This is a genomic window from Saliterribacillus persicus (genome assembly GCF_003337485.1).
In the GTDB taxonomy this organism is placed as follows: domain Bacteria; phylum Bacillota; class Bacilli; order Bacillales; family Amphibacillaceae; genus Saliterribacillus; species Saliterribacillus persicus.
Genome location: NZ_QPJJ01000008.1, coordinates 1 through 57,671 on the forward strand (window position 1 = coordinate 1; position 57,671 = coordinate 57,671).

The 57,671-nt window shown below is 34.9% G+C and carries 62 protein-coding genes, 1 riboswitch and 1 other annotated feature (1 of these 64 running past the window's edge); of the genes, 15 read left to right on the plus strand and 47 right to left on the minus strand.

Going from position 1 to position 57,671, the window contains the following annotated elements:
* Window positions 1-283: 283 nt before the first annotated feature.
* On the minus strand, window positions 284-2,701 hold the full coding sequence (leuS, locus tag DFR57_RS10215; RefSeq protein WP_114353061.1) for a leucine--tRNA ligase: 2,418 nt from the start codon (window positions 2,699-2,701) through the stop codon (window positions 284-286).
* An 89-nt stretch (window positions 2,702-2,790) separates the two neighbouring features.
* Window positions 2,791-3,000, minus strand: a binding site (T-box leader).
* Between the two features lie 152 nt (window positions 3,001-3,152).
* Window positions 3,153-4,211 carry a tetraprenyl-beta-curcumene synthase family protein gene (locus tag DFR57_RS10220; protein ID WP_114353062.1) on the minus strand — a complete coding sequence of 353 codons (1,059 nt, stop codon included), beginning with the start codon at window positions 4,209-4,211 and terminating at the stop codon, window positions 3,153-3,155.
* A gap of 122 nt (window positions 4,212-4,333) precedes the next feature.
* Here DFR57_RS10220 and DFR57_RS10225 point away from each other — a divergent pair, with 122 nt between their 5' ends.
* The gene (locus DFR57_RS10225) at window positions 4,334-4,846 is read left to right on the plus strand and encodes a gamma carbonic anhydrase (RefSeq protein WP_114353063.1); all 513 of its coding nucleotides are present in this window, start codon (window positions 4,334-4,336) and stop codon (window positions 4,844-4,846) included.
* Between the two features lie 190 nt (window positions 4,847-5,036).
* Here the strand turns inward: DFR57_RS10225 and asnB are convergent, their stop codons facing one another.
* The 7 genes from asnB to DFR57_RS18265 all read right to left on the minus strand — a co-directional run bounded on the left by asnB (window position 5,037) and on the right by DFR57_RS18265 (window position 11,631).
* Window positions 5,037-6,941, minus strand: coding sequence for an asparagine synthase (glutamine-hydrolyzing) (gene asnB, locus DFR57_RS10230; RefSeq protein WP_114353064.1), 1,905 nt, complete (start codon window positions 6,939-6,941; stop codon window positions 5,037-5,039).
* A 266-nt stretch (window positions 6,942-7,207) separates the two neighbouring features.
* On the minus strand, window positions 7,208-8,407 hold the full coding sequence (gene metK, locus DFR57_RS10235) for a methionine adenosyltransferase (RefSeq protein WP_114353065.1): 1,200 nt from the start codon (window positions 8,405-8,407) through the stop codon (window positions 7,208-7,210).
* A 329-nt stretch (window positions 8,408-8,736) separates the two neighbouring features.
* A complete protein-coding gene (gene ytkD, locus DFR57_RS10240) occupies window positions 8,737-9,207 on the minus strand; it encodes an RNA deprotection pyrophosphohydrolase (RefSeq protein WP_114353066.1) in 471 nt (156 codons plus the stop codon).
* A gap of 20 nt (window positions 9,208-9,227) precedes the next feature.
* Entirely contained in the window at window positions 9,228-9,794 is a 567-nt protein-coding gene (locus tag DFR57_RS10245; protein ID WP_114353067.1) for a hypothetical protein, read from the minus strand.
* 152 nt (window positions 9,795-9,946) lie between these two features.
* Window positions 9,947-10,273, minus strand: coding sequence for a hydrolase (locus DFR57_RS10250; protein WP_114353068.1), 327 nt, complete (start codon window positions 10,271-10,273; stop codon window positions 9,947-9,949).
* A gap of 109 nt (window positions 10,274-10,382) precedes the next feature.
* Complete coding sequence (locus DFR57_RS10255; protein WP_114353069.1) at window positions 10,383-11,222, minus strand: ABC transporter ATP-binding protein; 840 nt, start codon at window positions 11,220-11,222, stop codon at window positions 10,383-10,385.
* Between the two features lie 253 nt (window positions 11,223-11,475).
* Entirely contained in the window at window positions 11,476-11,631 is a 156-nt protein-coding gene (locus DFR57_RS18265) for a hypothetical protein (RefSeq protein WP_170132964.1), read from the minus strand.
* 279 nt (window positions 11,632-11,910) lie between these two features.
* On the opposite strand from DFR57_RS18265, the gene DFR57_RS10260 reads away from it, so the two are divergent.
* A complete protein-coding gene (locus DFR57_RS10260; RefSeq protein WP_114353070.1) occupies window positions 11,911-13,161 on the plus strand; it encodes a DNA polymerase IV in 1,251 nt (416 codons plus the stop codon).
* A 146-nt stretch (window positions 13,162-13,307) separates the two neighbouring features.
* Here DFR57_RS10260 and DFR57_RS10265 read toward each other — a convergent pair whose 3' ends face one another.
* From DFR57_RS10265 to DFR57_RS10285, 5 genes are all read right to left on the minus strand, one after another.
* Window positions 13,308-14,780, minus strand: a complete 1,473-nt coding sequence (locus DFR57_RS10265) for an o-succinylbenzoate--CoA ligase (protein ID WP_114353071.1) — start codon at window positions 14,778-14,780, stop codon at window positions 13,308-13,310.
* Window positions 14,781-14,851: 71 nt separating this feature from the next.
* Window positions 14,852-15,664 carry a 1,4-dihydroxy-2-naphthoyl-CoA synthase gene (menB, locus tag DFR57_RS10270; RefSeq protein ID WP_114353072.1) on the minus strand — a complete coding sequence of 271 codons (813 nt, stop codon included), beginning with the start codon at window positions 15,662-15,664 and terminating at the stop codon, window positions 14,852-14,854.
* A gap of 14 nt (window positions 15,665-15,678) precedes the next feature.
* On the minus strand, window positions 15,679-16,485 hold the full coding sequence (menH, locus tag DFR57_RS10275; RefSeq protein ID WP_245937441.1) for a 2-succinyl-6-hydroxy-2,4-cyclohexadiene-1-carboxylate synthase: 807 nt from the start codon (window positions 16,483-16,485) through the stop codon (window positions 15,679-15,681).
* A 13-nt stretch (window positions 16,486-16,498) separates the two neighbouring features.
* Window positions 16,499-18,232, minus strand: coding sequence for a 2-succinyl-5-enolpyruvyl-6-hydroxy-3-cyclohexene-1-carboxylic-acid synthase (gene menD, locus DFR57_RS10280; RefSeq protein ID WP_114353073.1), 1,734 nt, complete (start codon window positions 18,230-18,232; stop codon window positions 16,499-16,501).
* Window positions 18,233-18,234: 2 nt separating this feature from the next.
* Window positions 18,235-19,617: an isochorismate synthase gene (locus tag DFR57_RS10285; protein WP_114353074.1), complete on the minus strand. Its 1,383-nt coding sequence runs from the start codon at window positions 19,615-19,617 to the stop codon at window positions 18,235-18,237.
* A 276-nt stretch (window positions 19,618-19,893) separates the two neighbouring features.
* On the opposite strand from DFR57_RS10285, the gene DFR57_RS10290 reads away from it, so the two are divergent.
* Both DFR57_RS10290 and DFR57_RS10295 read left to right on the plus strand, forming a co-directional pair.
* The gene (locus DFR57_RS10290; protein WP_114353075.1) at window positions 19,894-20,841 is read left to right on the plus strand and encodes a 1,4-dihydroxy-2-naphthoate polyprenyltransferase; all 948 of its coding nucleotides are present in this window, start codon (window positions 19,894-19,896) and stop codon (window positions 20,839-20,841) included.
* A gap of 16 nt (window positions 20,842-20,857) precedes the next feature.
* A complete protein-coding gene (locus DFR57_RS10295; RefSeq protein ID WP_114353076.1) occupies window positions 20,858-21,247 on the plus strand; it encodes a hotdog fold thioesterase in 390 nt (129 codons plus the stop codon).
* Window positions 21,248-21,318: 71 nt separating this feature from the next.
* On the opposite strand, the gene DFR57_RS10300 is transcribed toward DFR57_RS10295, so the two are convergent.
* Together DFR57_RS10300 and DFR57_RS10305 are read right to left on the minus strand one after the other, a co-directional pair.
* On the minus strand, window positions 21,319-21,909 hold the full coding sequence (locus DFR57_RS10300) for an ECF transporter S component (RefSeq protein WP_114353077.1): 591 nt from the start codon (window positions 21,907-21,909) through the stop codon (window positions 21,319-21,321).
* A 153-nt stretch (window positions 21,910-22,062) separates the two neighbouring features.
* A riboswitch (FMN riboswitch) is annotated at window positions 22,063-22,205 on the minus strand.
* A 70-nt stretch (window positions 22,206-22,275) separates the two neighbouring features.
* On the minus strand, window positions 22,276-23,331 hold the full coding sequence (locus DFR57_RS10305) for a M20/M25/M40 family metallo-hydrolase (protein ID WP_114353078.1): 1,056 nt from the start codon (window positions 23,329-23,331) through the stop codon (window positions 22,276-22,278).
* 69 nt (window positions 23,332-23,400) lie between these two features.
* Between DFR57_RS10305 and DFR57_RS10310 the strand changes: the two genes are divergently transcribed.
* Window positions 23,401-24,411 (plus strand): potassium channel family protein, encoded by a 1,011-nt coding sequence (locus tag DFR57_RS10310; protein WP_114353079.1) that lies wholly within the window; start codon window positions 23,401-23,403, stop codon window positions 24,409-24,411.
* Between the two features lie 27 nt (window positions 24,412-24,438).
* Here DFR57_RS10310 and DFR57_RS10315 read toward each other — a convergent pair whose 3' ends face one another.
* Window positions 24,439-25,785 carry a glucose-6-phosphate isomerase gene (locus DFR57_RS10315; protein ID WP_114353080.1) on the minus strand — a complete coding sequence of 449 codons (1,347 nt, stop codon included), beginning with the start codon at window positions 25,783-25,785 and terminating at the stop codon, window positions 24,439-24,441.
* 271 nt (window positions 25,786-26,056) lie between these two features.
* Window positions 26,057-26,428 carry a S1 domain-containing post-transcriptional regulator GSP13 gene (gene yugI / locus DFR57_RS10320; RefSeq protein ID WP_114353081.1) on the minus strand — a complete coding sequence of 124 codons (372 nt, stop codon included), beginning with the start codon at window positions 26,426-26,428 and terminating at the stop codon, window positions 26,057-26,059.
* A gap of 366 nt (window positions 26,429-26,794) precedes the next feature.
* On the opposite strand from yugI, the gene DFR57_RS10325 reads away from it, so the two are divergent.
* Window positions 26,795-27,613: an alpha/beta fold hydrolase gene (locus DFR57_RS10325; RefSeq protein WP_114353082.1), complete on the plus strand. Its 819-nt coding sequence runs from the start codon at window positions 26,795-26,797 to the stop codon at window positions 27,611-27,613.
* A 99-nt stretch (window positions 27,614-27,712) separates the two neighbouring features.
* On the plus strand, window positions 27,713-28,894 hold the full coding sequence (locus DFR57_RS10330; RefSeq protein WP_245937442.1) for a MalY/PatB family protein: 1,182 nt from the start codon (window positions 27,713-27,715) through the stop codon (window positions 28,892-28,894).
* A gap of 103 nt (window positions 28,895-28,997) precedes the next feature.
* On the opposite strand, the gene DFR57_RS10335 is transcribed toward DFR57_RS10330, so the two are convergent.
* The 3 genes from DFR57_RS10335 to DFR57_RS10345 all read right to left on the minus strand — a co-directional run bounded on the left by DFR57_RS10335 (window position 28,998) and on the right by DFR57_RS10345 (window position 30,211).
* Entirely contained in the window at window positions 28,998-29,573 is a 576-nt protein-coding gene (locus DFR57_RS10335) for a superoxide dismutase family protein (protein WP_114353084.1), read from the minus strand.
* Window positions 29,574-29,649: 76 nt separating this feature from the next.
* Complete coding sequence (locus DFR57_RS10340; RefSeq protein ID WP_114353085.1) at window positions 29,650-29,829, minus strand: hypothetical protein; 180 nt, start codon at window positions 29,827-29,829, stop codon at window positions 29,650-29,652.
* A 118-nt stretch (window positions 29,830-29,947) separates the two neighbouring features.
* Window positions 29,948-30,211: a phosphocarrier protein HPr gene (locus DFR57_RS10345; protein ID WP_114353086.1), complete on the minus strand. Its 264-nt coding sequence runs from the start codon at window positions 30,209-30,211 to the stop codon at window positions 29,948-29,950.
* Between the two features lie 241 nt (window positions 30,212-30,452).
* On the opposite strand from DFR57_RS10345, the gene deoD reads away from it, so the two are divergent.
* The gene (deoD, locus tag DFR57_RS10350) at window positions 30,453-31,166 is read left to right on the plus strand and encodes a purine-nucleoside phosphorylase (protein WP_114353087.1); all 714 of its coding nucleotides are present in this window, start codon (window positions 30,453-30,455) and stop codon (window positions 31,164-31,166) included.
* Between the two features lie 342 nt (window positions 31,167-31,508).
* Complete coding sequence (locus tag DFR57_RS10355; RefSeq protein WP_114353088.1) at window positions 31,509-31,982, plus strand: divergent PAP2 family protein; 474 nt, start codon at window positions 31,509-31,511, stop codon at window positions 31,980-31,982.
* A 139-nt stretch (window positions 31,983-32,121) separates the two neighbouring features.
* Here the strand turns inward: DFR57_RS10355 and DFR57_RS10360 are convergent, their stop codons facing one another.
* From DFR57_RS10360 to DFR57_RS10370, 3 genes are all read right to left on the minus strand, one after another.
* On the minus strand, window positions 32,122-32,793 hold the full coding sequence (locus tag DFR57_RS10360; RefSeq protein WP_114353089.1) for a 3D domain-containing protein: 672 nt from the start codon (window positions 32,791-32,793) through the stop codon (window positions 32,122-32,124).
* A gap of 69 nt (window positions 32,794-32,862) precedes the next feature.
* Entirely contained in the window at window positions 32,863-33,174 is a 312-nt protein-coding gene (locus tag DFR57_RS10365; RefSeq protein ID WP_114353090.1) for a YuiB family protein, read from the minus strand.
* Between the two features lie 200 nt (window positions 33,175-33,374).
* The gene (locus DFR57_RS10370) at window positions 33,375-34,592 is read right to left on the minus strand and encodes an NAD(P)/FAD-dependent oxidoreductase (protein WP_114353091.1); all 1,218 of its coding nucleotides are present in this window, start codon (window positions 34,590-34,592) and stop codon (window positions 33,375-33,377) included.
* A 295-nt stretch (window positions 34,593-34,887) separates the two neighbouring features.
* Between DFR57_RS10370 and DFR57_RS10375 the strand changes: the two genes are divergently transcribed.
* Window positions 34,888-35,871, plus strand: coding sequence for an NAD(P)/FAD-dependent oxidoreductase (locus tag DFR57_RS10375; protein WP_114353092.1), 984 nt, complete (start codon window positions 34,888-34,890; stop codon window positions 35,869-35,871).
* 156 nt (window positions 35,872-36,027) lie between these two features.
* Here the strand turns inward: DFR57_RS10375 and DFR57_RS10380 are convergent, their stop codons facing one another.
* From DFR57_RS10380 to DFR57_RS10390, 3 genes are all read right to left on the minus strand, one after another.
* Entirely contained in the window at window positions 36,028-36,387 is a 360-nt protein-coding gene (locus DFR57_RS10380) for a HesB/IscA family protein (RefSeq protein WP_114353093.1), read from the minus strand.
* A gap of 95 nt (window positions 36,388-36,482) precedes the next feature.
* Window positions 36,483-37,334 carry a diaminopimelate epimerase gene (gene dapF, locus DFR57_RS10385; protein WP_114353094.1) on the minus strand — a complete coding sequence of 284 codons (852 nt, stop codon included), beginning with the start codon at window positions 37,332-37,334 and terminating at the stop codon, window positions 36,483-36,485.
* 27 nt (window positions 37,335-37,361) lie between these two features.
* Entirely contained in the window at window positions 37,362-37,601 is a 240-nt protein-coding gene (locus DFR57_RS10390) for a YuzB family protein (protein ID WP_114353095.1), read from the minus strand.
* A gap of 167 nt (window positions 37,602-37,768) precedes the next feature.
* Here DFR57_RS10390 and DFR57_RS10395 point away from each other — a divergent pair, with 167 nt between their 5' ends.
* Complete coding sequence (locus DFR57_RS10395; protein WP_245937443.1) at window positions 37,769-38,002, plus strand: NifU family protein; 234 nt, start codon at window positions 37,769-37,771, stop codon at window positions 38,000-38,002.
* A gap of 278 nt (window positions 38,003-38,280) precedes the next feature.
* Here the strand turns inward: DFR57_RS10395 and DFR57_RS10400 are convergent, their stop codons facing one another.
* From DFR57_RS10400 to DFR57_RS10415, 4 genes are all read right to left on the minus strand, one after another.
* Window positions 38,281-38,811: a YcxB family protein gene (locus tag DFR57_RS10400; protein WP_114353096.1), complete on the minus strand. Its 531-nt coding sequence runs from the start codon at window positions 38,809-38,811 to the stop codon at window positions 38,281-38,283.
* Between the two features lie 409 nt (window positions 38,812-39,220).
* Entirely contained in the window at window positions 39,221-40,129 is a 909-nt protein-coding gene (gene thrB, locus DFR57_RS10405) for a homoserine kinase (protein WP_114353097.1), read from the minus strand.
* A complete protein-coding gene (gene thrC, locus DFR57_RS10410) occupies window positions 40,126-41,187 on the minus strand; it encodes a threonine synthase (RefSeq protein WP_114353098.1) in 1,062 nt (353 codons plus the stop codon). Before thrC ends, thrB begins: the two co-directional genes overlap by 4 nt.
* A 4-nt stretch (window positions 41,188-41,191) precedes the next feature.
* Window positions 41,192-42,484 carry a homoserine dehydrogenase gene (locus DFR57_RS10415; protein ID WP_114353099.1) on the minus strand — a complete coding sequence of 431 codons (1,293 nt, stop codon included), beginning with the start codon at window positions 42,482-42,484 and terminating at the stop codon, window positions 41,192-41,194.
* Between the two features lie 376 nt (window positions 42,485-42,860).
* On the opposite strand from DFR57_RS10415, the gene DFR57_RS10420 reads away from it, so the two are divergent.
* Window positions 42,861-43,376: a phosphatidylglycerophosphatase A family protein gene (locus tag DFR57_RS10420; protein WP_114353100.1), complete on the plus strand. Its 516-nt coding sequence runs from the start codon at window positions 42,861-42,863 to the stop codon at window positions 43,374-43,376.
* 33 nt (window positions 43,377-43,409) lie between these two features.
* Here the strand turns inward: DFR57_RS10420 and DFR57_RS10425 are convergent, their stop codons facing one another.
* Both DFR57_RS10425 and DFR57_RS10430 read right to left on the minus strand, forming a co-directional pair.
* Window positions 43,410-43,808: a YbaN family protein gene (locus tag DFR57_RS10425; RefSeq protein ID WP_114353101.1), complete on the minus strand. Its 399-nt coding sequence runs from the start codon at window positions 43,806-43,808 to the stop codon at window positions 43,410-43,412.
* 10 nt (window positions 43,809-43,818) lie between these two features.
* Entirely contained in the window at window positions 43,819-44,394 is a 576-nt protein-coding gene (locus tag DFR57_RS10430; RefSeq protein WP_114353102.1) for a molybdenum cofactor guanylyltransferase, read from the minus strand.
* Between the two features lie 122 nt (window positions 44,395-44,516).
* Here DFR57_RS10430 and DFR57_RS10435 point away from each other — a divergent pair, with 122 nt between their 5' ends.
* Window positions 44,517-45,245, plus strand: a complete 729-nt coding sequence (locus DFR57_RS10435; protein WP_425450966.1) for a Crp/Fnr family transcriptional regulator — start codon at window positions 44,517-44,519, stop codon at window positions 45,243-45,245.
* On the opposite strand, the gene mobB is transcribed toward DFR57_RS10435, so the two are convergent.
* The 9 genes from mobB to DFR57_RS10480 form a co-directional block, all read right to left on the minus strand.
* Entirely contained in the window at window positions 45,242-45,745 is a 504-nt protein-coding gene (gene mobB, locus DFR57_RS10440; RefSeq protein WP_170132965.1) for a molybdopterin-guanine dinucleotide biosynthesis protein B, read from the minus strand. The genes DFR57_RS10435 and mobB overlap by 4 nt on opposite strands.
* Before the next feature lie 29 nt (window positions 45,746-45,774).
* Window positions 45,775-46,008, minus strand: a complete 234-nt coding sequence (locus tag DFR57_RS10445) for a MoaD/ThiS family protein (protein ID WP_114353104.1) — start codon at window positions 46,006-46,008, stop codon at window positions 45,775-45,777.
* The gene (locus DFR57_RS10450) at window positions 46,005-46,457 is read right to left on the minus strand and encodes a molybdenum cofactor biosynthesis protein MoaE (RefSeq protein ID WP_425450967.1); all 453 of its coding nucleotides are present in this window, start codon (window positions 46,455-46,457) and stop codon (window positions 46,005-46,007) included. The genes DFR57_RS10445 and DFR57_RS10450 overlap by 4 nt, the downstream gene beginning before the upstream one ends.
* Window positions 46,458-46,526: 69 nt before the next feature.
* Complete coding sequence (locus DFR57_RS10455; protein WP_114353106.1) at window positions 46,527-47,771, minus strand: molybdopterin molybdotransferase MoeA; 1,245 nt, start codon at window positions 47,769-47,771, stop codon at window positions 46,527-46,529.
* 18 nt (window positions 47,772-47,789) lie between these two features.
* A complete protein-coding gene (locus DFR57_RS10460; protein ID WP_114353107.1) occupies window positions 47,790-48,803 on the minus strand; it encodes a MoeB/ThiF family adenylyltransferase in 1,014 nt (337 codons plus the stop codon).
* Window positions 48,804-48,826: 23 nt separating this feature from the next.
* Window positions 48,827-49,843 carry a GTP 3',8-cyclase MoaA gene (moaA, locus tag DFR57_RS10465; protein WP_114353108.1) on the minus strand — a complete coding sequence of 339 codons (1,017 nt, stop codon included), beginning with the start codon at window positions 49,841-49,843 and terminating at the stop codon, window positions 48,827-48,829.
* Window positions 49,844-49,896: 53 nt separating this feature from the next.
* Window positions 49,897-51,396, minus strand: coding sequence for a nitrate/nitrite transporter (locus DFR57_RS10470; RefSeq protein WP_114353109.1), 1,500 nt, complete (start codon window positions 51,394-51,396; stop codon window positions 49,897-49,899).
* 115 nt (window positions 51,397-51,511) lie between these two features.
* Window positions 51,512-52,138, minus strand: a complete 627-nt coding sequence (locus tag DFR57_RS10475; protein WP_114353110.1) for a helix-turn-helix transcriptional regulator — start codon at window positions 52,136-52,138, stop codon at window positions 51,512-51,514.
* Between the two features lie 18 nt (window positions 52,139-52,156).
* Window positions 52,157-52,603 (minus strand): DUF86 domain-containing protein, encoded by a 447-nt coding sequence (locus DFR57_RS10480; protein WP_114353111.1) that lies wholly within the window; start codon window positions 52,601-52,603, stop codon window positions 52,157-52,159.
* Between the two features lie 169 nt (window positions 52,604-52,772).
* On the opposite strand from DFR57_RS10480, the gene DFR57_RS10485 reads away from it, so the two are divergent.
* Window positions 52,773-53,051 carry an SAV0927 family protein gene (locus DFR57_RS10485; protein WP_114353112.1) on the plus strand — a complete coding sequence of 93 codons (279 nt, stop codon included), beginning with the start codon at window positions 52,773-52,775 and terminating at the stop codon, window positions 53,049-53,051.
* 70 nt (window positions 53,052-53,121) lie between these two features.
* On the opposite strand, the gene DFR57_RS10490 is transcribed toward DFR57_RS10485, so the two are convergent.
* Window positions 53,122-53,397: a YutD family protein gene (locus tag DFR57_RS10490; protein WP_114353113.1), complete on the minus strand. Its 276-nt coding sequence runs from the start codon at window positions 53,395-53,397 to the stop codon at window positions 53,122-53,124.
* Between the two features lie 192 nt (window positions 53,398-53,589).
* Here DFR57_RS10490 and DFR57_RS10495 point away from each other — a divergent pair, with 192 nt between their 5' ends.
* Window positions 53,590-54,534: a M23 family metallopeptidase gene (locus DFR57_RS10495; protein WP_245937444.1), complete on the plus strand. Its 945-nt coding sequence runs from the start codon at window positions 53,590-53,592 to the stop codon at window positions 54,532-54,534.
* An 88-nt stretch (window positions 54,535-54,622) separates the two neighbouring features.
* Here the strand turns inward: DFR57_RS10495 and DFR57_RS10500 are convergent, their stop codons facing one another.
* The 4 genes from DFR57_RS10500 to DFR57_RS10515 all read right to left on the minus strand — a co-directional run.
* Window positions 54,623-54,721: a methionine/alanine import family NSS transporter small subunit gene (locus DFR57_RS10500; RefSeq protein WP_114353114.1), complete on the minus strand. Its 99-nt coding sequence runs from the start codon at window positions 54,719-54,721 to the stop codon at window positions 54,623-54,625.
* Between the two features lie 27 nt (window positions 54,722-54,748).
* Window positions 54,749-56,230, minus strand: coding sequence for a sodium-dependent transporter (locus DFR57_RS10505; protein ID WP_114353115.1), 1,482 nt, complete (start codon window positions 56,228-56,230; stop codon window positions 54,749-54,751).
* A gap of 172 nt (window positions 56,231-56,402) precedes the next feature.
* Window positions 56,403-57,194 carry a sporulation protein YunB gene (gene yunB, locus DFR57_RS10510; protein WP_114353116.1) on the minus strand — a complete coding sequence of 264 codons (792 nt, stop codon included), beginning with the start codon at window positions 57,192-57,194 and terminating at the stop codon, window positions 56,403-56,405.
* Window positions 57,195-57,267: 73 nt separating this feature from the next.
* Window positions 57,268-57,671, minus strand: partial view of an HD-GYP domain-containing protein gene (locus tag DFR57_RS10515; protein WP_114353117.1) — the end only. Its footprint extends 694 nt past the window's final position; 404 of the gene's 1,098 nt are visible here — the last part of the coding sequence; the start codon falls outside the window, past its right edge; the stop codon is at window positions 57,268-57,270.

Below are 57,671 nucleotides of genomic sequence, written 5' to 3' on the forward strand. Positions count from 1 at the left end.
CTCTCCATAATATGTGAGCTCGATTGCTCTAAACTTAACTAGCTTAATTTCTTACTTGACATACTGGTTGTTCTGTTCAGTTTTCAAAGATCAATAGTGCTGTCTCGCGACGTAAAAATTATAACACAATTTAAACGACTACGTCAATAAATTAAAATTACTTTTTGTAAATGAAATTGTTAAGAGACAGTAAAGATTACTATACATGTATTTTTACAAAAAGTCAACATTTTTATACAAAAAAAGAAGTAGATTAAAATACATCTACTTCTATCTTTATAGGCTAATTCGCAACAATATTTACTAACTTACCTGGAACAACAATAACTTTGCGGACTGTCTTGCCTTCTAATCTCTCTTTTATCGCGTCAACATTTAATGCTTTTTCTTCTATTTCTTCTTTAGTAGCTTCTTTATCTACCATCATTTTAGCACGAACCTTGCCTAAGATTTGAATGACCACTTCCACTTCATTCACTTCTAATTTCTTCTCATCAAAGGCTGGCCATGGTTGATATGAAATTGTCTCGTCATGTCCTAATATACTCCATAGCTCTTCAGCTAAATGCGGAGCTATTGGTGCTAATACCTTCACAAATCCCTCTGCATAACTTTTTGGTACATAGTCTGTTTTATATGCTTCATTAATAAATACCATCATCTGAGAAATTCCCGTGTTAAATCTTAGATCTTCAAAGTTCTGTGTGACTTTTTTGATTGTCTCATGATAAATTCTAACAAGGTCATCATTATCATTACCTTCTTGGATTTTTTCACTAAGCATATTTTCATCAGTCACAAATAATCTCCAGATGCGATCTAAGAAACGACGAGCACCGTCTAACCCATTTGTAGACCAAGCTACCGAGGCATCTAATGGTCCCATAAACATTTCATATAAACGTAAAGTGTCTGCTCCATGACTTTCCACAATTTCATCCGGGTTCACAACGTTTCCTTTTGATTTACTCATCTTCTCATTATTTTCACCAAGGATCATTCCTTGATTAAATAGTTTTTGGAATGGCTCTTTGGTAGGTACTACTCCAATGTCATACAAAAACTTATGCCAAAAACGAGCATAAAGTAAATGTAGTACAGCATGTTCTGCCCCACCGATATAAACATCCACTGGTAGCCATTTGTTTAATGCTTCTTTTGATGCAAGCTCATTTGTATTGTTAGGATCAATATAACGCAAGAAATACCAGCAGCTACCAGCCCATTGTGGCATAGTATTTGTTTCGCGTTTTCCTTTCAGACCAGTTGTTGGATCAGTAACATTCACCCAATCATGAATATTAGCAAGTGGTGATTCACCAGTTCCTGATGGTTTTATTTCTGTTGTTTTTGGTAATACAATTGGCAATTCTTCTTCCTTAACTGTTGTCTGTGTTCCATCTTCCCAGTGAATAACAGGAATTGGCTCACCCCAGTATCGTTGACGACTAAATAACCAATCTCTTAAACGGTACGTTGTTTTTCTTGTACCTTTATTGTTTTCCTCTAACCACTCAAGCGCTTTTTCAATTCCATCTTCTTTGTTTAGTCCGTTAAGGAATCCAGAATTAATATGTTTTCCATCACCTGTAAAAGCTTCATTTTCAATATCTCCGCCCTCTAATACAGGAAGGATCTCTAAATTGAATTGCTTGGCAAATTCATAATCTCGCTCATCGTGTGCTGGAACAGCCATAATCGCACCTGAACCATAGGTCATTAATACGTAATCTGCAATCCAGATTGGTAGTTTTTCACCATTAATTGGATTAACAGCATAAGCACCTGTAAACACGCCCGTTTTTTCTTTAGCTAGATCAGTTCTTTCTAAATCACTTTTTGATTGCACTTTATCAAGATAAGCTTGAACAGAATCCTTTTGTTCATCCTTAGTTATTTTTTCTACTAATGGGTGCTCTGGGGCTAAAACGGCATATGTTGCACCAAATAAAGTATCTGGCCTCGTTGTAAAAACTTTAAAATTATCCTCATGACCATCAATAGTAAATTCTACTTCTGCACCTTCAGAGCGACCGATCCAGTTTCGCTGCATATCTTTTATACTCTCAGGCCAATCTAAATCTTCAAGATCATCTAATAACCGATCGGCATAAGCTGTTATTTTTAGCATCCATTGTTTCATTGGTTTTCTAACAACAGGATGTCCGCCTCTTTCACTTTTCCCATCAATAACTTCTTCATTTGCTAAAACTGTTCCTAACTCCGGACACCAATTAACAGGAACTTCATCTACATAGGCTAATCCTTTTTCATACAATTTGATAAAGATCCACTGTGTCCATTTATAATAACCTGGATCTGTCGTATTTACTTCTCTGTCCCAATCATAAGAAAAACCAAGTGATTGAATTTGGCGCCTGAACGTATTTATATTTTGCTCCGTAAATACTGCCGGGTCATTTCCTGTATCTAACGCATACTGTTCAGCAGGTAAACCAAACGCATCCCATCCAATCGGATGTAACACTTCATATCCTTGCATTCTCTTCATTCTTGAAAGAATATCGGTAGCCGTATAACCTTCAGGGTGTCCGACATGAAGACCGGATCCTGATGGATAAGGAAACATATCTAATGCATAAAATTTTTGTTTTTCAGAATCAATTTTAGTAGCAAAAGTTTTTTCATCAATCCAATAATTCCGCCACTTTTCTTCTATTTTTCGATGATTAAACGACATCTAAATTTCCTCCTCTAGAAACTATGTAACCATTATCTAAATCAATACAAACATTTGTTCTATCACATAAAAAAAACTCCCCTATCCCCTAAAGGGACGAGAGAGATTCCCGCGGTACCACCCAATCTTAGTGTTTGCACACTCACTTTCCTATCCTTAACGCGGATAACGACAAAAGCTACTATTTTTTCACTTTTGCAACATCAAAGGCGAGTTCATAAACTACAGGAGTGACTCTCACCAACCGTCACCTCTCTAAACCTGCAAGCTTTACTACTTTTCCTTGTCATCGTCGTTCCATTATTGTAACCGTATTTTAAATAAACAACATGCATTTGTCAAGGTTTGTCATCTGATAATGACGAAACATTCTGATTACTTTATATTGAATAATTTAATAAAGATTCAGTAATTTTGAGTTCAATTACACACGCTATTTTAAAAAAACAGCCTATCTCCCTGCTAAACGATTATAAACTAAAACATTTAAATGAAAAAACTTCGACTTTCTTCCACTTGCTTTTATAAGTCGCTTGGCCATCATTTTTCCGTTCTTCAATTTACTAACCTTAGGATCAGCTAAGTATAAACCTACTAGTCCGTGATGTATCATTTCATGAAAAATCTTATTAGGGAGTTTTTGCACATTGTGATTTGTTTGTTTAATAAAATATAATAATCGTTCCTGTAATTCCGTTTCATCTTTATAATAACTGCAAAAATTCAAATCTCCTTCTAGTAAATCTTCTTGCTGATCAATGTAGTAATCTAATAATATGTGTAGTCCTTGCATGTAGGGAAAATAACTTTTAAAAATATTGCCTGCTAATTCTTCCGTCATCTTACCTCCAAGTGCATAGGAAACCATACAAAAGACTCCTAAAGTTGATCCGCTAGAAGCAGAAAATTCCTGCCAATTTAATTCGGGAAAGCTTTCCTTGTGGTTCTTAAACCAGTTTTCTAAACGATCAATACGTTCTTCATGAGCAACATGCTTATGAACCTGTAAGTCACTATATAAATTTTCCAGTTGAAGAAGGTGAGGCTTAATCAACTCAACCTGTTCTATATTTCTAAGAACTTCTTGGCATGTTTTTACCAATTTATGCAGATACCCTCCATCATTTTGGTCTTCTCTAAGCGCATAATAATCTTTTAATGGGGCATCCTCATTTAAAGCATCTGCCATTGATTGATGTAATAACCTAAAATCGGCCGGATCTAAAGAAGTGCTTCTATCACAGAGATTATCTAAATAATCACTAATGGTTTGGTAAGCCACAATAAAACGAACCGCTTCTTTCCATTTTTTTCGTGATAAAATTGCATAAACACTACCTCCTTGGCAGTGGAATTTTTTATCATCCATACTAGCTATCGCTTGCGTGCGTAATTCTTTATTTGGTATGTCATTTGCTTTTTGTCTCCAATATGCTAATTCCTTGTTCACTTCAGGGAATGCTTTTCGATAAACAAAGTTCATTAATACTGGTGCTGTAGTAGGTATCATAAAGTGAGGGGCTCCTCCTTCGGTATATAAATAACTAATATGTAAACAAGCCTTTTTTAATTCTACCATTATCCTTACTTATGATATCATAATAAATAATTCAGTACAGGAGGTAGATGTAAATGTTTTATGAATATCTTGGTAAAACACCACAGGTAGATACCACAGCCTTCATCGCAGACGATGTAGTTTTGACAGGTGATGTTAAGGTTGGGAGTTACGCGAGTATATGGTTTAAAACTGTGATTCGTGGAGATGTTTCTCCAGTCATTATAGGAAATAATGCAAACATCCAAGATTTATGTCTCATTCATCAAAGCCCCGATTTACCAGTAATTGTAGAAGATAATGTTACGGTTGGGCATCAAGTTACTTTGCACTCTTCTATCATTAGAAAAAATGCTTTAATTGGAATGGGTTCGATTATATTAGATGGTGCTGAAATTGGTGAAGGTGCTTTTGTTGGGGCTGGAAGTCTTGTACCACCCGGAAAAAAGATTCCACCAAACACACTCGCTTTTGGGAGTCCTGCGAAAGTCATCCGTGAATTAACTGAAAAAGATATCGAAGAAATGAAACGTATTAATGAGTCCTACGTCGAAAAAGGACAATATTATAAAAAGGCAGCAAAATAGTTTTTCTATTATTCTTTCCTTAGCCCTCAAAATTATACGCTAGAATAACGCTTTTTACGAAGAACATTCAGTTCTCAGTTAACTATGGTGGCTTGTCCCATCGAATTATTTCTAAGCGAAATTTTATAAATTTATTTTAGAAAAAGAAGGCTTTATCTTTAAGCGGATAAAGCCTTCTTTTTGCTATATTTTATGAAATTTCAGGAATAACATTCAATTCTGATTTAGTAACTTTATTGAAATTCGTATGATCGTATTTATGCTCTATAAAAATTTGGTGCCATAACATAAACATTAATACCGTCCATATCTTTCTACTGTAATCATTTTTGCCAATTCTATGTTCTTCTAAAAGCTTTAAAATAAACGTTTTGTTAAGTATATCGCTCGTATCACTCTCATGAATTAAATTTACCGCCCAAGAATAAAGTTCATTTTTTAGCCAGAGTCTGATTGGAACTGGAAAACCAAGTTTTTTTCGATTTAAAACGGCTTCTGGTACAATTCCCTTTGCTGCACTTCTTAATAGATATTTGGTTGTTCCGTTTGCTATTTTTAAATCAACTGGAATACGGTTAGCTACATTAAAAACATCTACATCTAAAAACGGAACACGCAATTCCAACGAATGTGCCATGGTCATTTTATCTGCTTTCAATAAAATATCACCTCGCAACCATGTTTGAAGATCAATATATTGCATTTGATTTACCGGATGTTGCGCTTTTGCTTGTTCATAAAAAGGATCCGTAATATCTTGATATTTTGTGCCGGAACTATATCTAGAAAAGAAGCTTTCTTTTTCTTTCTCTGCAAACATTTTTGCATTTCCGATATAACGATTAGAAAGTGGGGTTGTACCTCTTTCTAGAAAACTTTTCCCCTTTACTCCTTCTGGCAAAATTTTTGCAAGTTGACCTATTAATCCATTCAGTTTTTCTGGAAGATAGTTGAACATTTTTAAAGATTCAGGTTCACGATAAATATTATAGCCTCCAAATAATTCATCCGCTCCCTCACCTGATAAAACTACCTTCACTTGTTTTTTTGCTTCCTTAGCCACAAAATATAACGGGATGCACGCAGGATCTGCTAGAGGATCATCCATATGCCACATCACTTCTGGTAACGCTTCTACAAACTGTTCGGCTGAAATAATGGTAGAATAGTTTTCCACCCCTAGTTTATCAGCTGTCTCTTTTGCCAAATCAACTTCTGAATATCCTTCATGGGAAAAGCCGACAGAAAATGTTTTTATATTCGGATTATATCTTTTGGCTAAGGCAACAATAAAAGAGGAATCAATGCCTCCTGATAAAAATGAACCAACTGGTACATCACTTCGCATATGTTTTTGCACGGACGCATCTAATGTATCTCTTATTTCTTTTGTTAAGGAAAGAGAGTCGCTATTACCTGGTTGAAAAGAGGCTTTCCAGTATGTTGATATTTGGATTTTTTCCCCGACTTTTTTTTGAAAAAAAGTGCCAGGTTCTAATCTAAAAATATCCTCCGACATTGTGTAGGGTTCTGGGACATATTGAAAACTTAAATAATGTTGAAGCGCTCTATGATCAACTTTTTCATCACTTAAAAATCCTAAACTTTTTTTCTCTGAAGAAAAGTATAAGTTATTTTCCCTTTCTGCATAATAAAAAGGTTTGATTCCAAATGGATCTCTTGCTCCATAAAGCAGCTTCTCTTCTTTGTCCCAGATGATAATAGCGAACATTCCACGTAATTGTTTGAATGCTTCTACGCCATATTCTTTAAACATCGCAATCACTACTTCTGTATCGGAGTCTGTAAAGAATATATAACCTTTCTCTATTAGCATTTTTCTTAGTTCGATATAGTTATAAATTTCACCGTTAAACATCAACCAATAACGTTCATTACCATAACTAAACGGCTGATGACCACTGTCCAAATCAATAATACTTAACCTGCTAAACCCAAATGAGACATAGGCATCATCATAATAACCTTCGTCATCTGGACCACGATGATAAATTATATGGTTTCCTTCTTGCACCTTTCTATTATATTGCTTGGCCTGTCCTTCTTCATTTAGTAGACCTATAAATCCACACATATTGTACCCCCACTTTTTTGATATATTATATGATCAAATAAATAGACGTATTCAAATCACGAATGTTACAAAAATAAATTGTTTTCTAATATTTACAATGTGCGAAATAACAGTAATTATGTATGGCGATTATTTAAAGTGGATTTATTTTTAACTAAATAGAAAAGAAAAGACTAATTTTTAGCATATGTGTGAAAATCCTTCATCATAAAAAGGCATAAAAAAGCATCCATGCTTATTACATGAATGCTTTTTTGCTGATTATTTTATTTGTTTACATATTCTTTTAAAGCTTCTACTTTATCTATCGCTTCCCACGAGAATTCTTCATCTGTTCGACCAAAATGACCATATGCTGCAGTTTTACGGTATATTGGACGTCTTAAGTCTAACATTTTAATAATTCCTGCTGGACGTAGATCAAATAACGCACGAACCGCTTCTACTAATTTCTCTTCAGAAACTTTTCCTGTACCAAATGTATTAATAGCGATAGATACTGGTTGCGCTACGCCAATTGCATAAGCAAATTGAACCTCACACGCTTCTGCTAATCCAGCTGCTACAATATTTTTAGCTACATAGCGGGCAGCATATGCTGCAGATCTATCTACTTTTGTTGCGTCTTTCCCGCTAAATGCTCCACCACCATGGCGAGCATAACCACCATACGTATCTACTATAATCTTTCTACCAGTTAACCCAGCATCTCCTTGAGGTCCACCGATAACAAAGCGGCCAGTTGGATTAATAAAGTATTTTGTTTTTTCATCTAGTAAATTAGCAGGTACAATTGGTTTTATAACTTCTTCCATCAAGTCCTTTTGAATTTGTTCTAAAGTAGTATCTTGATGATGTTGTGTAGAAATAACAATTGTATCAATTCTAGCTGGTTTATTATTTTCATCATATTCAACTGTAACCTGTGTTTTTGCATCTGGGCGCAAATAAGCTAAAGTTTTATCTTTTCGAACATCAGATAAACGTTTGGCAAGCTTATGTGCCAAGCTTATTGGTAATGGCATTAGTTCTTCTGTTTCATTGATCGCATAACCAAACATTAAGCCTTGGTCTCCTGCGCCTATTGCTTCAATTTCATCATCAGTCATTTTTCCTTCGCGAGCTTCTAAAGCTCTATCAACGCCTCCAGCAATATCTGCTGATTGCTCATCAATAGCAGTTAAAACTGCACACGTATCCGCGTCAAAGCCATATTTCGCACGCGTATAACCAATTTCTTTGATGGTTCTTCTAACTATTTTCGGAATATCTACATAGGTCGATGTTGTAATTTCACCAGAAACTAAAACAAGACCAGTAGTTACAGTTGTTTCACACGCAACCCTGGCATTCGGGTCTTTTTTTATAATTTCATCCAATATTGCATCAGAAATTTGATCACAAATTTTATCCGGATGTCCTTCCGTAACAGATTCGGATGTAAATAAACGGCGATTAGTTGTCATAAAAATAGTTCCTCCTTCAAAACGCATACCAGCTATACTATGACGGGTTAAGACGTTTTGGTTCCTTGTACTTTTTATAATGGATGCTTTGTTTCACACAAATTTTTTCGGACATCTTCCTAAAAATATTGCAATGCCCAATTTACATTCATACCTAAATAATATAGCATGACACATACGATAAAATAGGCTAAAATACTATGCTGTCTCTTTTTCACTTAAATTTTATCGTAACCAAATGCCCTAGTAATGTCAATTATTTTTTCCTCTTATTAGAAGTTGAAATATCAAGTTTTCCACATAACAAAACGCACACCTATAGATGTGCGTTACATTTTTTCTCTTTTTATATACGCTAAACTAATTGGTAAAACATTATCTTTCATCATAAAACTAAAGGAAGGGTTTGTCTTTATATTATCAGGAAGTTCATCCAATAAAACAGGACCTTCCGTTTCATAGTATGTAGATTGGGAAGGAAGCTTACTTATCTGAGCAAAATAAATATTTTTTGCTAATTGATCAGCTTTCCCACAAACATAGTATTGTCCTATATATTGGATTTCTTCAACAATTCCACCCGTTTCTTCTAGAATTTCTCTTTTCGCTGCTTGTACCGGGTCTTCACCCCGTTCAACCTTGCCGCCTGGAAATTCTAAACCACGATCCCTATGTTTAGTTAAGAGCCACTGGTTTTTATAACGACAAATGATCCAAACATGCTTTGGCGCAGAATCAAAGGGATGGTATTCAAAAGACAATTCCACTTTATTATTGTAATAATCATAAAATGTTTCCATTTAATTCGCTACCTTCAACCTTATTTATGAAGAACCTTTGAGATTTTCCATCCATCTTCATATATAAACTCGATGCTTATCTGATAATCTCCATACATCTCACTTTGATTGGATTGGACAACCTTCTTCGTTTCTTCATCTACCTCTATTATTTCATACTCTTGGTCATTAATAAACCAAGGTGGTGTAGAGGTTGGTATAATATATAAACCATCTTCTTTTTCCTCATAATAAAAATCAATGTATGGCTGTACAGCGTTTTGCGTTGCTATGTCAGAAAATGATTGAATAAGTTCGTCTTTCGTTTTATATTGCGTTACTTTATATGACTCATTCGTGTCTTGTACTAAATGATCCATGAATTGGTCTGTTAATGACACGATTTCTTCATGTGTCAATTCTGTTTTTTCTTCCGCTAATAATTCAATGTCGTCATTTGCTTTCTCTTTCACGTCTACTGCTTTTTCAGCATGGACACTTACTTTCGATACTGCGTGTGCGTCATCAATTAAAGGTTGACTAATTACACCTACAGTCATTGCAACAAGGACTGTTGTCATTAGTATACTCATGATAGTCTTTTTCATTTTTAATTCCCCCTATTTGTCCTATGATTAACTATTCCTGTTCTGAAAAGTTTTCAAACCTTTTTTTATGGAAAATCTTCTTTACTATTCTTTTTTATTATTCTTTACTATATAGACGATTTCACTTTAAAAAAGTTACATTATTTAAAAGATTATTCTTTATCTTCTAAAATAATTCCTAATTCTTTTATATTATTTCTAGTCGAATCATCACCTAATTGATACAGCATACGATAGGCATCCACTATCCCTGCATCATAGGCATCATTTTCAGAATCGTTATGATAAGGCTTGAAAGGAATGTGGGTTCTCCAAAAAGAGCTTTGGTCTGCATCATGCATACCATTAAATACTTTTCTCAAAAGATATACTTCCGCTTCATCTGCATAAATTGTGAAATCATCATTATTTCCATAGGGCACCTGGGAGATTTCTTGCGTTCCTACATTCACATAATATTTTTGTTTTTCTACTTTCATTTTTATTCAGCTCCTCATGCTTACTTTACGTTTTTTTGAAAAATTTATACCTTTATAAATGACAAAAAACACATGCGCATAAACGCATGTGTTTTGGAATTTGACTATTTTATTGTGCACGAACTCGACCTTGATATGACTCTGCGACTGCTTGCTTTATTAAACACCGTCCACGCCCGTGTGGAATACACATTGGTGTTCCAAACATCGGATCATACGTCACGTCACATTTCATCTGAAACACATCATGAACGAGGTTACAGCTAATTATTTCTTCTGGTTTTCCTTGTGCATAGATCTTTTTATCTTTAATCGCTACAATATGGTGTGCATAACGACAAGCTAGGTTTAAATCATGTAATACCATAACAATGGTACTTTTTTTCCGCTCATTTAATTCAAACAATAAATCCAAAATATCAATTTGATGAGTCATATCTAAATAAGTAGTTGGTTCATCTAACAGAATAGTATCTGTTTCTTGAGCAAGTGTCATCGCAATCCAAGCTCGTTGTCTTTGACCACCAGATAATGAGTCTACCGTACGTTCTTTTAAATCATTCATGTTGGTAGATGTTAATGCCTCTTGCACTGCTTTCTCATCTTCTAATGACCATTTTTTAAATAAGGTTTTATATGGGTGTCTTCCTTGTTTCACTAGATCTTCCACTGTTAATCCTTCTGGGCTTATCGGACTTTGTGGCAAGATAGATAATTGCTTTGCTACGTCTTTAGTTGGCATTTTAGCAATATTTTCACCATTTAAAACAATGCCACCATCCTTAGGCTTTAAAAGACGTGCCAAAGAACGTAATAGTGTTGATTTACCACAGCCATTACCACCAATAAAAACCGTAATTTCCCCTTTAGGGACTGTTATATTTAAATCGTCAATGATGACTTCTTCACCATATCCCAAAGTTAAATCCTTAGCTACTAGTGTTTCCATGTAAAACCTCTCCCTTTTATTCCGCTTGACACTTTCCCACTTTTTAAGGTTTTCTCTACTATTTAGTTTATTTGTTTTACTCTTCTCTGTCAATGAATTTGATAATCTTTATCAATTAAAATTTCATCCTCATAATTTCAATTTGCATCCACTACAGCAGCATAATTAAATTTTAAATTCGTTACTAAACTTATAAAATCAACTCTTTGAACCATATATCATAACCTATGAGGTGGTCTTGGTTAAGGAAACTCTATTTTTTATTAATGCTCACTCCGATTGAAAGCCCACCAATTATCGCTAATACAAATATATATCCTGAACTAACCTGAAACGCGAATTCCAAAATAGCAACGATAGCAAGCAAAATTAAACCAATTATAAATAAGGATTTATTCGCAATTCCCAAAAATATCTCCCCTTTATTTTGAACAATAATTCGACTAATTTTTATTGTATAGCGTATTTAAGTGTCATTCAAATTATGTTTTTTAATTATCTAAACCTTTTTCCATTAGAAATATGAGAAACAACTTTCGTTTTTATTTAAAATCGTATCCTTATATGCGCCAACCATATACAACTAATGAAAAGTAGCTATTTATCTACAATAATTACCATACTAAAATTTTATCTTTCGTGTTATACTTTTACCGAACTAACGTTCTTATTTTGGAGGAAAAATTAAATGGACTATACATCATTCCCTCGTAACAATGTGCTATGTATCGATATGCGGTCCTTTTATGCTAGCGTAGAGTGCGTAAAGCTCGGATTGGATCCAATGACAACTTTACTAGCAGTTGTTGGTGATGAAAATCGCTCTGGCAGTATTATCCTAGCGGCCTCACCTGCTCTTAAGAAAAAGCATGGCGTGAAAAATGTTAGTCGATATTTTGAGCTTCCCTCTGATCCCGATCTGCATATAGTGGAAGCCAAGATGGGAGATTATGTGCATGTATCCATTGAAATCACCAAGCTATTAAATCAATATGTTCCAATGGATGCTATTCATCCTTATTCTGTTGATGAATTATGGGTCACCGTGAATGGTTTAGAAAAATTATATGGAAATTATCAGGATATTGCTAAAATGATTCAACAAGAACTTTTAGAAACGATGGGATTAACCTGTGCAATTGGGATTGGTGATAATAAATTTTTAGCAAAGGTAGTGATGGATTTATATGCAAAAAAAACTGGTATTGCTGAATGTCGCTATGAAGATGTAGAAGAATTACTTTGGCCTACGCCAATTGAAGAAATATGGGGCATTGGCTCACGAATGATGCGTAACCTAAATCGCATGGGAATTGTAACTTTGGGTCAATTAGCAAACTTTCCTTTTGATCGGCTAAAAAAAAGATTCGGTGTAATGGGGGAACAGTTATATTGGCATGCATGGGGCGTCGATCTCAGCCCTGTCTATGGAAATTTCATACGGGAAGAGCAAAAAGGTTTTGGTCACGGCATTACATTACTCAGAAATTATACAGCAGAAGAAGTGATGGTTTGTCTTCTTGAATTGTGTGAAGAAGTGTGTCGACGTGCCAGAACTAGTGGCCAAGCAGGAAGAACCATTCAGCTAGGAATTGGTTACCAACAAGAGGTCGGTGGGGGGTTTAGTCGTTCTCGATCGGTCTATTTACCAACCAACATTACCATGGAAGTGTATAGAGTATGCTTACAATTATTTCATGAATTTTATGACAGGGTCACGAAGGTACGTAGAGTTTTTGTTACCTTAACTAACTTATCAGAGGATATCGAAACACAGCTAGACCTTTTCGATGATAAACCCAAAAACAAAGATATCGGGTATGTCATGGATCAGATCCGGGACACGTATGGATCTACTTCGATATTACGTGCTTCTAGTTATTTGGATGCTGGAATTACACGTGATCGCAGCAAAAAAATTGGTGGTCACTATGCATAATGGCTTTTTTTCTATAATGAGCACCTTAGTCAATGAAGAGTTTGCCTTTAATAATTAGCTATAGATTAACATCCTCTATCACCAAAATACTCTCTGATTAAGCGAAAAAAGAACATGACATGATCAGAATTGGTGATAAAGGATGTCTACCTCTCTAGATACAGTTCCTGAAGGCGATGCCTTACTAGTTTGTTGGTAGCATTTCTGGGCAATGCCTCCACAAAACAAAAATCCTTTGGTGTTTTAAAAGTAGCAAGTTTTTCTTTACAGAATTTTTCAAGCTCCTTCTTATTGATAGCTTGGCTACTAACCACAAAGGCTACTGGTACACTTCCCCATTTTTCATCTGGAACACCCGTTACCCCTGCCTCTTTAATCAAGGGATGTGTCAAAAGAATATTTTCGATTTCTGCAGGATAAACATTTTCCCCACCAGACACGATAAGGTCTTTTCTGCGGTCGACCACATATAAAAAGCCATCATTGTCTACATAACCAAGGTCGCCAGTATATAACCAATTAGACCTAAAGCTTTCCTTCGTTGCTATACTATTATTATGATACCCTAAAGCAACCATTGGTCCTTTCACTACAATTTCTCCAACAGTTAACGGCTCTAGCACTCCATCTTTTCCTCTAATTTCTAATTCAGCTGGAAATAACGGTTTCCCGGCTGAACCAATTTTATCCATCGCATCAGTTGGTGCTAACGTTGAAATCTGAGAACAGGTTTCCGTCATTCCATAAGTTTGAAAGATAGGTACCTGTTTTTCCTTTGCTTCTTCCAGTAAAGATAATGGAGCAGGACCTCCACCTAAAAGCATACACCGAAAAGTAGAAGGATAATTATCATCTCCAAGCTCTTCTAATAATCGTTTACACGTAAGCGAAACAACAGAGATAATCGAAACCTCTTTTGTCATAATTGCGTTATGGACAAAAGTGGCATCAAATTTTTCCATCAACAAGATCGGCATACCGTAAATAAGGCTCTTAAAAAGGCTCGAAAGTCCGCTAATATGGTATAACGGCAAGGAAACCAACCATTTATCCTTGGTGTCGATTCCTAAATTTAAAGCAGAAGAAATAGCACTCCACCAATGATTTTCAAAGCTTTGCTCAACTGCCTTTGCCTTTCCAGTTGTTCCAGACGTATACATTAACGTTGCCACATCACTTAATTCTATATGAGTTTTGAACTGAGTTTTTACAACAGAGAGTTTTTCTATTTCAGAAGTACAAACAACAGCAACCTTATCAGAAGTCACTTCAGCAACAGCTTCTTCGTATATAGAATCACATATAACAAGCGATACATCTGCATCCTCCACCTGATATTGCCATTCTTTTTTAGATAATTTTGTGTTTAACAAAACTAGTGGGCAATCTAAATAGGTGCATCCTAAAATAGCCACGACCATATCGAGAGAATTCTCCGCTAAAATAGCAACTTGACCTGTTAACTTTTTGCTGTAATGAACCTTTATTTTCCCAGCAAAGTCTTGCGCTTTTTCTCTCAATTCTCTATATGTAATTACTTCTCCAGAAACGGTTTCTACTGCAAGGCTTTCTGGTGTCAATTGTACTCTTTTATCCAACCAATGAAGCATCTCTTTCATATCATCCAGCTCCGATCCATAGAAAATTGAATGACCAATGCAACAGCATTGGTCATTCACATCAAGCTTTATTAAGGAAAACGAGGGAATTTTTTAAAGTCAGGCTTTCTTTTTTCTTTAAACGCGTCTCGCCCTTCTTTTGCTTCATCTGTGGTGTAGTATAATAATGTCGCATCGCCACCCATTTGCTGTAAACCAGCTAAGCCATCTGTATCTGCATTGAGTGATGCTTTAAGAAAACGCAGCGCAGTTGGAGACTTCTCTAGCATTTCTTCGCACCATTGCAACGTCTCTTCTTCCAATTTTTCAAGTGGAACAACTGTATTTACAAGTCCCATATCCAAAGCTTCTTGCGCATTATATTGACGACATAAGAACCAAATTTCTCTCGCCTTTTTTTGTCCAACGATTCGTGCTAATAAACCGGCACCATATCCGGCATCAAAGCTTCCTACCTTTGGTCCGGTTTGTCCAAAAATAGCATTATCTGCTGCAATAGTTAGATCACAGACAACATGTAACACATGTCCACCACCAATAGCATAACCAGATACCATTGCAACAACTGGTTTAGGAGTAACACGAATCAAGCGTTGTAAGTCTAGCACATTTAGACGAGGAACCTGATCGTCCCCAACATAACCACCGTGTCCGCGAACTTTTTGATCTCCTCCAGAACAAAACGCATCATCGCCAGCACCTGCTAGTACAATCACACCAATACTTGAATCATCACGTGCATAAGAAAATGCATCAATTAATTCATTTACAGTCAACGGACGAAATGCATTTCGAACCTCAGGGCGATTAATTGTTATTTTAGCTATTCCATTATATGTTTCATATAAAATATCTTCGTAATTACGCTCATTTACCCATTCCATTTTATCAAATCCTCCTATATTTCTTGCTTTGAAATAAATTCACTTACTATTGTACCAAAAATTTTAGGTTGTTCCACATGAATTGCATGCCCACTGTCGGAAATTATCTGAAATTCACTATTTGGAAAAAGCTTATGCATCTCTTTTCCAATCTTAACAAACTTCAAATCTAAGTCTCCAACAAGAATCAGAGTCGGAATTGGCAGCTTTTCTAAGTGCGTCCACCAATTAGGCATGAATCCGGTTCCCATACCGGTTAAAGATAAGCTCAAACCAGTTGATGTTTGAGATAAACGTTCTTCTTTTATTTTTTTCTGAATGTCGTTTGGTAGTTGTGCCTGCGTTTCAAATAAAGGTAACCTTTCCCATTTATTAATAAAAGCAGGAATACCATCATCCAAAATCTCTTTAGCAGAAGCTAGATCCGCTTCTTGTCTTAATTTTCGATCCTGTTCTTCCTTTAATCCAGCAGTGCCACTCTCTATTACTAAGCTTAAAACCTTTTCCGGATATACACAAGCAAAGCTTAAAGCTGTTCTTCCGCCTAGCGAATATCCTAATAGGTGCGTTTTTTCTAGTTTTAATTTTTCCAAAATTATAGCAAGGTCATCACAAAATTGCAGCATAGAAATTACACCATTTGTAACTGTTTTCCCATGACCCGGTAAATCCATTCGAATAACCTTATGCGACTCGTTTAAATAGGGAACGATCTCACTCCAGGTGTTGGTAGTACCTGTGAAGCCATGAAATAATAACACAGGTATACCTTCCCCTTCTATTTCTAGCCAATATTTTCGATCCTTAATTGGAATATACAAATCGTCACCTACTTTATTTCGAGGTTAATATTGTTTCGATGTCTTTCCACTTTTTCCTATGCCAGCTTACATTTTCTTCGCGATTTGTTTGAACTTCAATTAAAGAGATACCATTTTGCTCGTAGCTTTCCTTTAAACAATCTATATAACTCTGAAAAGAATCTGGCCGATGATAGTGCAGAGAATAAGTAGACGCAATTTGTTCAAATTGTATGTTGGACGGCGTTCCAAATAATGCTTCAAATTGTGATGTTTCACTACTAGCTTGCGGTAAGAAAGAAAAGATTCCGCCACCATTATTATTTATTAAAACGATGGTAACGTTAAGAGATGTTTCTTTACTTAGCAACAAACCATTCACATCATGTAATAGTGAAATATCACCGATCAAAAGTGTCACTCTTTTACCATTTGCGGCTGCTCCAAAAGCAGAGGAAACGACACCATCAATACCATTCGCACCGCGATTAGCAAGAATTTCGATTTCCTTATTTGTGTGCATGAAAAAAGTATCTACATCTCGAATCGGCATGCTATTTCCCACAAATAATATACTAGCAAAAGGTGCTGCTTCTTCTATTCCTAATACAGCATGGCCTTCTGTCAAATTTTCTGTAAAAGAGCGTTCTAACAAAATGCCTTTTGCTTTTTCATTCCAATCCTGCATCATCTCTAACCAAGAGGGATCAAAGTCAAACGAAGTAGAAATCCCATTTAATTGCTCTAGTAAAGAAGTAGCGTCACTATACAAATAATGGACAGTTTGATCCGTCGGCTCCCGGTATCCCTCGTATGGCTCAACAATAATGTGTTCGACATCTTTTTGCGCTTCGACAAACTGACCATAAGCTTTTGAAACCGGCGCAGCTCCGAAACGAATAATTAGATCGATTTGCAAATGCTCACGTATGCTAGAGGATTTCAAAAACGCGTCATACGATTCTATAACTAATTTTTTCGGGTCAGGATGGCTTCTAAGCTTAGAAAGCGGATCAGCAAAGACTGGCAAATGAAACAATTCAGCAATTTTTAAGATCGCTTTTGCTTGGCGTGCATCATCCTGTGGGCCACTTACAATAATGGTTCTTTGCTTATTTTTAAGAACAGATATCAGTCTTTTAATAGTAGAAGCATCGACGGTGATGGTACCACTTTCAAACCATCTTTTCTTTTGTCCTTTCCCCCACATATTTTCTACATGAAAGTCCGGAAGAAGCGGTTCTCTAAATGGCAAATTGACATGTACTGGACCTTTATTATGTTGCATTGCTGTATGTACTGCCCGAAAAGCTTGGTTTCTAGCATAAGAAAGCATTCTTTCACTTGCTTCTGGTAACGCCATTTCATGAAACCATTTCACATAATTACCGTACATTTTAATTTGATCAATCGCTTGAGGTGCACCGTTATCTCTTAATTCGTGTGGACGATCTGCAGTTAACACAAGAATAGGTAGACGACTATAGTAAGCTTCAATAATCGCGGGAAAATAATTAGCAGCTGCTGTGCCTGAAGTACAAACTACAGCAACTGCTCGATTAGATTCTCTTGCAATTCCTAAAGCGAAAAAAGCAGCAGACCTTTCATCAATTTGAATCCATGTCTGTAAATCTTTATGCTGACTACATAGCATTGCTAGAGGAGTAGATCTTGATCCAGGTGAAATGACAATATCCCTCACTCCACTTTCTACCAGCTCATCCACAAAATTAGCTACATATCTTGTTAAAATTTCAGTATGTTTCATCCTTATCCCCCTAGAGCACTTAACATTGGAGTGAACTTAATGTTTGTCTCCTCGTATTCCTTAAGTGAGTTGGAATCCTTCACAACACCGCAACCTGCAAACAAAGTAGCTTTCGTATCATTTATTAGCGCTGAGCGTATAGCAACTGCAAATTCCCCATTAAAGTCCTGATCAAACCAACCAATCGGAGCACCATACCAACCACGATCAAGGGATTCGTACGATCGTATAAATTGCATTGCTTCTTCTCTTGGATAGCCAGCTAAAGCAGGAGTTGGATGTAGCTTTTCGACAACATCTAAAATACCGTAAGACGATTTCAATTCTGCTTTTACAGGTGTATATAAATGCTGAAGATTCTTTAACGGATACAAAACAGGGCGATCAGGTATTTCCATTGTAGTAGAGACAGCAGAAATCGCTTCTCTAATCATATCTACGACAAACTGATGTTCATGAAGATTCTTATCATCATGTAACAGCCTGTCCCCAATTAATGCGTCTTCAAAGTCTGTTTGCCCGCGCTTCGCCGTTCCAGCTAGACAAGCAGAAAGCACCGATTGATTTTCAACTCGAACTAATCGTTCTGGTGTAGCACCAATAAAGCTCGACTCCATCGAATCAAATGCAAAGACATAACTATTTGACTGTGCTTGTAGTAAGTGATGTAAAACAACTGTTATGTCCACCGTATTTTTAAAATCCAGTAGCAATTCTCGCGCTAACACAATTTTGTCTACTGTGCTTGTTTTAATTGTTCTTGTTGCTTGCTTTACTAATTCCATCCAATCTTTTGGATCTTCTTCATACCTATTTTCTATCGTACTTAAAGGCTCTTGAATAAAGTTAGCGCGTGCTAACATTTTCGTATCTTCTGAAATTTGCTTGCTTAAAATTTCAAGGGAAGTAGTAGTATCTACTATACAATTGATCGTTAAATAGAAATGATCATCTTCCATTGTTAACACATAAGCAGGCACAAGAAATTGACTACCCTGGAACTCTTTCCAGTCGGTATTCGTTGACGTCATTTTCTCATCAAAAGTAAATCCACCAAAAGCTTTTGGTGTTGTAAGTGGATAGGCATTATCAATAATTGCATGTTCAAGCAGTTCTTCCCACTGCTTTCGCACACTAGCATAAGAGGTTTCTTTTGCTTTCAACGTATATGCTTTACCAACACCTATAAAAGATTTATTCTCTGTAGCGCTTGACCAAAAAACACGATTTCCATCTATATTTTTTCCAGCTTGAAAAAATCCTAAAGGATCTACCGTATCAATTTCATTTGTAACACTTACAAAGGTTGGTGCATGCATTCTTGTTGCTTGAGACCTTGCTGCTTTTAAAACACCATCTATATGTTTTTCCTTTGTTTCAATCATTCGTAACCCTCCAATATATTAGGGCGTTGCCATTTAGGCATTGTTCATTATATTATAAATGATGACGCATTTAAATAACAACTAATGTTTAAGGCATTATTTACTTGTGTCTTCCCCACAAAAAGCAAACCTATGATAGATTATAACCGATTTTCAAATATTTTTCTTATTTCATGATTATTCAACGAATAAAGTTAGATTGACACGCTTTGTGAAGTTATCTAAACTTAATTCTAGAATAACTAAATTTAATTATTGTATAGGAGCAAAAAGTATATGACAACAAGTAATCAAGCAACTGAACGTGCCCATCTAAATGAAAGACCTGGCTTCCATATATGGTGGCGATTATTAAGACCACATACATTAACAGCCTCATTTATACCAGTTTTTATAGGAACGATGCTTGCAGTCTTGGATGACTCCTTTAAATTACTGTTATTTTTAGCCATGTTATTAGCGGCAATGTTAATTCAAGCTGGTACAAATATGTTTAATGAATATTACGATTTTGTACGTGGATTAGATAATGAGAACTCGGTGGGAATAGGTGGAACAATCGTAAGAGATGGTATTAAACCTAAAACAGTAAAACGATTAGCAATTATCTTTTTTATTCTTTCGATGCTATTAGGTGTTTATATCTGTCTTTTATCGAGCTGGTGGATCTGTGCAATTGGTCTATTTTGTATGTTAATTGGCTACTTATATACAGGGGGGCCAAAGCCTATTGCATATAGCCCATTTGGAGAAATTGTCTCTGGCATAATTATGGGAACTATTATGATCGGAATTAGCTATTTTATTCAAACTGGTACAATTACTCTGGAAGTAGTCATTATTTCTATACCAATCGCGATCTTTATTGGAGCTATTTTACTTTCAAATAATATTCGTGATTTAGATGGAGATAAGGAAAATGGCAGAAAAACGATAGCAATTCTTGTAGGAAGAAAACATGCAATCTCCCTATTAGGAATAAGTATGACAAGCAGTTATATGCTAACCATTTTATTTATTCTACTTGGGTTACTACCTATCTGGAGTTTGCTTGCACTCATAAGTGGAATAAAAGCAGTAAAAGCAATCAAATTATTCCGTCAAAATTCTACCAACGTAGCTATGATACCTGCGATGGTTACTACTGCTAAAACAAATACTTTTTACGGGCTATTGATTGGACTGTCACTTCTTCTTCAAGTTTTATGGCCAATTACCCTGTGAAAAAAGGAGAAAATAAATGAGCTCCCCAATCAATATGATTACTTTATTAAAAATGGAGATTATTAAACAAACAAAAGAATTAGTACAGATTACTATGCCAATAACCAATGAAACAAAGCAACCAATGGGTTATTTGCATGGAGGAGCTTCTGTAACATTAGCAGAAACTGCTGCAAGTGTCGGCGGGCTTCTTTATATTGACAAAGAAACCTCCAATGTATTTGGGATCGAAATAAATGCCAATCATATCAAAGCGAAAAAAGATGGATTATTACAAGCTTTCGCTAAACCGGTCCACATTGGTAAAAGTACGATGGTTTGGGACATTAGAATTTATGATGAGATGGATGAACTTGTTACTATTTCTCGATGTACGTTAGGAGTTAAAGAAAAAAGAAAAAATTAATCCATATAATCAACGATACAAACACAAACCTCCTCAACCTATATTTAGGTGAGGAGGTTTTTTATGCATAATTAGGTTTGAAAACTAAGCCGTTTCCTGTCTAACCAAGGTTTCAATTTACTGAATAATGGTATAAATAACATCGCAACGATAATACCTTTGATTAAATTAAATGGTAATATCCCTACCATAACGGTGCTAAGCTTAACGGTACTAGACATTGATTCCCACCCCATAAATAAACTATAGGCAGGCAGGATTACTAAATAATTGAGTATTCCCATTCCAAAAGCCATTGCAACAGTACCAACAATTAGACCAGTTAGTAGATTTTTTGCAGATTTCATTCTGTGATAAATAATTGCTACTGGTAGAACAAATAACGTACCTGCTGTAAAGTTAGCAATTACTCCGATTGGATCTCCTGCACCTGTGTAAATAAGATACAATAGATTCTTAATCCCTTCGACTGCAACACCAGCAATTGGCGTAAACAGAATGCCAGCTATTAAGGCTGGAACATCACTAAAGTCAATTTTTAAATATGGCGGTAAAAATGGTAGTGGAAAATTTAAAAACATTAAAACCATAGAAATTGTACCAAATAAAGCTAAAATAATTAATTTTAATAAACGAGACGATTGCTTTGTAGCTTTTTTCATCGCCCATTCCTCCTTCATCTTAATATCGATTCTATACTTACTGATGAAGGGTAAGTTTCCTCTAAACAAACAAATCCTAAAGCCTAGAGGGGCTTTAGGATAGAAGTGTAGTAGGAAATAGAAGGTACACCAAATAAACGGCATTACCTCTACTCTTATCTTCTCCCATCCAGACTGTAACTGTCGGCTCTGGAATCTCACCAGATCCACCGTTCATAAAAATGAACGGGTCACGGACTTAGAGCTCGAAGCTCCTCACCGCCGGTCGGGAATTTCACCCTGCCCCGAAGATAGAATCGATATTTAATTATATTTAAAGTATACACTATTACCAAAAGTTTGTGAAGTACTCTACAAACATTTTTTTCATTTTAGTGGATTTAAGTTTTCATCACGCGGTAAATTCTCAATAAACTTAACAAGTAAAGCTATTTCTTCTTCCATATCGCGTATACTAGCTGTCTCAACTGGTGAGTGCATGTAACGCAATGGTAACGAAACTAAGCTGATTGGAACACCTTTCCCGGTTAGCCTCATGCGATCTGCATCTGTACCGGTATGTCGCGGAGTTAATTCATATTGTAAATCTATATTTAATTCCTTTGCTGCCTTCTCTAATAGTTTATTCAAATTACGATTGATTGGTGCCCCTTTTGCTAACACTGGTCCACCACCAAGATTAACCTCCCCATGCTTGTGTTTGTTCACATGTGGATAATCGGTTGCAAATGTTACGTCACACGCAATTGCTGCATCTGGTGCAATCCCTGCTGCAGCAAAATAAGCTCCACCCATATTTGTTTCCTCATTTACTGTGCTTGCAGCATAAACGCCAACTTCAATATTTTTTTCTCTTAGCCTTCTGATTACTTCCGCTACAATAAAAGCACCCGTTCTATTATCAAGGCCTCTTCCAGAAATTAGTTGTTCATTCAATATTTCTGCAGATCTTCTATAAACAACTAAATCCCCGATTTGAATCTTTTTCTCAACTTCTTTTTTTGAATCCATCCCACAATCAATAAATAAATCCTCTAGCTCAAAATCGCCTTTAATTCCACCATGATGCTGAGCATTTACACCGATGATTCCATTTAATCGATGCGCTTCATTTATAATTTCTACGCGCATCCCTATTGCCGCTTTTGGATTTATTCCGCCTAATTTATCTACATAAATAAAGCCATTTTCATCAATTCTATTTACCATCATGCCAACTTCATCTATATGACCGGCAAGTAAAATTTTAAAGGGTGCATTTTTATTTAATACAGCAATCGCATTTCCTGCATTATCCGTTCTTATCTCATCTGCATAAGCTTCTACATCCTTGATCCACTTTTTCTGAATATCCATTTCAAAGCTAGAAGGAGAAGCGGTATTAAGTAACTCCATTAAAAATTCTATTCTTGATTGTTCCATGTTTGATTCTCCTTACTGAGTATTCTATTACTATTTGGATAATACTAACACAAAAAGGAGGGGCAACCAATGATTTGGTTTAGGTGGAGCCAATTTTATTTTCATATTCCTATTATCTTACGTTTACTTTTATCTGTATCATTTTTTATGATTCTTTTTGGATACCTTATTCATTTAGTTGAACCCACTCACTTTGAAAGTGTCTTTGACGGTATTTGGTGGGCTATTGTTACGGGGTCGACTGTTGGCTATGGTGATTATGTTCCATTAAGTTTTTTAGGTAAAGCAATCGCTATCCTTTTAATTCTAACTGGTGGTGGCCTTCTTACTTTTTATATGGTAACACTATCAGCCACTTCCATTCAGCATGAGGAAAAACTATCAAATGGGCAAATTTCGTTTAAAGGAAAAAATCATATCATTATTGTCGGGTGGAATGAACGAACCAAACAATTAATCACATTTTTACAAGCAGATCATAGGGCACATCCTGTTGTGCTCATTGATAAAAGCCTTTTAAATTTACCCTATCAAAAGCATATGCTTCATTTTATTCATGATGATCCAACGAGAGATGCTTGTCTAGATAAAGCTAATATTAAAGATGCTTCTATCGTTTTAATTACGGCAGATCCAAATAAAAATGAGTCAGAAGCAGATCGTCAAACAATTTTAACCGCATTAGCTGTTAGAGGACTTAATAATGAGGTGCCAATCGTTACTGAATTGCTAACTAATGAGCAGAAAGAAAATGCAAAACGGGCTGGAGCTACAACAATCATTAGATCAAATGATTTCATGAGCAATCTATTTTTTCAAGAATTGCGCCAAATAGAGGGAATAGGATCATTTGATATTTACATCCAGTTGCTTAAACAGATGGAACTTTCATTTGTGCCAGCAGAAAAAGAAATAAGCTATTTTCTGCAACAAACATTTCATCAAAAAGAAGGCCGTTTTCTATTAGGGGTCATTCGCGAAGAAAAAATATTATTTGATGCCAAACTGATTAAAAGTATTAAAAAAAAGGATACATTAATTTTAATGAAACCAAAAAAACAAGCACCTCTTTCGATATAAAAGAGATGCTTGTTTTATTTTTATTTTTTATAGACGCTTTTCTAATTCTTCTTTTTCTTTCTCAAAACCTGGCTTACCTAAAAGGGCAAACATATTTTTCTTGTATGCTTCTACACCTGGCTGATCAAATGGATTAACACCTAATAGGTATCCACTTAAAGCACATGCTTTTTCGAAAAAGTATACGATATAACCGAATGTATAGGCATCAAGCTTAGGTAAATGCACTAAAAGGTTTGGTACTTGCCCATCTGTATGAGCAAGCAATGTACCTTGATATGCTTTTTCATTTACGAAGTCTAATGTTTTTCCTTCTAAATAATTTAAGCCATCTAAATCTTGCGCTTCTTTTTCGATCGTAATATGTGATTTAGGTTCTTCTACGTGTAAGACCGTTTCAAAAATATCACGACGACCTTCTTGAACGTATTGTCCAAGTGAGTGAAGATCAGTTGAAAAATTAGCTGAAGACGGATAAATTCCCTTGAAATCTTTCCCTTCACTTTCTCCAAATAATTGTTTCCACCACTCAGAGAAATATTGAAGTGCTGGTTCATAGTTAATTAGCATTTCAATAGTTTTCCCTTTATTATAAAGAACATTACGTACTGCTGCATATTGGTACGCAGGGTTTTTATCGATATCACCATCACTTAATTCTTCCTGTGCTTTTTGAGCACCTTTCATTACTTCATCAAGATCCACGCCACTAACAGCAATTGGTAATAGTCCAACAGCAGTTAAAACAGAATAGCGTCCACCAACATCGTCTGGAATAACAAAGCTTTCATATCCCTCTTCTGTTGCTAATGTTTTTAATGCTCCACGAGCCTTGTCTGTTGTAGCAAAAATACGTCCTTTTGCTTCTTCCGCACCATATTTTTCTTCCAAGAACTTACGGAAAATACGAAACGCAATTGCAGGCTCAGTAGTTGTACCACTTTTTGATATAACATTAACCGATACATCTTTATCTTTTAATACATCAAATAAATCATTGATATAAGATGAGCTAATGTTATTTCCTACGAAAAAGACCTGTGGTGTATCACGTTGGTCGTTATTAAGTGCATTATAAAAAGAATGGTTAAGCATTTCAATTGCAGCTCTTGCACCTAGATATGATCCACCAATTCCAACTACCAATAATACATCAGTGTCTTTCTTGATTTTTTCAGCCGATTTTTTAATTCGTGCAAATTCTTCCTTATCATAGTTAGTTGGCAAGTCGACCCAACCTAAGAAATCACTACCTGCACCCGTTTGATTATGTATTGCTTCATGGGCTAATTTTACTGGTTCTTTTAAATAAGCCAGCTCATGCTCACCAAAGAAAGCTAATGCTTTATCGTACTCAAAACGTACATGTGTCATTTTTTACCCTCCATCAAATTATTCTCACTCTATAAATGTACCGAATCCAGAAGCTTAAATCAAGCAGATAGATAGGAAAATTTTATGAATCCCGCGCTATTTTTTGAAAAATGAAACTTTTCAGTATTCTTTTTAAACTATTTTGCTACCACTAATATTGGTGTGAAACTTAGCTATTCTTCAACCATTTTAAAATAAGTTACTTTTTTAAAAAGATTTTTCAAACTTTATAAAAAAGACATTGAAAATAAAATTCTCAATGCCTTTCGTTTTATTTTTTTTGATTTCCACTTTGCTCAGATTGCTTAATCCAATCACCTAGTTTTTCTTTGAGTGTATTAAATCCATCCTTTTCATCTTGCAATACTTGCTTTTTCTCTGTTTTCTTACTCTGTGCATTTTCATTTAAAGCTTTCATTGATAAAGAATATTTACCTGAAATCTCATCCATTTCGATGATTTTAACTTTGACCTGATCGCCTGAAGTAACAAAATCATTAATGTCTTTAACAAATCCATCCGTTATTTCAGATATATGAACGAGTCCTTGCACCTCTTCATCTAAAGCAACAAAGGCTCCATAAGTTTGTACACCTGTTACCTTTCCCTCGACTACTTGGCCTACACTATATTTTTCTGCCATACTCTAACACTCCATTCTTGTTCTTCTTATGTATTATTAATTTTAATCACAAAGAATAATTTCTTTATCATTAGATACAACATTTAATACTAACACACATATAGAAAATCAACCAAGAATTACAAAATTCATCAATTTTTTAAAAGTTTTTTAAACATTTTGGTTTATAAATTGGACATAGGGGTACTACTAAAATATGTAAGACTTTCTCGTATTCCCCCTGGATGGCAAAGTGAGCAATCACTTTGCTTTTTTTTGTCTTTTTTAAATGTTCCCATTTCGCATGCTTCTTTCATCAATTCATGATCACGGAATAAGATTTGTTGATAGAGGAAGGATAAGTGGAAAAAGACAGGAGTACTTGCTATGCAGCTGAAAGAGAAACATATCCTCGTATATCAATCAACCAAAGTACATTTTGATTATTATTTAAATCATGGCGCACCCACATTAATTCTTTTACATGGGTTATTAGCCTCTAAAGAATGTTTTAATAAAATGATTGGAACATTACACCATGAATTTTCAATTGTCTGCATTGATCTACCCCCTTTTGGAGCTAGTGAAAAAAAGAGAGATTTTGATTTTTCCTATCGTAACTACGCCGATCTTGTCATGAGAATTATGAATAATTTACTCATCGAGAAAGCTGCGATAATAGGTCACTCCATGGGCGGTCAAATAGCCTTAGTTTGTGCAAGATATTATCCAAACCGTATACTTTCCCTTTATTTATTAGCTCCTTCTAGTTATATGAAAGCTTCCGATATAATTCAGTTTTGGATCGATCACGTACCGAATACATCCTCTGTCCTTAAATATTTATTTGAAGTGAAAGGGCTCCCTGCATTATTAAAATTTGCTACTTACGATGAAGAAGTAGTAAATGAAGAACTTATTGAAAGATATGAAAAAACCTTCACCGATGACAGTATGTATAACATTCTAATTGAACTTTTCCTTGATCATCCTGGGGATTTAATTGAAATAGATTTACATTTAATTCATGCTCCTTGTTATATTGTTTGGGGAAAAAGCGATCAAATCCTTCCCATTTCTATCGGAGAACAACTTAAAAGAGACCTTCCTCACGCTGAATTTTATGTATTAGAAAAAAAGGGACATCTTCTACCAGAGGAAGCCCCTGAGGCTATATGTGAAATTATTCAATTAAGCGTTCTCTAAAGCTTTTTTTTACAGGTATTTCTCAATTAATGATAAACTCTTACTATCTACATAAAGAAGTTTTGAACAATATGAATAGTAATGGAAAGGATGATAAATTTGAATAATTTTTTCGATCAATCCATCAATCGATTAAATACACGTGCCGTAAAATGGGATCTAGTTGAGGCATTGTATGGGAATAAAGATGTGCTACCTATGTGGGTAGCTGATATGGATTTTCAAATTCCCTCAGCGGTTACAGATGCGCTAGTAAAACGGGCACAACATGGAGTTTTCGGATATACCTTTACCGATAAAAAATTAGATGACACGATAAAGAGTTGGTTAACAAGAAGACATAATTGGGACATTTCTTCCGCTTGGCTTTTATATAGTCCAGGTGTGATAGCAAGCCTTCATATGGCAATTCAAGCATTAACAAAGGAAGAAGATAAGGTTTTAATTCAAACACCTGTCTACCCACCGTTTTATAGTATTGTTGAAAAACATAACAGAACTATTGTTAAAAACGAATTAAAATTTGAAAATGGAAAATACCAGATTGATTTTGAGGATTTTGAAGCAAAGTTAAAACAAGGAGTAAAAGCTTTTGTTCTATGTAGTCCACATAACCCTATTGGTAGAGTTTGGACAGCTGAAGAACTTGAAAAAATGGGAGACTTATGTGAAAAGTATGATGTATTAATTTTTTCTGATGAAATTCATGCTGACTTAGTCTATAAACCACATGTTCATGTTCCGATCTCTACAATAAATGATCAAATTAAATCTCGTACCATTACCTTTATGTCACCGACAAAGACTTTTAATCTAGCAGGTCTGCAAGTTTCTTATGTGGTAGCGCCGAATAAGAATCTTCGTGAAGCATTAAAAGAAATGTTTGAAACTCAAGGGATGCATATGTTGAATACCATGGGGGTCACTGCTCTCGAAGCTGCTTATACAAATGGAGATATATGGCTTGATCAGTTAATTGATAAAGTTCATGAAAATATTAACTTAGTAATCGATGCTTTTTCACAACGTGAGGATGTGACAGTCATACGTCCTGAAGGTACTTATCTCATTTGGATGGATTTTCGCAACTTAAACCTTACCCATTCAGAGCTTAAAAAATTCTTACAAGAATCTGCAAAGGTTGGTTTAAATGATGGAGAATCCTTCGGGGAATCAGGAAGTGGATTTATGCGTATAAATGTTGCGTGTCCTACTATTGTAGTAGAAGAAGGAATTAAACGTATTATTACTGCGTTAGATACTCAATTACACGACAAATAAATCTTTTTTTAGCATTAACACAATCATTGCTTGATGGTGAAGTAATGATATTACACACTTATTGACATTATAAAAGAGTAAAGGTAGCTAGTATATCTAACCTTTACTCTTTTTCTTCGTTAAATTCTGTTGGATCAGTTGCATTATCTGATTCGTCTTCTTTTGTTTTGGAAAGGACACCACACACGATTCGATCTCCTGCGTCTCCTGAAGGCTGAGATATCCCATCATCTTCTTTTTCATGGACAATAATTGATGTTCCCTCTTCACGTAAAAGAGATTTATCCCCATCTAATAACGTTACATCGCTTAATACAAGCTCTGTCTCTACCGTTCCAGCTGGATCTACTTCTATATTCACAAAATCACCTAAATGGGCCCCGTCTGGATGCATTAACCCATGCTCTTTACCTGTAGGATTAAAATGATTACCTGCAGATTTAAAATCAGGACCTTCACAAAGTGGTGATTCATGCATATGAATTCCGTGGAATCCTGGCTCTAACCCTTCAAGCTTTATATTTACTTTCACTTCATTATTTCCTTCTACAAATGTAGCAGAGCCCACTCGATCATTTGTCGTATTATATAATGCAACCTCTATCGGACTATCCTCGTCTTGACTACAACCAGAGACAACCAATATAAATAAAGTAAGAAGAGCAAAACTATATTTCAATCTAAATCACCTTTTCTCCTAGATTACAAATAGTTTTACCAATTCCATATTTTCTAATCAAATAATTAAACTAAAATTACGAATTATCCTCTTTCTTTTCCATTTGATATTCTTTTTCCCATCTTGCTTCTTCTTTTTTAGAAGCACGTTTAATCAAATACATCGTAATAATTGCACCAATAACGAACACAATTAAACTAATAACTGCAGGAATATATTTCGATTTATCTTCGGGGAAATAAAGAAATTCCATCATTTCTATCACGTCCTTATCTATTGTTACCTTAAATCAAAAAGTCCTCTACTACTATAATAAAAAATAAAAGAAAAAGCTAGAAGATATATTAACTTCTAGCTCTTTCCTCTAGTTCCTACTATTCACCAAGGTGTTCTTTGATGGTTTCATCAATACCTTCAAGCGCTTGATCTTCGTCACTACCATCTACCGTAATGCGAATTTGAGCATCTTTAGGTACACCAAGTGACATAACACCCATAATTGATTTAAGATTCACAGTTTTTCCATTGTAATGTAATTCCACATGGGATTCGTATTGCCCTGCCTTGTTAACTAACAAGGTAGCAGGTCTTGCGTGAATACCTGTTTCTCCAGTAATTGTAAAAGTTTGTTCCTTCATCCTAATTCCTCCCTCAGTATTCCATTTAGATACAGAAATATCATGCTATATTTTTATCTTAGTACCATGTGAAGCAGCTAACTATTTCTATTATATAACAAAAAAAGAAGTTTAGAAACAAAAACAAGCTACATTTTTAAAACGATTACATAGTAGTTATTTGTATTCTAATTTATTTTATGCTAATTTCAAAACAGATATACTTTTAGTAATTGACAATACCATCAAGGAGGAAAAACAAATGAGCGTCCATATTGGAGCAAATCAGGGTGATATTGCAGAAACAGTTCTATTGCCAGGAGATCCACTTAGAGCAAAATATATAGCTGAAAACTTTTTAGAAGACGTGACGCAATACAATGAAGTAAGAGGCATGTATGGTTTTACAGGCACGTACAAAGGACATAAAATTTCCGTTCAAGGTACAGGGATGGGTGTGCCCTCTATTTCCATTTATGTGAATGAACTGATTCAAAGCTACGATGTCAAAAAATTAATACGTGTAGGGTCTTGTGGAGCCATCAGTAAAGATGTAAAAGTAAGAGATGTGATATTAGCATCTACGTCAACAACAGACTCACAGGTGAATCGTATGATTTTTGGTGGAATTGATTATGCTCCAACTGCTGATTTCCATCTTTTAAAAAATGCATACGACACTGGTACAGTAAAAGGATTAAAATTAAAAGTAGGAAATGTGTTTACGAGCGACAGCTTTTATCGTGATAATGGAAAAGAATTGTTAGATTTATTGGATCAATACAATGTACTAGCAATCGAAATGGAAACGACAGCTTTATACACGTTAGCAGCAAAATACGATAGACAAGCTTTATCTGTCTTAACAGTATCTGATCATGTAATTACTGGAGAAGAAACGACGGCAAAAGAAAGAGAAACTACTTTTAATGATATGATTGAGGTTGCATTAGAAGCAGCAATAAAAGATGCTTAAACAGTGAGAGCTTTCTCACTGTTTTTTCTTTGTGAACTTATAAAAACCTTGGCAAGCTAGTAATGAATAAATATTGATAATAACAACGTATACTCTTATTAACTACAATAAAAAAAGTGTTTCACCTACAAAAATGGCTCTATTTATTTCACTTTAAAATTAATTTGCAGTATAAATGTTGAAAAAAATAAACTTCCTCAATCATAAAGTGTTTAAATATCGTAAATTAAAGCGGTCTGTTATAGATTACAACAAAACATATGCTATAATTGTTTTATTTCCTACTAATAATAATGCGTACAACCTAGATTTTTGTGTCACAACACAGAAAGGATGTTTTCATTGGAATTGTTCACTAATTTTCCCCTTTGGGCAGCTTTAACTGCAATTTTATTTGCACAGGTAGTTAAAATTCCAATTCATTTTATTGCTACAAAAGAATTCAACCCAGCCTTAGCTTTTAGTACTGGAGGAATGCCTAGTAGTCATTCAGCAGCAGTAACGGCTGTTACAACTGGTATAGCGATAGAGCATGGACTAGACTCTAGCCTCTTCGGCGCAGCCTGTATTTTTAGCATCATTATTATGTTTGATGCAACTGGTATAAGAAGACAAGCTGGTGAACAAGCTATTTTACTTAATATGCTTGTGAAGGATTTTAATTATTTTGTAGAAGAAGCAAAGGTATGGAATAAAAAAGGGGTTTATGAAAAGCAGAAAGAGTTAAAAGAATTACTTGGGCATCAACCAATTGAAGTCTTCTTTGGAGGTTTAACAGGTATCTTATTAGCTTTAGTCATTTACCAATTGTTTTAAAGGATCGCGTGATTCAGATTACTTAGAACCAACCACTTGCTTTGTATGTTAGAGATATGTTTAGAATACTTTTACATACTAATTCGAACAAATTTAAAAAGGATACTCGCTGCTTTTTGTAGCTGAGTATCCTTTTTAATTATTCATTTATTAGAGACCTAAAAACTTGAAGTGCTTCTGTTTCATTCAATTTTTTTAATGTTTGTGAGTCAAGCTCGCCATTTCCTTTTTTCACAAGATAAACATTTACTTCTTTTTTCCCCCACTTTTGATAAACATCAGTAGTTGTTGGGAAATATAAATCAATTTTATTACCTTTAATAGCGCCACCAATATCCGCCACAACCCCGTATCCATAATCAGGAATGAAGAGAATCGTTCCTATAGGAAACAAACTTAAGTCAGCTGCAATCGTAGAGTACAAGTCTCTTGTTACCTCTACCCCTGAATATGTAATGCCATATGCAGGATGCTCCTTTGTCTTCCCTGTTGATTCATAGCCAGCTGTATAGCCTGTTGCAATTACTTTTTTAACAGGATATTGCTCTAAATCAATACTTTCTTCAAGACTGACTGGTTTAGAATTAGAGCTAAAGTTACCATTTATCGGAACCGATTTCACATACGAACCGACTTCTCTAGTAGTATGAAATTCACTTTGCTTATCTATCGTTTTTGGCACCATGGTTTGATAGACACCATTGGATAGGTCATGAATAGGTACGTTGGACACAATGGAAAAAGTAGAAACACACGCCCCTATCCATAGCAGAAAAAAAATCGTTACACGAAAAAATCTCCAAACCCACATACTTACATTCACCTCTTTAGAATGTAAGCATGTCCGATTTAGAGATTATTATACTTTTACTTATTAATTTTAAAACATTTGGTAACCATTTCTTCTCAAGTAACGAATCACTACACCAGCAAGTATCGTTCCTATGAAACCAGAGCTTAATATGATACCATCTTGCAGCGTGAGGGATATAAATTGTTGCCCCACATCCCTAAAAGCTGATATTGGTTCTTGAAAATATCGACTAAACGGAAATTCGTCAATGATTAAAATTACGATAAATGGAAATACAAAAGCCATTAACCATGTTTGTCTTAAAATCATATTTAAAATGAAACTAATTCCAAAGAACAATACAAAAAATAATAATAAGGATACAAATAATTGAATCATAGCTTTTCTCCCTCATTCAGGTAAATAATTCTTCTCTATCTATTGGTGAAAATAATAATAGCCCGTTCCTCTGACCAACTGTTCACATTTTATTATGCTAAAGAAAAAAGTGCAACTTTTCCTTCTTTTATCTACTATTTCATTAAGGAAAAAGGAAAGGGTCACCCCTCTCCTTTTTCAACTTGCATTATTAATTTTAGTTATCCTAAAAAATTAAATTTTCCTTTTTTAAGCACTAAACCTAAGCCACCTATTTTATATAATGCTCGATTATCAATTACTTTTTTCATAACAGAAGCATACCAACCAAATAATTTTTTATCTCCCATTACCACACCAATAGCATCGCCATGTCCCAAGGAAGCCACAGTTCCCATATTATTAAATTCGAATTCTTCTTGTTCTCCGCCCTTTACAAGAGCTTTAATATTATGCGCGCAAACGTCTGCTTCTTGCATCGCAATTTGAGCAGTTGGTGGATATGGTCGATCTATTTCTTTATTCCAAATAAGCGCACAATCTCCAATTACAAAAATCTCTTCATGAGATGGAACACGTAAGTATTTATCCACTTCTATTTTCCCACGATTGTGTTCTAGTCCCGATTTCTCTACAAGACTATTTGCTTTAACACCTGCAGCCCAAACAGTTGTGTTGGTAGGAATATCTTCTTTTTCACCATTTACTTCAATCGTAATACCATCTTCTCTGCACTCTTTTAAGAAAGCACCTAATTTAAATTCTACACCACGAGCTTCTAACGAATTCATTGCATATTCAATTAACTCAGGATCAAATCCTGGTAAAATAGTATCCATTGCTTCCACATTAATAATTCGAACTTTATTGCGATCAACATCATATTCTTTACACAACTGAGGTACACGGTCAGCAATTTCGCCTAAGAATTCGATTCCTGTAAAACCGCCACCACCTACAACAATGTTTAATCTTTCTTGTGCAGGTTCTGTTTCATTATTAAACTTTGCAAATTGGTATTCAATGTGTTGACGTAGCAATCTTGCCTGATCAATATTTCCAATCATAAATGCATTCTCATATAAGCCAGGAATGCCAAAAGTAGCTGCTTCAAAACCTAAACCAACGATTAAATAATCATAATCCAATACACCATTTATTAGCTCAACTTTCTTATCGTCTGGTTTGATTGCAGTTACTGTATCTTTGACAAAGTTGATTTTTGCAGAATTAATAATATCTTTTATTTCAAAACGACTGCGATCATGATGAAGTGTACCAGCAGCATTTTCATGTAACCAAGTTGCTTCATAATGGTAATGATCTTTATTTACTAATGTAATATCAGCATCGTTTTCATTTAACTTTTTTTGTAGACGAGCTGCAGTTGTAAGCCCAGCATAGCCGGCTCCTAAAATAACAATCTTCGGTTTATTCACTTTATCCACATCCATTTAATATTTTATAAATTTTTACAATTTCGTGATACTTTTCACGTAAACAGCTATAATGTCACAAAAATGTAATATTTAGCACAAGAATAATCTTAGCCTTTTCTCCGACATTTTTCAACCCTATTCGAACTATTTTTTAATTTTTCTATAAATTAAAGGTGGAAAATTGCCTTTTATTTTTCTTTCCATGCATAAAGTAGTAATACCTTCATTTTTTTAAACATTATGTTAAAATAGAGGGCATGTATTAATGTTAATGTAAGTTGAGGGGGAAATAATAATGTCAGAAGAAGTTTTTGATATAACGATAATAGGAGCAGGACCTGTTGGACTATTTACAGCCTTTTATGGTGGTTTACGTCAATCATCTGTAAAAATAATTGAAAGCTTACCACAAATCGGAGGACAACTCAGTGCTTTATATCCAGATAAATATATTTATGATGTTGCTGGTTTTCCAAAAATTCGTGCTCAGGCTCTCGTAGATAATCTGAAAGAACAAACGGATCTTTTTCAACCTGAAATTGTCTTAAATCAAGCAGTTGATAGGGTAGAAAAATTAGAAGATGGTACCTTTAAAATAACTACCGATAAAGGCGTTCATTATACAAAAGTAATTATCATTACAGCTGGAAACGGGGCTTTTCAACCGAGAAAATTAGCTATCGATGATTGCGAAAAATTCGAAACAACGAATTTACATTATTACGTAAATAACATGGATATCTTCCGTGACCAACGTGTGGTTTTATTTGGTGGCGGCGATTCTGCGGTAGATTGGGCCTTAATGCTTGAGCCTATTGCTAAAGAAGTAACACTTGTTCACCGGAGAGATCAATTCAGAGCGCATGAACATAGTGTGGAAACTTTGCTAAATTCTAATGTGCGAATCATGACACCATATACACCTGAAGCGGTAATTGGTGAAGAAAAAATAGAGCAAGTTCGATTGAAAGAAGTAAAAGGTGACTCAGAAGTAATTTTAGATGTAGATCATGTTGTCTGTAATTATGGTTTTATCTCCTCGCTAGGTCCTATAAAAAATTGGGGCTTAGAAATAGATAAAAATAGCATTGTCGTGAATTCCAAAATGGAAACCAATGTGGAAGGTATCTATTCTGCGGGTGATATATGTACGTATCCTGGAAAGGTTAACCTTATTGTTGCAGGCTTTGGTGAGGGCCCTACAGCTGTTAACAACGCTAAAGCTTATATGGAGCCTGGGGCAAGAATCCAACCGAAGCATTCAACAAGTATGTTTTAATTAATTAAAAAACTATATCGATAATATAATGCTTAAAGTGATTTATAATAATTTAACAAAACAAAAATTTTTCTTTTGATTCTAAAAAAAGACGATGTCACGCGATTAAAAAATCGTAGACATCGTCTTTTATATTTATATTATCATATAAAAATCTTAGCAGTTCTCAGGTGTACCTTCACGTTCCTTCGCTTTAAAGGATGAACCACACCCACATGAAACGATGGCGTTAGGATTATCAATCGTGAAACCGCCGCCCATCATGTTTTGTTTGAAATCAATCGTAGTTCCGTCGATTACAGGGATATCCATCTTTGTGATTGTTACTGGAATACCATTTATCTCTTCTTTAAGATCTAGTTCCTCATTTACTTCATAATCAAAGCCTAAGGAATAAGAAAGACCACTACAGCCTCCACCTTTTACACCAAAACGAAGGCGAACATTCTCTTGATCTTCTTCTTTTATCATCTCTTCTATTTGAATACGGGCAGTATCTGTAATTTGAAGTACCATTCTAACATCCTCCTTGCCATAATTGACTCCTAAAAATCATTTCTATCTTATCCGTAAGTATACTAAGAAAGAAGGGGCTATTCAACTATTTGCTTTTACCAATAGAACTGGCCTACTATCGTAGTAACTGCTTCCCCGCGCATCCACACACGATTATCAGCGTCCCACGTGATCATTAAATCTCCACCAGAAAGATGAACGGTAACTTCTTTGTTCTTTTCTATCTTATTATTTAAAATTCCAGCAACTACAGCAGCGCAGGCACCTGTACCACAAGCTTGTGTTATTCCAGAACCACGTTCCCAAACCCTGAAATTTAGCTCTTTCTCATTTAAAACCTCGATAAATTCAACATTTATTTCTTCAGGAAAACGAGCATCTTTAGAGATAATAGGACCTAATTCTTTCAGTGGAGCCTTAGTTATATCATCAACAAAAAAGATAGCGTGAGGATTTCCCATTGAAACTGCTGTAATTCCCAGTTCTACGTTATCAATTGCAAATAATTCGTTTATAACGTCTTCTTTGTCCTCACCAAGCATCGGAATAGCAGATCTATTTAAATGGGGCTCACCCATATCAACGGTTACTTCTTCAATCAACTTTCTTCTGCCATGTACTTCTGCAGTAACATTACCTGATTTTGTTTCAATTTTAAATATTTTATCCTTAACCATATTATGCTCATATGCATATTTTGCAACACACCTTAAGCCATTTCCGCACGTTTTTCCTTCCGATCCATCTTTATTAAATATACGCATACCAACGTCAGCATTCTCGGTTGGGTGGATTAAAATCAAACCATCGGAACCAATACCGATATCCTTATTTGCAATATCAATTGCTAAGTTGCTTAAAATGTTTTCCTCTAAATCAAATTCAAAAGTGTTAACAAATATATAGCTATTGCCTAGCCCATGCATTTTGGTAATTGGAATAATCATTACTTCTCCTCATTTCTTTTTCATCTATTAAAGTGTGAGCGGATGCTCATCTATATAATCATATATGTTTTCAACTAATTCTGCAGAAGTATCTGCACGAACTACTGTACCATTTACGACTGCAAATAGAAAATTCGCACATAGCCCACAGTTACTCGTACATCCATATTCTATGACATCAAGATCAGGATCTGATGCCAATTCTTTTCTTGCTGATTCTGATCCGCTCGCTAAATTATTTATGCAAAACTCTATGATGGCATCCATAAAATCATCCTTTAATTAACTTTCTATTTTTCCCTACAATCTATTTTACAAATAATTTAATAAAAGATAAAATAAAAGTATCTAGAAATATTAGATGTGATCAAAAGCATAGCTTTATTTACAGATAAACTTTATAATAATGGGTGTATGAGGAAAGGAGAAAATTGATGATGCAAGAACAAACTGAACAAGTACAAGAAGTACTAAATAAATTGCGTCCTTTTCTATTAAGAGATGGCGGTGACGTTGAATTAGTTGAAGTGGACGAAGGAATTGTACGTCTACGATTGATGGGGGCGTGTGGTAATTGTCCGAGTTCAACAATCACATTAAAAGCTGGTATTGAACGTGCCTTAATGGCAGAAGTACCTGGCGTTACAGAGATTGAACAAGTATTTTAATTTAACCAAAATCGGCTGACTCAGTCGATTTTTTCTTTTTTTACTTTTAAAATCTGCACAAAGAAAATAACCGTTAAATTAATATATCATGTCGTACTGGTTACTTAGTCTTAAACCGTCGGCAAAATTTATCATACTAGTTGAGTTAACAGTTTATGTCGCAGCACTACTGCTTTACAAACAAGAAGTATTGGATATTAATATCCGTGCCTCCTTGTTTGCTCAATTGTCTAGTTAAACCACATCACGGTTTATAGAAGAAGATTTTATTATGGCTATCACTTCAATTTAACTTTTTTTGAATTTAAGTTATTTTTAATAAGAGTCTTTAATGTGTTTATTTCTTCCGTTGAATTAAAGAATCTCTTAGTTAAGATCATTGCTTTATTTTTAGAAATATACAATCGAAACATATCATGATCTTCCTTTGCTACCAATAGGTCACTCCAATCAATAAAGAGGTTTGACCTTCTTATTTTTTGATTTATTCCTTCGTTATTAATTACATAGCTTATTTCGTTTTTTATAATTTGATCACTTTTAAATTCTCTACGAATTCGGATCCCTAATAAAAGAATCAATATTAGTGTTAATGTTGCCGAAGCTACAAATGAAAGAATTGCAGCAAGTGGATAAACCGAAACCCCATTACTCGTAATACCATTGGATAATATATAAAAAAAAGCCAAAAATGCAAAAGCAAAATAGCCAATCACAATTTTTCTTCGATGATAACTATTATACTTTTTAAAATCGGCATATGATAAAGTTCCCGCGATTGAAATTTCTTTAGAGCTATTCTCTGTCACTTTTCTACCTCCTGATAAATAAGTTACTACGTCTACCTAAATTCAGAGTTAATACTATCTTATTGCTATTTCCATTGTTTACTTTCAATTTGATCTTCAGTTAGTGCAAGAACAGTGTTTCATAACCTCTATCATCATTTTAACATAAAATTACAATTAATTTCCTTTTTATGAAAACAAAAATAATGAATTGTACTTTAATTAATGTATTAATTATCACGGTAACAATTGCTGTTATCATTATGATATTCAGATCGCTATCTTGTAAAACATTTCTAAAATAAAATTCAAATATTGTTTTATAAATTTTAAAAAAGCAGAGCAAATCATGTACGATTTGCTCTGCTTTTTTTGTAGGTTTAATGGCTATTATTCAAAAACAAAATTATTTCATTTAAAATGGTCATGTTTAATTTATTTCTTCTAATGGTAATTCCAATTGTTGTGTGCCATTATTTTCAACAGATAAATCTAGCCACTCAAAATCGGAATAAGTATTTTTCCATTCTGCTATTCTTTGAATAACCTTTTCCTTTGAAGTAATGGCGATCATAGTAGGACCAGCACCACTTAAAAATACACCATAGGTATCTTCATCTAAGTAGCTCGCTAATTCATCATAGTGTGGAATAAGTTTCTTGCGATATGGCTGGTGAAAAAGGTCCTTTTCCATCATTTTACCAAGTAAATCCCATTTCCCCTGACAAATAGCAGCAACACTAACATTAGCTACTCCACTCGCCTGTACGCTTTCTTTAAATGTCATATCCTCTGGGAGAACCGCCCTAGCATCCTTCGTCTTCAATTCAAAAGAAGGAATAATGGCTACAAAAGATACGCCTGTGACTGGAACACTTGTGACGGATACTTCTCCATCATAGTGTCCTATCACACATCCCCCGAGTAAAGAAGGTGCAACGTTATCTGGATGACCCTCAATATCAGTTGCGATCTTTAATTTCTCATCTTGTGATAAATGAAGTTCAAGCAATAAATCAGCAAGCTCAATCCCTGCAATAATTGCTGTAGCACTACTTCCAAGTCCTCTTGCAAGTGGAATATCACTCTTCATTTCAACTACACATGCAGGTAGAGCCTGTCCTGGTTTATAAATCTTGCCAACTTTGTCAGCTATTTCATAGACTAAATTATCAGTTCCAGTAGGAATTCCCTCTAAACAAGTTGATTTAGGTATAAAAGTCCATGTGCTTCCTCTTGTCACTTTTAGCTCTAAATACAGATTAAGAGCTAAACCAACAGAATCAAATCCAGCACCTAAATTCGACGTACTAGAAGGAACTTTTATCAACCAACTCATGCTTCTACACTACCTAATATTCTTTCCATTACCACTTCTTCTTCATTAGGAAGAACAGTAGGTTTAACCTCACTATAATCAATCGCAGTATTTGGATCTTTCAATCCATTACCAGTTAATACTGTGACAACTGTTGATCCTTTTTCTACTTTACCCGCTTCTAACTTTTTAAATAATCCTGCAACAGAAGCACAAGATGCTGGCTCTGCAAAGATACCTTCATTTTCTGCTATCCACTGGTACGCAGCAATCATCTCTTCATCTGTAATTTCATCTATTTCCCCATTAGATTCATCGCGAGCATTTACAGCGCCTTGCCAGCTAGCAGGGTTTCCAATACGGATTGCAGTACCAACCGTTTCTGGATCTTCAAAAATACGATCGTGAACTATTGCCGCTGCACCACTAGCTTCAAAGCCCATCATTTTCGGTAGGCCTGTTTGTTTTTCATCATTATATTCCTTGAAACCTTTCCAATATGCAGTGATATTACCCGCATTTCCTACTGGAATGAATAAGTATTCTGGAGCTTTTCCTAATACATCACAAATTTCAAACGCTGAAGTCTTTTGACCTTCAATTCGGTATGGATTAACCGAGTTGACCATGGCGATTTTTCCGGTTTCCGCTAACTTACGTACAATTTTCAATGCATCATCAAAGTTACCTTGAATAGAGTAAATTTCAGCACCATACATTACCGCTTGTGCTAATTTCCCTTGCGCAATTTTACCCTCCGGGATAACTACGACACATTTCAATCCAGCACGTGCTGCAAAAGCGGCTGCTGATGCTGATGTATTTCCTGTAGAAGCACAAATTACTGCTTTTGCACCCTCTTCAATTGCTTTAGCCATAGCCATAACCATTCCACGGTCTTTAAAAGAACCTGTAGGGTTAGCCCCTTCTATTTTCGCGAATGCATTAATGCCAAATTTTTCAGATAATCTTTCTAGTTTAATTAAAGGAGTATTACCCTCATGTAAACTAATTAGTGGTGTATTTTCATTAATTGGTAAATACGTCTTGTAGTGCTTTAATAATCCTTCCCAAGCCATTTCTTTATTCCTCCCCGTCCACACGATAATAACTAATGATACGATTTACTACCGATAGATCTTTTAAATTTTCTAAACTATTTAACAATTGTTGCTTACTGATTTGGTGTGTAACCATTACTATCTCAGCCATTTTTTCTTTACTTGCAGGTAATTGCAATATTTTTGCAAAACTTACATTTTCATCAGAGAAAATATTAGTAATTTTTTGGAATGTTCCTGCTTCATCATTAACTTCCATTCGGATAAAGTATTTCGTATATTTTTCTTCATTTAATTTAAGTTGTGTTTTATATTGTGGTGTTACATATTCATTACCCGTGATACCTAGGCGAATATTTTTAACAACCTCCATTAAATCAGACACGACTGCAGTTGCTGTTGGCATACTACCCGCACCTGGTCCATAAAACATAGTCTCTCCAACCGCTTCCCCGTGAACATACACAGCATTAAATTCATTCTTAACGAGTGCAAGTGGGTGATCCTTTGGTAAAAGCGTTGGTTCCACACTTACTTCAACTTTTCCTTTATTAATAGAAGCAATCCCTATTAATTTAATAGTATAACCTAAACTAGTTGCAAAAGTAATATCTTCTTGGGAAATTGTTCGAATTCCTTTCACTTCTACATCATCTAAACTAATCTCCATTTTAAAAGCCAAATTAGCTAGCAAGGTCATTTTTCTAGCAGCATCAAGACCTTCTACATCCGAAGTCGGATCAGCTTCAGCAAACCCTAATTCTTGCGCTTCCTTGAGTACTGGCTCAAATGCCAGTTGTTCATCTGTCATTTTTGTTAAAATATAATTTGTTGTACCGTTAACAATACCCATGATTTTCTGAATGCGATCCGATGCCAAACCATCTGTTAAGGAACGAATAATAGGGATACCACCAGCAACACTTGCATCATAGAAAACATCGCAATGGTTTTCTTTTGCTAATCTCAAAAGTTTTTGGCCGTGTACTGCCATCAAATCTTTATTCGCTGTAACAATATGCTTCTTATTTCTAATTGCTGTTTCTAATAAAATATTCGTATCTTCAATACCACCCATTACTTCAATGATGATATCAATATCTGGATTTTTCATTAACTCATCAGGATCCGTCGTTAACCAAGATGAATCGATGATTACATCTCTCTTTTTATTAATATCATTTACAAGAATTTTTTTAATGGATATTTCACAACCAACTTTATATTTAATTTCATCTGCATGACCTTCTAATATCTTTACAACTCCAGCACCAACCGTGCCTAAACCGCAAAGTCCTACGTTAACTTGTTGCATTCGATCGCCCTCCTATGTATTTGTATGAAGTACATTTGTTTTTCTATAGTGGACATTATACCTTTCTAAATAATGATAATCAAGGTGTATTTGCCTAAAGATCAAAAACTTGGCGAATACCTATTCAAATTAGCATTAGTCTATACACTACAACCCCTCTATGCTTCTTTTCTGCAATGATACTATCCACTCCCTATTATAGCTTACTTTACAGTTTTATCTACACTTACAAAGGGTATATTAAAACTATATTGCCCTAAAAGTGAAACTTGTTATGCCTATACCTTTCTATTTGAAGTAAAATTATATAGACTAATATATAGGTTAGCATACGTTAAATAAGAGAATTATTATTTTTAGAAGAGGATGTGTCAAAATGAGTCAGAATCACGTACAATCTGAATTGGAAAAAAGAGCAAGAGCAAGTTTAGAAGAACGAGGGGTAGAGATAGATGATATAGCTGATCTTGTTTTTTATTTACAAAACAAATATCAGGAGAATCTTACAATAGACACGTGCCGTGAAAATGTACATCGTGTATTGATGAAAAGAGAGGTTCAAAATGCTATTTTAACAGGAATACAATTAGACAAATTGGCGGAGAAAAAACAGTTAGAATCTCCTCTACAAGAAATAATCGATACAGATGAAGGGTTATATGGTATTGATGAAATTATTGCCCTCTCGATCGTAAATGTCTATGGTTCAATCGGATTTACTAATTATGGTTATATAGATAAACAAAAACCTGGAATATTAGAAAGATTAAATGATAAAAGTACAGGTGAGTGCCATACATTTCTAGATGATATTGTTGGCGCAATTGCAGCTGCCGCTTCTTCTAGACTTGCTCATAGTGCAGCCAATGATAATTCTATGGATGATGAATAAAATTAAAATACCGAAACAGTTGGAATCGATTGATTACTCGTCCAATTGTTTCGGTATTTTTTTTGATTTAAGTAAAGGTGAGGTGAAAATGAAGTAGGTTACCCATGTTGCAATAAGTAACATGAGAATTTTTACGGCAATCAACGGAATAACTAGTAATGTAAACAACATACTTGTCCAAACAATGGTAACGGCAAATAGTTTAATGCGAAGCGGAACACCTTTTCCCTGGTGATAATCTTTTAAGTACTTTCCGAAATATTTATTTTCCAATAACCAATTATGTAATCTAGGAGAAGATTTTCCGTAACAGAACCCACCCAAAATAATTAGAGGGGTAGTAGGTAATATCGGAACAACAATACCAATCAGACCTATACCAATACTGAGCGATCCTCCAATAATCCATAATATCCGGTGAAAACTGGCCAATTTTTATTCCTCACTCTCTATACATGCGGTGCGTTTTTTTATCGTTAACATTGATAAAAGTTTTTTCTTCATCAAATGTAACCTTTCTTACATCTATCAGCTTTAATAAAGAATGGAGAGAAAGCTCTTCTGCTTTCAATTGTTTTTCAATGATAGGAAACACGCTTCTGTGATAAATACTTAACAGAGGCTGACTTCTACCATTTACAATAGGTACGATTGCTTGAGGAAATTCATTTCTTTTCTCCATCAATCTTTCATACACTTCCTTTTTTATAAACGGAACATCTATTGGAGCAACTAAATACCATTCTGCGATAATATTACTCATTCCAGAATAGATTCCTGAAAGTGGTCCTAAGCCGATATATGGCGCAAGATCTGTTATCGTCTCACTTTTACCTTTGTAATCATTAAAATTATCTATATACAAATCTTTTGTGACAATCGTTATACCCTTTACTAACGGTTCGATTGCTTTCACACTATAATAATAGAAAGGTTTGTTATGGTGCAAAGCAAAAGCTTTAGGTTGACCATATCTTGTAGAATTGCCGCCAGCTATGATAATCCCTGCTTGGCTCATTACCTCACACCCTTTCTTTAATTTTTAGTATGAAAAGTCACTAATTTGTAATTTTATGGGCAAATTAACAAGCAATCGCTGTGCTATGCTAGAAGTAATAGCAGAACGACAGGGGGATGCTTATGCAAGCTGTAAATGGTTGGGGACAAATGAAAACGAAAAGAAAAGACTCTATTTCTGACGAACTAAGGGATTTATTAGAGTCATTAAGCTATTCCAGAAAAACCTATTCCTCTTCATTCTTATTTCAAGAAGGAATGGATGCACATGAAATTTATATCATTCGTTCTGGAATTATTCAAATTGAAAAATTAACAGCCGATGGAAAAGAATTAACGCTACGGATATGTACAGAAAATGATATTATTGGGGAATTAACCCTTTTTAGTGATAATGCGAAATATCTTCTAAGTGCAAAGGTATTAGAAGCGGGTGAAGTACTTGTTATTAACAAAGATTTACTTGAAAAAGAGCTTATTGCTAACGGTGCTTTGACGTTTGAATTTATGAAATGGGTAAGTAATCATATGCGTATATTTCAGTCCAAAATACGTGATCTCCTTCTTAATGGTAAAAAGGGAGCTTTGTACAGCACGTTAATTCGTTTATCAAATAGCTATGGAGTACAAGTTAATGATGGTATTTTAATTGATATTGTTTTAACCAATCAACAACTAGCAAACTTTTGTGCAGCCACGAGAGAAAGTGTCAATCGTATGCTGAGTGAGCTAAGGAAAAATGAAGTTATTCATGTGAATAAAACGGGTCATATCTTAATAAGAGATATGGAATATCTACGCACTCAAATTGGTTGTGAACATTGCCCTATTGAAATATGTAATATTGATTAAAAATCAGCAAATTGAGTGAGGTCTGCTTTTAAATAAGATAGTAATTCTTCCGCGTGATGAAACACAGGTATATTTAATGAACTAGAGATCGTTTCGTTCCTATCTAGGATACAAACGGTCTTTTCTATTTCTTCTAATAATGCTATTTCTGCTTGGTCTTTTATCAGTAAAATTTTCGGGAATGGAATCTTTTTGTATCCTTCTATGAAAACAAAATCCATGGCTAATTGTTGGTAAAAAAAGAGGATATTTTCTATCGAGATATTATTTTTATTCAAAGAAAGTTGGAGTAAACCATCACCTTCAACTGCTGAAGCCACAGCTCCTGCTTGTCTATTAGTCTCAGAATCTGTATTTTCTATTCCTAATGGCTGCCCACCATGACCATGATGCTTGATGGTAGCTACACGATAATTATCTTTATTAAATGCTTCTATGAAATAATTTATCAAAGTTGTTTTCCCGCTATCCTTATAACCCACCATTTGTATAATTTTCATGATCAACCCCATTTCATTCAAGTAATGCTTTATCCGCCACTTATTGGAGGAATGATGGCCACGATATCTCCTGTTTTAATTATCTCGTCCTCGCGAGCAAATTCTTCATTAATTGCAACCATCGCATTATCTATTTGTGTATATTGATAAGAATTTTTAATTTCTGTTCTTAAAGCCGTCACGGTTAGTTCATTTTCTTCAAACGTAATAAATTCTTTTCCAACTGTTTCCTGTAAATCAGCGAATAATAACACTTTTATCATGTTGATTCATCTCCTATTTCTGGCTTTCCAGTCGCATAAGGGACATTTTCTAATTGATCTCCAATCCATGACTCGCCATCTTCCCAGTGTTCCTTTTTCCAGATTGGCACAATTTGTTTTATTCGTTCAATAGCATATTCATTTGCTTCATATGCTGCTCTCCTATGTGGACTAGAAACAGCAATCACTACGGCAGCGTCACTTATTTGTAAATGACCTACACGGTGGGAAATAGCAACAACAGTGTCAGGCCATTTTTCATTTATCTCTTTTCCGATTGTTTGAAGCATTTTAACCGCCATTGGTTTGTATGCTTGATATTCTAATGAAATGGTTCTTTTTCCTTTAGTAAATTCTCTTACGGTACCAATAAAGGTTGTAATCGCCCCTGCTTCAGGTCGTGTCACTTTTTCCACCGCTTTTTCGATTGAAAGTTCCTCATGTAAGATTTCAAAATGCGATTCTTCCAGTTAAAAAACTCCCCTTCTTTATCTTAGATACACTTCAAAGATATAATTTTAAACATTTTTAAGTAATATTACATTAACCTCATCATCTTCAAGATAACCCGATGTTCCTCCTGGCAAGTGGATTAGCGCATTAGTTTTTGCAAGGGAAATAACAGAATTGGATTTATCTAATCCAGCAGGATATGCTAGTAGTTGTCCCTCTTCAAAATGAATCTCTCCACGAATAAATCGATCAAATGGATTCGCTTTTTTGAAATCAACCCCAAGCGTTGCCGAAGTATGTTGTATCACTTTACCTGGAATGCCTAAATAAGCGTTAATCGCCGCTTTTGTGAATAATTCAAATCCAACAAAGCAAGCAGATGGATTTCCTGATAAAGCAAATATTTTTTTGTTATTTATCTCAGCCACTGTAGTGACACTTCCAGGTCGCATTTGAACCTTATTAAACAATATTTCAGCATCTAATGCTTTAAGTAAATCTGGTAATAAATCATAATCACCAACAGAAACACCACCAGTAGTGATTAGAAAATCCACTTGCATTAAGGCTTTTTTCATATTTTCCAAACAAACTTCAAAATCATCACTAAATTGACCAAAATAAAAAGGAATGCCACCAGCTTGTTGTATTTGTGCATAAATCATATAGGCATTACTGTTTCGAATTTTTCCATTTTCTAAGGGCTGATCGACTTCAAGAAGTTCACTTCCTGTTGCTATCACACCAATTACAGGCTTCTTTTGGACCCAAACTTGAGCGTAGCCGAAGGTCGCTAATGTGGCAATAACACCTGGAGAAATAGTGGTACCTTTTTTTAACAGGACCGTCCCTTTTTTTGTGTCTTCTCCTTGAAAAGAAATATTGTGATGTTTATCAATAACAGTATCCAAATCGAAAAAGGCTTGCCCCTCTTCATTAGATTCCTTTACTTGCTCAAGCATAACGACAGCATTACACTGATCAGGGATTTTAGCACCAGTCATAATTCGAACTGCTTCAAATGAATTTAATGGTTTTTCGTAGATAGAACCTGCACCAATTTCTGCCACTACTTTAAACCGACTAGGATTATCTTTCTTAGCATTATGTGTATCCTCTGCTCTAATTGCAAATCCATCGTACGGAGAACGATCAAAGGAGGGCACGTCATGGTCTGCTTTTAAGTCTTCAGCTAAAACTCTGCCATGTGCTTCTTTTAATTCAATCTCTTCGATACTTCCAGTCTGTAGGTTTTTTGTAGCAAGCTTTAATGCGTCTTCTACTGAAATTGCAGTTCGCTTCTCTAACATTTTGATTGGCCCCCTAAATTATCCGATCATTTTATAATACAAACTTTTAGCTTTATCTATAGAATTCGTCCCGTGAATAAAGGTGCGCCCATCTCGAAAAAATACGATCCGGTAAGGGTCCATATCCACAGAAACAAGAAATGGATTCGTTGTTACCTTTCCAAAAGAAGCAACATGCTTTGCTAGTTCCTCTAAAGAAATGTTAGCTGTTTGTCTTCTGATTTGCACTGTATTCCGCCCACATAAAATTTCAGATTTTGGATGATTCTTAAATTGCAAATGAGGATATACAGGTTGTTCACCACAGGAAGGACATTCCTCTGACTTAGCTTTTGTCACATTCATTGAATAATACGTATTTTGCCACAAATCAAAAGTAATAAAGGTCGAGCGCATTTTTTCTTTTGCTTCTACTAACCATTTTAATGCTTCGGAAACTTGATTGGCGACCACCATTTGAACAGCTGGGGAAATAATTCCAACTGAATCACAGGTTGCACCATACATAGGTGCTGTCTTAATTAAACAGTCCAAACATGGCGTTTGATCTGGAATAAAAGTGAAGCTCATTCCTGCACTTCCTACACAAGCTCCAAAAATCCACGGTATCTTATGTTTCTGAGCAAAATCATTAATTAGAAAACGAGTATCAAAGTTATCTGTCGCATCTATTATGAGGTCCACATTTTTTAAACTACTTGTGATATTATCTGCAGTCAGATCTAGAACAATAGCGTCAACATCTACTTCATGATTAATCTTTTCTAAATGATTTTTACAAGCCACAGCCTTAGGCAGCTGCTTTTCTACATCTTCTTCTGTGTAGAGCTGTTGCCTCTGTAAATTAGTTAATTCAACGTAATCTCGATCAATCAAGGTCAGTTTACCAATACCTGCGCGTGAAAGCATGTCTGCAGATTGGGAACCTAAGGCTCCACATCCCACGATACCTATGTGTTTTTGTCTTATTTTTTTCTGCCCATGATCCCCAATTTCTTTAAATAAAGCTTGTCGTTGATAGCGACTTTCCATAAGAATAATTCTCCTCTATTCTTTTAACCACCAATATAAGACATTTCTATTTTCTTTCGATTTTTCGCAGTTTCCTCTGTTCTTTCGTCAGAATATCGATCTGTTCTAGTATTCCAAATCGTTTTTATCGTGTCCTCTAATTCTATATCCGTCGCGCCATCTCTTACAATATCTTTTAAATTGATACCTTCCGTTGCAAATAAGCAAGTGAATATTTTTCCATCTGCAGCAATTCTTGCACGTGTACACGTTGAACAGAATGATTCCGAAACAGATGTGATGAATCCCACTTCCGTATCTGTACCCTTGTAACGGTACCTTTTCGCCACTTCTCCAATATAGCCTGGGTCCACAGCTTCTAATTCAAAATGCTCGCTTAGCTCCTGGAAGATTTCTTTTTTAGTAAGGACATGCTTAAAGTCCCAACCATTTGTTACACCAACATCCATAAATTCAATATAGCGAAGTGTGACACCCATCTCCTTAAAAAACTTAGCCATAGGAACAACTTGATTATCGTTCATTCCTTTTTTGACGACCATATTTATTTTAACTTGTAGACCTACCTCTTTTGCCTTTTTAATACTTTCTATCACTTGCTTTGTCCCAACATTACTATCATTAATGGATTTAAATACCTCATCATCAATGGCATCGAGACTGATGTTAACACGCTTGAGCCCAGCATCTTTCAGTTCTTGTGCTTTTTTCCCTAGCAATACTCCATTTGATGTGAGTCCGATATCCTCAAGTCCCTCAATACTAGCTAACTTATGAATTAAAATTGGTAGATCTTTTCGAAGTAAAGGTTCGCCACCAGTTAAACGTATTTTTTTAACACCTAATTTTACAAATGCTGTACTTATTCGTTCAATTTCTTCAAAAGATAATAAATGGTCTTTCGGCAAAAAGGAAAAGTCTTTTCCAAATATTTCTCTTGGCATACAATAGCGACAGCGAAAATTACAGCGATCGGTTACAGAAATTCTTAGATCATGTAATTCACGTCCAAACTTATCTGTGATTATTGTCTTATCCATCTGTACCCTCTCCTGTCCTTAGAATTACCAAGAAATAATAGCTTTTTATGCAGCTATTTTCTTTTATGCTTTGTTACGTCACTGAAAATTCCAGCATATTGTATAATTTCGCCTGCATCATTTTTTATCGCGTGAATGGTCAACCATTCTAAAAATTCCTGTTGATCTTTACGCTTATTCCAAATTTCACCCTGCCAGAAACCATTTTCTTTAATCTCAAACCACATGTCCTTGTAAAAATCTGCTTTCTGCCTGCCTGAGCTTAAAATATTAGGGTTTTTACCAATTGCTTCATCTTCTTGATATCCTGTTAATTCTTGAAAAGCAGGATTTACACGTATAATTTTTCCTGTTGGATCAGTCACAAGCATACCAAGCGGTGTACTTTTCATTACTTGATCAGCAATAATAAGTCGATCATGGTAGTACATCCATACTACCAAAATAAAACTAACTAGTGCAACTTGAGATAGCGCCATAAAACCTATCGCATAGTGACCTGTAATATCATATAATGTTGCTAAAATGAGTGGTGGGAAAAATCCTCCCAAGCCTCCCATTGCAGCTACTATACCATTAACAATACCTGCTTGTTTATTGAAGTACATCGGAACTAATTTAAAAATTACACCATTTCCTAATCCTGCCCCAGCTGCAATTGTCAAACAACCAACTGTATACAGCGCAATTGAAGGCGCAAAAGATAGTAAGGTTGCTGCAACCGTTAAACTTAAAAACACTCCCATTAAAAGAACTAAAGGCTGAAAACGGTCAGCTAAATAACCACCAACTGGTCTTAAAAAAGTAGCGACAGCAATAAATCCTGCTGTTCTCATTCCTGCATCAACTTTATCTAATTCAAAATTCGCCACTAAGAAATTTGGTAAATACACGGTAAAAGCAACAAAGGATCCAAATGTAATAAAATAAAATAAACAGAATAGCCATAGCTTTTCATTTTTATATACACCTTTTATTTGCTCTAAAATTGGGGTGTTCACTTTTGGCTCCTGTTTATCGCCCATAAAAACATTCGCTAGGATGAACACAGCTAAAAGAATTAAATATAATTGCACCGTTAATGACCAGCCAATTTGTGAAGCTATGACAGGAGCCATAAAAGCAGTAATGGCTGTACCTAGGTTACCAACACCATAAATACCATTCACAAGTCCATGTTTTTCTTTAGGATAATACTTTGGCAGGGAGGTAACACCTACAGAGAACACTGCTCCACCTATCCCGATAAAAAGCCCCCCGATAATTAAATCTACAAAGGAATCTGCAATACTAATAAAATACACAGGAGGCAATAAAATAATAAAACTAATAATAAATATCATCCTTGCCCCTAGTCGATTGGTATAATATCCAATCGGTATTCTAAGAAGTGAGCCAAGAACAACTGGTATAGCTGTAACCCATGCAGCCTGTTGCTGCGTTATACTTATATCTTCAATAATAAAGGAAAGTAACGAAGATAAGATCACCCAAACCATAAAACCAACTATAAGATTCATTGTTTGTAATGGTAATTGTGCTTTATGTCTCATGTATTTTTCTCCTCACTTTTTAATAATGATTTACCATTATTAAATCATGAAGAAAAATGATTCATTGTGATGTTAGTCACATCATTCTATACTTTTTATTTATCAATGTTTCTTCTTATTTTTTTGCTACAGCAAAGCTACAACAATTCTCTCCTTCTGCCATACATTGGTGGAGCGTTACTTCTTTTCCCCCAAGGATCTCCTTAAAGACTTTCATTTCCTCCTGGCATATAGAGGTATAATTGCAAGCTACTTCATAAATAGGACAATTGTATTGTTTAATAATATATTCACCATTATTTTCTTCTAATATCGCCATATATCCTTTTTGTTCTTGAATTTGAAGGAGACGATCAATCCTTTGATCAAGTGAATTCATCTGTGCTAGCTCGTCAGCATGCGTAGAAGCCATTTTATTAGTCCAGTTTTTAATCAATTGTTCTACAAAAGCCCTGCCCTCTAATTTTTCCAATTCCTCTAAAAGACCTAAGGACAACTGTTGATAGTGATTCGGAAAAAGATTATCTCCATTTTTTGTAAGTCGATACTCAAAATAAGGTCGACCGATTGATTGCTTGATTACAAATGATTTGATTAAACCTTCATTTTCAAGATTTTTCAAATGCCTTCTTAGTGCAATATCTGTCATAGAAAAATGGGTTAGCAATTCTGGGATTGTTAAATTTCTTTCTTTTTTTAGCAGTTCAAGGATTTTATCCTTTACCGTTATACTATTAGTCAAAAGGGGACCCTCCCATTATCAGTTTAGGTCTTCATTGGTGAACGTATTAGCAACTACAGATTCTTCCTTTAAATACAGGAGAATACGACTATGATATCTTTTATAAATATCTAAATGCTTGTCTATTTTTTCTTTAATCAAAGCATGGTCAAGCTCTGTATACTCTTTTATTAAAACATTCCTTAAAGAAATCAATTCCATATAAGCTTGTTTTTCATCTTCGGGTATAACTTTTTCATCTGCCATAATTTCTACAATATCTTGAAAGCTACCTGGATCTCTCATTACAAATCCATCGATCATCATATTGGAAATATCCAAAAAAGATTCAATCATCATATGACATATACGTTCTAAAGCTAATTTCTCAATTTTTGTTTCAAACTGTGCTTTTTCATAACTATCTAAAAGAGTCTTAAAATAATCAAGTGTACGGGCTAATTTCTTATGATCCACAAAATACATTTTTTCACACTCCAGTAATTGTATTTCTTATGATAATACCATATATAATTTCTTTTAGTTTTTGAAAATTTTACTTTACAGGCAAAAGTATCCTTTGCTAAGCTTAAATTTAGTAGTGATAAACCATTTAATTTTATTAGAAATAGAAGAATAAAGGAGAAATTAAATTATGAAAAACATCTCATATCTTAAAGATGAAATACAGGATGCAAAGGCTCAATTTATAAGCTTTAAAGGTGATAATAAGCGATTTGATTTGGTTATTTTCACTTCTCCTTTTTTTAGTGAGGACAAAATTGTCCTTGATCTAAATACGAATAAATACTCCAAGCTTAATCAAGAAACTATAGAAAAAACGAGCGATGTGGAGCATGCATTACATTATAATGAGATGGAAGCAGATGAATTTCGCCTCTTTGTGAAGCCATTATTAAAATCTGATTCATAATATAAAAAACCTCGATTTTAAAAAATGCTGCCTCAAAAGAGCACATCCATTAAAAATCGAGGGTATTCTATTACTTATCTAGACGTTTTAAAACAAAAAAGCGACATCCAAAATTACAATATTCATACATATAATCATCTAAAGTGCTTATTTTAGAGTCAAAGGTAGCTTTAGGATTTTGGTCGTCAAAAAAACCTTTTAATCTTAATTGATCATAACCCCAATCTCCCACAATGAAATCATATTTACTTAATATATCTGAATATCTTTCCTTAAATACTTCTTCATCAAAGCCATCACGGTAATTCTTAATAATCTCATACGTGTTCCCTTGCATTTCGATCATTCTTACTTCACGCTCCTTTATCTACCAATAGTTTATCATAATTTTGCTGGAGCGACTATCTAAAATCATTAACCCTCCCTTTTCTTGATTATAAATTGTTTATGCATAAACTTCGCTTTTATGGCAAATTACTAATTCAAGAGGAAAGCTATTTAATTTGAAGCGTGTTGTTAAGCAGAAAGGAGTGCAACATTGCGCAAAACTATTTTATTTTTCATTTGTTTTTTATTGCTTCCATCTATACATGTTCAAGCTGAAGATGAGATGGAAGAAACAACGAAAAAAATGAATTTATATTTAAAACAACAGGCTTTAACTCAGATTCCTTGGTACTATTATGCCGCTATAAATCAATATGAGAACAATATTCGTGATAATGATAATATTATTGCTATGGAATTTGAGGAAATGACCTGGTATGGACCGTTAAATAATGATAAAATTCCCCACCCATCTGTAATCGAAATGTTTGGCGGTATCGGTAAGGACGGGAATGGTGATGAAATGGCTAAAGATCAAAACCCAGAGGACATTCTTGCTACATTATCGGATTATCTACTTAAATATGGAAAAACAGAACAGGATATAAAAATTGCGTTGTGGAATTATTATCAACGAGAATTAACGGTTCAGACGATTATAAATATTGCTAAGGTCTATAAAGAAATGAATCAAATTGATAATTTCAAACAGGCTTTCCCTGTACCAAAAGGATATAATAACAGCTATAACAATACTTGGGGCGATAAGAGAGGATTTGGTGGTCGCCGTATCCATGAAGGTACGGATATTTTTGCAAACTATGGTACTCCAGTGCGCGCAACGAATACAGGGGTTGTAGAACTAAAAGGCTGGAATAAATTTGGTGGATGGCGAATAGGAATTAGAGATGTTTTTAATCGGTACCACTATTATGCACACTTAAATCAATTTACTGAAGGTATAAATGTAGGCGATATTGTTAAAGCTGGTGAAGTAATTGGCACAGTTGGATCAACAGGATATGGCCCACCTGGTACGTCAGGAAAATTCCCACCCCATTTACACTATGGAATCTATAAAGATGATGGTAAAAATGAATGGGCGTTTGATCCTTATCCATATCTAAAAATATGGCAACGAAATGCAGTGGATTAAATGTATCTGTAACAAGTAAAAGCGTCGGATAAAATGTAACAAATTTATCCGACGCTTTTTTTATAATAAGATTATTTTTTTAAAAATATTATTTTGAAGATCGAACAGCATGAATAATACTAGCTGTTAATCCACCCCAAATAATTACAATACCAATCACTGCCATTACTATTGCGCTTGCTGACATATATATCCTCCTTCATTCATTCAGGATTTATGATTCTTTATTTGTTGTTGGCCATTTCCATAATGTTAATAGTGCACCAACTGCCATCGCGCCTATTGCTACCATCCATCCATACGTAAATAAGAAATCGATTGGATAATCCTCATAGTTACTAGTTACTTCTCTTCTTAGATTTTCAAGCATCATGTAACCTAATACAATAGGTGTGATCACACCAAGACAAATTGTCCACCATGTACCTAATTTAATATCTGATACTTCATTGGCATGTCCTTTAAATTCCTTTAAGCTTTTAGCAAACCAAGCAATCGCAACTACTTCAAATAATCCAGCTAATGCAACACCATAATTATTGATAAAGTAATCTACCGTATCTAAAAGAAATAATCCACCTTCATTTGCATAGAACAAAGAAACGATTGCAGCTAATCCTCCACCAGTAAAAACAGCTGTTTTACGAGAAATGGAAAACTTTTCTTGTACTGCTGAAATATATGTTTCAGAGATAGAAATCATAGACGATATCCCTGCTAATACAAGTGAACCAAAGAATAAGAACCCAAATAGGCTTGATGCAGGCATTTGACTAATAATTTCCGGAAAAACCATAAAGGCTAAAGCTACGCCTTTATCAGCAACTTCAGAGACTGGCTGACTTGTCTGTACCGCCATAAAACCTAATACTGCAAATACACCAATTCCGGCTAAAAGTTCAAATGAAGAGTTAGCAAAACCTGTGATGAAAGCATTGTTCGTGATATCTGATTTTTTTGGTAAGTATGAAGCGTAAGTAATCATAATCGCAAATGCAATCGATAAACTGAAGAAAATTTGCCCGTATGCTGCTACCCATACAGATCCATCCCCAATTGCTGACCAATCCGGTTTGAAAAATGCATCTAAACCTTCAAATGCGCCCGGTAAGGTAACCGCACGAATTACAATAATGAAAAAGATAACAATCAAAGTCGGAATAAAAATCTTATTGGCTACTTCAATACCTTTCTTAATACCTTTTCCAAGGAAGATAAATACAATAACCCATACTGCTATAAGTGGTATCATAACACTTGGAATCATTGAACCGAATACACCTGGCTCTGACAGCTGTAAGTAATCTCCAACAAAGAATCCTGTTGGGTCATCCCCCCACTGAGTTCCAAAAGAAAAATAAGCATACATAATTGCCCAGGAAATGATTATTGGATAATAAGTAGAAATAATAAAAGAAATTGCAACTTGCCACCATCCAATCCATTCCATACCTTTACTTATTTTTGCATAACTTCTCGGTGCTGAGCTTCTATATTTGTGTCCAATCGTATACTCCATGATTAATAACGGAATACCTGCTGTTAATAATGCGAATAAATATGGTAGGAAAAACGCACCTCCACCATTTTCAAACGCTGTTGCTGGGAAACGCCAAATGTTTCCTAAGCCAATTGCTGAACCCATTGCAGCAAGTAAGAAACCTAATCTAGTTCCCCATTGTGAACGTCTTTCCATTTTCAGCACTCCTTTCTATTATTTAGTCTTCATTGTATCGGAATATTAAGAAAATTAAAATTCTTAACATTATTCTAATCTTTGAAATTATATCGAATTATCGAATATTCTGTCAAAGGAAACTTTTTCAAACTCCATATTAAATTATATATATGTGACAAATCTTTGTTTTTTAGGGATCAAGTGTTGGATCAATCGGTAAGGACAAGTCAGGTGCATCCTCTTTATTTTGGTTGAAATAATATGGTACTTCACCTGGATGATACACTTTCGTTACTGGTATATCTTGTTTAACATTAACTGGTTTAGATGCGAAAGGCATGACTACTCTAATTTCTACTTCAATATGAACATTCACATGAATAAAGGCACCATTAACACCTGTTTCAACTAATGAACTTGTTATTTCCGTAGCAACGTGCCCGATTACTTCCATATGTACAGGAACTTTAGGACCTAAGTTACCTAATAATGGTATTCCTAAGGTTTGGCCTAAAGGGATTTCAGTTAACAATCCGTGTTCACGAATATCTTCTAATGCTTCTTTTTCATTTTCATCCAATTCGAGATCCATCTCTACTGGTATACCAATTTCCGGCCGTGTTCCTTGTTCTAGCATCTTCAAGAAATTTTCGACCCTATACTGCACATTTCGTTGGACTCTATTTTCTACCACTGCATTAAATACATAATTCACTACCTTACCATTTTCATCAACACGAACTTCTAGAAGGTCTTCTGTTTCTAGATCTTCCGAGATTTTATCATTCACAGCTATTCCCATTGCTTGATTTGCGATTTGTTCAATTCGCACCTCTGCATAATTCATCAAAACAGGTTTTATACCTTTATTAACAATAAGTATGCTAACGATCATTGATAAAAAAAATAAGAATAGAGAAAGAAACATGATCGTTGTTGCAGGAGGCGAACCAGACACCTGTTTACGTTTTGGTAATTTCATAAAAAATCCCCCCTATCGCTTCATTATATGAAGACAAGTAGAGGGTTAGACTATCCATCTATGGTCCTTATGTTTATACATTTAATGCTGTTAATTGACTACAAGAGGTAATCATTATATCTAAAGTATTAGCTAAATTTATATCATACGGTTTAACTTTTTCCCCTTTTTCAGCAATAATTCTTACTACTGGCCTTTCAAGCAATAAAGGGTTTTGACTTACTACAATAGCAGTCCTTCCGTCACTTAACTCTACTGTTATTCCATTTGGATACAAGGCAACTGTTTTTCTAAAGGATTCCACGTAATCCTTGTTAAATAATGTCCCCGATCCTGCATAAAGGATTTCAAGGCCCTGATGCGGTAGCATGGCGTCACGGTAAACTCTATTACTCGTAACAGCATCAAACACGTCAGAGATGCCTAGGATTTGCCCATACGGATGAATTTCATCACCCTTAATGCCTCTTGGATAAC

Coding starts and splice junctions, on each gene's coding strand:
- leuS (WP_114353061.1), bottom strand. CDS start 2,701: ATGTCGTTTAATCATCGAAAAATAGAAGAAAAGTGGCGGAATTATTGG.
- DFR57_RS10220 (WP_114353062.1), bottom strand. CDS start 4,211: ATGATACCTACTACAGCACCAGTATTAATGAACTTTGTTTATCGAAAA.
- DFR57_RS10225 (WP_114353063.1), top strand. CDS start 4,334: ATGTTTTATGAATATCTTGGTAAAACACCACAGGTAGATACCACAGCC.
- asnB (WP_114353064.1), bottom strand. CDS start 6,941: ATGTGTGGATTTATAGGTCTACTAAATGAAGAAGGACAGGCCAAGCAA.
- metK (WP_114353065.1), bottom strand. CDS start 8,407: ATGACAACTAATCGCCGTTTATTTACATCCGAATCTGTTACGGAAGGA.
- ytkD (WP_114353066.1), bottom strand. CDS start 9,207: ATGGAAACATTTTATGATTATTACAATAATAAAGTGGAATTGTCTTTT.
- DFR57_RS10245 (WP_114353067.1), bottom strand. CDS start 9,794: ATGAAAAAGACTATCATGAGTATACTAATGACAACAGTCCTTGTTGCA.
- DFR57_RS10250 (WP_114353068.1), bottom strand. CDS start 10,273: ATGAAAGTAGAAAAACAAAAATATTATGTGAATGTAGGAACGCAAGAA.
- DFR57_RS10255 (WP_114353069.1), bottom strand. CDS start 11,222: ATGGAAACACTAGTAGCTAAGGATTTAACTTTGGGATATGGTGAAGAA.
- DFR57_RS10260 (WP_114353070.1), top strand. CDS start 11,911: ATGGACTATACATCATTCCCTCGTAACAATGTGCTATGTATCGATATG.
- DFR57_RS10265 (WP_114353071.1), bottom strand. CDS start 14,780: ATGAAAGAGATGCTTCATTGGTTGGATAAAAGAGTACAATTGACACCA.
- menB (WP_114353072.1), bottom strand. CDS start 15,664: ATGGAATGGGTAAATGAGCGTAATTACGAAGATATTTTATATGAAACA.
- menD (WP_114353073.1), bottom strand. CDS start 18,232: ATGAAACATACTGAAATTTTAACAAGATATGTAGCTAATTTTGTGGAT.
- DFR57_RS10285 (WP_114353074.1), bottom strand. CDS start 19,617: ATGATTGAAACAAAGGAAAAACATATAGATGGTGTTTTAAAAGCAGCA.
- DFR57_RS10290 (WP_114353075.1), top strand. CDS start 19,894: ATGACAACAAGTAATCAAGCAACTGAACGTGCCCATCTAAATGAAAGA.
- DFR57_RS10295 (WP_114353076.1), top strand. CDS start 20,858: ATGAGCTCCCCAATCAATATGATTACTTTATTAAAAATGGAGATTATT.
- DFR57_RS10300 (WP_114353077.1), bottom strand. CDS start 21,909: ATGAAAAAAGCTACAAAGCAATCGTCTCGTTTATTAAAATTAATTATT.
- DFR57_RS10305 (WP_114353078.1), bottom strand. CDS start 23,331: ATGGAACAATCAAGAATAGAATTTTTAATGGAGTTACTTAATACCGCT.
- DFR57_RS10310 (WP_114353079.1), top strand. CDS start 23,401: ATGATTTGGTTTAGGTGGAGCCAATTTTATTTTCATATTCCTATTATC.
- DFR57_RS10315 (WP_114353080.1), bottom strand. CDS start 25,785: ATGACACATGTACGTTTTGAGTACGATAAAGCATTAGCTTTCTTTGGT.
- yugI (WP_114353081.1), bottom strand. CDS start 26,428: ATGGCAGAAAAATATAGTGTAGGCCAAGTAGTCGAGGGAAAGGTAACA.
- DFR57_RS10325 (WP_114353082.1), top strand. CDS start 26,795: ATGCAGCTGAAAGAGAAACATATCCTCGTATATCAATCAACCAAAGTA.
- DFR57_RS10340 (WP_114353085.1), bottom strand. CDS start 29,829: ATGATGGAATTTCTTTATTTCCCCGAAGATAAATCGAAATATATTCCT.
- DFR57_RS10345 (WP_114353086.1), bottom strand. CDS start 30,211: ATGAAGGAACAAACTTTTACAATTACTGGAGAAACAGGTATTCACGCA.
- deoD (WP_114353087.1), top strand. CDS start 30,453: ATGAGCGTCCATATTGGAGCAAATCAGGGTGATATTGCAGAAACAGTT.
- DFR57_RS10360 (WP_114353089.1), bottom strand. CDS start 32,793: ATGTGGGTTTGGAGATTTTTTCGTGTAACGATTTTTTTTCTGCTATGG.
- DFR57_RS10365 (WP_114353090.1), bottom strand. CDS start 33,174: ATGATTCAATTATTTGTATCCTTATTATTATTTTTTGTATTGTTCTTT.
- DFR57_RS10375 (WP_114353092.1), top strand. CDS start 34,888: ATGTCAGAAGAAGTTTTTGATATAACGATAATAGGAGCAGGACCTGTT.
- DFR57_RS10380 (WP_114353093.1), bottom strand. CDS start 36,387: ATGGTACTTCAAATTACAGATACTGCCCGTATTCAAATAGAAGAGATG.
- dapF (WP_114353094.1), bottom strand. CDS start 37,334: ATGATTATTCCAATTACCAAAATGCATGGGCTAGGCAATAGCTATATA.
- DFR57_RS10390 (WP_114353095.1), bottom strand. CDS start 37,601: ATGGATGCCATCATAGAGTTTTGCATAAATAATTTAGCGAGCGGATCA.
- DFR57_RS10395 (WP_245937443.1), top strand. CDS start 37,769: ATGATGCAAGAACAAACTGAACAAGTACAAGAAGTACTAAATAAATTG.
- thrB (WP_114353097.1), bottom strand. CDS start 40,129: ATGAGTTGGTTGATAAAAGTTCCTTCTAGTACGTCGAATTTAGGTGCT.
- thrC (WP_114353098.1), bottom strand. CDS start 41,187: ATGGCTTGGGAAGGATTATTAAAGCACTACAAGACGTATTTACCAATT.
- DFR57_RS10415 (WP_114353099.1), bottom strand. CDS start 42,484: ATGCAACAAGTTAACGTAGGACTTTGCGGTTTAGGCACGGTTGGTGCT.
- DFR57_RS10420 (WP_114353100.1), top strand. CDS start 42,861: ATGAGTCAGAATCACGTACAATCTGAATTGGAAAAAAGAGCAAGAGCA.
- DFR57_RS10430 (WP_114353102.1), bottom strand. CDS start 44,394: ATGAGCCAAGCAGGGATTATCATAGCTGGCGGCAATTCTACAAGATAT.
- DFR57_RS10435 (WP_425450966.1), top strand. CDS start 44,517: ATGCAAGCTGTAAATGGTTGGGGACAAATGAAAACGAAAAGAAAAGAC.
- mobB (WP_170132965.1), bottom strand. CDS start 45,745: ATGAAAATTATACAAATGGTGGGTTATAAGGATAGCGGGAAAACAACT.
- DFR57_RS10445 (WP_114353104.1), bottom strand. CDS start 46,008: ATGATAAAAGTGTTATTATTCGCTGATTTACAGGAAACAGTTGGAAAA.
- DFR57_RS10455 (WP_114353106.1), bottom strand. CDS start 47,771: ATGTTAGAGAAGCGAACTGCAATTTCAGTAGAAGACGCATTAAAGCTT.
- DFR57_RS10460 (WP_114353107.1), bottom strand. CDS start 48,803: ATGGAAAGTCGCTATCAACGACAAGCTTTATTTAAAGAAATTGGGGAT.
- moaA (WP_114353108.1), bottom strand. CDS start 49,843: ATGGATAAGACAATAATCACAGATAAGTTTGGACGTGAATTACATGAT.
- DFR57_RS10470 (WP_114353109.1), bottom strand. CDS start 51,396: ATGAGACATAAAGCACAATTACCATTACAAACAATGAATCTTATAGTT.
- DFR57_RS10480 (WP_114353111.1), bottom strand. CDS start 52,603: ATGTATTTTGTGGATCATAAGAAATTAGCCCGTACACTTGATTATTTT.
- DFR57_RS10485 (WP_114353112.1), top strand. CDS start 52,773: ATGAAAAACATCTCATATCTTAAAGATGAAATACAGGATGCAAAGGCT.
- DFR57_RS10490 (WP_114353113.1), bottom strand. CDS start 53,397: ATGATCGAAATGCAAGGGAACACGTATGAGATTATTAAGAATTACCGT.
- DFR57_RS10500 (WP_114353114.1), bottom strand. CDS start 54,721: ATGTCAGCAAGCGCAATAGTAATGGCAGTGATTGGTATTGTAATTATT.
- DFR57_RS10505 (WP_114353115.1), bottom strand. CDS start 56,230: ATGGAAAGACGTTCACAATGGGGAACTAGATTAGGTTTCTTACTTGCT.
- yunB (WP_114353116.1), bottom strand. CDS start 57,194: ATGAAATTACCAAAACGTAAACAGGTGTCTGGTTCGCCTCCTGCAACA.